At 70.6% G+C, this 56,610-nt stretch carries 52 protein-coding genes (1 of these 52 only partly in view); 14 read left to right on the top strand and 38 right to left on the bottom strand.

From position 1 onward, the window contains the following. Positions 1-402: 402 nt before the first annotated feature. Entirely contained in the window at positions 403-1,914 is a 1,512-nt protein-coding gene (locus tag ACWEVS_RS39380) for a glycosyltransferase family 39 protein (protein WP_452555897.1), read from the top strand. A 27-nt stretch (positions 1,915-1,941) separates the two neighbouring features. Here ACWEVS_RS39380 and tyrS read toward each other — a convergent pair whose 3' ends face one another. Then, entirely contained in the window at positions 1,942-3,207 is a 1,266-nt protein-coding gene (gene tyrS / locus ACWEVS_RS39385; protein WP_354912021.1) for a tyrosine--tRNA ligase, read from the bottom strand. Between the two features lie 89 nt (positions 3,208-3,296). On the opposite strand from tyrS, the gene ACWEVS_RS39390 reads away from it, so the two are divergent. Further along, complete coding sequence (locus ACWEVS_RS39390) at positions 3,297-3,701, top strand: PH domain-containing protein (RefSeq protein ID WP_354912023.1); 405 nt, start codon at positions 3,297-3,299, stop codon at positions 3,699-3,701. Here ACWEVS_RS39390 and ACWEVS_RS39395 read toward each other — a convergent pair. The 9 genes from ACWEVS_RS39395 to argC form a co-directional block, all read right to left on the bottom strand. Beyond that, positions 3,638-4,264 carry a DNA-3-methyladenine glycosylase gene (locus ACWEVS_RS39395; protein WP_452555900.1) on the bottom strand — a complete coding sequence of 209 codons (627 nt, stop codon included), beginning with the start codon at positions 4,262-4,264 and terminating at the stop codon, positions 3,638-3,640. The genes ACWEVS_RS39390 and ACWEVS_RS39395 overlap by 64 nt on opposite strands. Continuing rightward, positions 4,246-5,667 carry an argininosuccinate lyase gene (gene argH, locus ACWEVS_RS39400; RefSeq protein WP_354912029.1) on the bottom strand — a complete coding sequence of 474 codons (1,422 nt, stop codon included), beginning with the start codon at positions 5,665-5,667 and terminating at the stop codon, positions 4,246-4,248. Before argH ends, ACWEVS_RS39395 begins: the two co-directional genes overlap by 19 nt. A 34-nt stretch (positions 5,668-5,701) precedes the next feature. Beyond that, entirely contained in the window at positions 5,702-6,901 is a 1,200-nt protein-coding gene (locus tag ACWEVS_RS39405; protein ID WP_449926422.1) for an argininosuccinate synthase, read from the bottom strand. Positions 6,902-6,903: 2 nt separating this feature from the next. Continuing rightward, positions 6,904-7,413 carry an arginine repressor gene (locus tag ACWEVS_RS39410; RefSeq protein ID WP_354912034.1) on the bottom strand — a complete coding sequence of 170 codons (510 nt, stop codon included), beginning with the start codon at positions 7,411-7,413 and terminating at the stop codon, positions 6,904-6,906. Next, entirely contained in the window at positions 7,410-8,357 is a 948-nt protein-coding gene (gene argF / locus ACWEVS_RS39415) for an ornithine carbamoyltransferase (protein WP_452555902.1), read from the bottom strand. Before argF ends, ACWEVS_RS39410 begins: the two co-directional genes overlap by 4 nt. Beyond that, on the bottom strand, positions 8,350-9,519 hold the full coding sequence (locus ACWEVS_RS39420) for an acetylornithine transaminase (RefSeq protein WP_449926416.1): 1,170 nt from the start codon (positions 9,517-9,519) through the stop codon (positions 8,350-8,352). The genes argF and ACWEVS_RS39420 overlap by 8 nt, the downstream gene beginning before the upstream one ends. After that, on the bottom strand, positions 9,519-10,391 hold the full coding sequence (argB, locus tag ACWEVS_RS39425) for an acetylglutamate kinase (RefSeq protein WP_452416548.1): 873 nt from the start codon (positions 10,389-10,391) through the stop codon (positions 9,519-9,521). Before argB ends, ACWEVS_RS39420 begins: the two co-directional genes overlap by 1 nt. Further along, complete coding sequence (gene argJ, locus ACWEVS_RS39430; RefSeq protein ID WP_354912042.1) at positions 10,388-11,542, bottom strand: bifunctional glutamate N-acetyltransferase/amino-acid acetyltransferase ArgJ; 1,155 nt, start codon at positions 11,540-11,542, stop codon at positions 10,388-10,390. Before argJ ends, argB begins: the two co-directional genes overlap by 4 nt. 67 nt (positions 11,543-11,609) lie before the next feature. Continuing rightward, a complete protein-coding gene (argC, locus tag ACWEVS_RS39435; protein ID WP_452555904.1) occupies positions 11,610-12,635 on the bottom strand; it encodes an N-acetyl-gamma-glutamyl-phosphate reductase in 1,026 nt (341 codons plus the stop codon). Positions 12,636-12,847: 212 nt separating this feature from the next. Between argC and ACWEVS_RS39440 the strand changes: the two genes are divergently transcribed. The 4 genes from ACWEVS_RS39440 to ACWEVS_RS39455 all read left to right on the top strand — a co-directional run bounded on the left by ACWEVS_RS39440 (position 12,848) and on the right by ACWEVS_RS39455 (position 17,328). Then, positions 12,848-14,503 (top strand): class I adenylate-forming enzyme family protein, encoded by a 1,656-nt coding sequence (locus tag ACWEVS_RS39440; protein WP_452555906.1) that lies wholly within the window; start codon positions 12,848-12,850, stop codon positions 14,501-14,503. A 415-nt stretch (positions 14,504-14,918) separates the two neighbouring features. After that, positions 14,919-15,320 carry a hypothetical protein gene (locus ACWEVS_RS39445; protein WP_354912050.1) on the top strand — a complete coding sequence of 134 codons (402 nt, stop codon included), beginning with the start codon at positions 14,919-14,921 and terminating at the stop codon, positions 15,318-15,320. A gap of 49 nt (positions 15,321-15,369) precedes the next feature. After that, on the top strand, positions 15,370-15,720 hold the full coding sequence (locus tag ACWEVS_RS39450) for a nuclear transport factor 2 family protein (RefSeq protein WP_449926406.1): 351 nt from the start codon (positions 15,370-15,372) through the stop codon (positions 15,718-15,720). A gap of 312 nt (positions 15,721-16,032) precedes the next feature. Beyond that, positions 16,033-17,328: an MFS transporter gene (locus tag ACWEVS_RS39455; protein WP_452555909.1), complete on the top strand. Its 1,296-nt coding sequence runs from the start codon at positions 16,033-16,035 to the stop codon at positions 17,326-17,328. A gap of 201 nt (positions 17,329-17,529) precedes the next feature. Here the strand turns inward: ACWEVS_RS39455 and ACWEVS_RS39460 are convergent, their stop codons facing one another. Together ACWEVS_RS39460 and ACWEVS_RS39465 are read right to left on the bottom strand one after the other, a co-directional pair. Further along, complete coding sequence (locus ACWEVS_RS39460; protein ID WP_452555911.1) at positions 17,530-18,276, bottom strand: metallophosphoesterase family protein; 747 nt, start codon at positions 18,274-18,276, stop codon at positions 17,530-17,532. Positions 18,277-18,400: 124 nt separating this feature from the next. Continuing rightward, the gene (locus ACWEVS_RS39465; RefSeq protein ID WP_449926397.1) at positions 18,401-18,637 is read right to left on the bottom strand and encodes a hypothetical protein; all 237 of its coding nucleotides are present in this window, start codon (positions 18,635-18,637) and stop codon (positions 18,401-18,403) included. Between the two features lie 76 nt (positions 18,638-18,713). Here ACWEVS_RS39465 and ACWEVS_RS39470 point away from each other — a divergent pair, with 76 nt between their 5' ends. Next, the gene (locus ACWEVS_RS39470) at positions 18,714-19,313 is read left to right on the top strand and encodes a Uma2 family endonuclease (protein ID WP_452555913.1); all 600 of its coding nucleotides are present in this window, start codon (positions 18,714-18,716) and stop codon (positions 19,311-19,313) included. A gap of 99 nt (positions 19,314-19,412) precedes the next feature. Here the strand turns inward: ACWEVS_RS39470 and ACWEVS_RS39475 are convergent, their stop codons facing one another. From ACWEVS_RS39475 to ACWEVS_RS39555, 17 genes are all read right to left on the bottom strand, one after another. After that, positions 19,413-21,968, bottom strand: coding sequence for a phenylalanine--tRNA ligase subunit beta (locus ACWEVS_RS39475; RefSeq protein WP_452555915.1), 2,556 nt, complete (start codon positions 21,966-21,968; stop codon positions 19,413-19,415). Continuing rightward, complete coding sequence (gene pheS, locus ACWEVS_RS39480) at positions 21,968-23,008, bottom strand: phenylalanine--tRNA ligase subunit alpha (protein WP_354912496.1); 1,041 nt, start codon at positions 23,006-23,008, stop codon at positions 21,968-21,970. Before pheS ends, ACWEVS_RS39475 begins: the two co-directional genes overlap by 1 nt. A gap of 205 nt (positions 23,009-23,213) precedes the next feature. Then, on the bottom strand, positions 23,214-24,269 hold the full coding sequence (locus tag ACWEVS_RS39485) for an ATP-binding protein (RefSeq protein WP_452555917.1): 1,056 nt from the start codon (positions 24,267-24,269) through the stop codon (positions 23,214-23,216). Positions 24,270-24,546: 277 nt separating this feature from the next. Continuing rightward, entirely contained in the window at positions 24,547-25,350 is an 804-nt protein-coding gene (locus ACWEVS_RS39490) for a TrmH family RNA methyltransferase (RefSeq protein WP_452555919.1), read from the bottom strand. 779 nt (positions 25,351-26,129) lie between these two features. Further along, positions 26,130-26,513, bottom strand: a complete 384-nt coding sequence (gene rplT / locus ACWEVS_RS39495; protein ID WP_354912075.1) for a 50S ribosomal protein L20 — start codon at positions 26,511-26,513, stop codon at positions 26,130-26,132. Between the two features lie 24 nt (positions 26,514-26,537). Beyond that, entirely contained in the window at positions 26,538-26,732 is a 195-nt protein-coding gene (gene rpmI / locus ACWEVS_RS39500; RefSeq protein ID WP_354912078.1) for a 50S ribosomal protein L35, read from the bottom strand. Positions 26,733-26,850: 118 nt separating this feature from the next. Continuing rightward, on the bottom strand, positions 26,851-27,486 hold the full coding sequence (gene infC / locus ACWEVS_RS39505) for a translation initiation factor IF-3 (RefSeq protein WP_354912081.1): 636 nt from the start codon (positions 27,484-27,486) through the stop codon (positions 26,851-26,853). Between the two features lie 402 nt (positions 27,487-27,888). Further along, complete coding sequence (locus ACWEVS_RS39510; RefSeq protein WP_452555921.1) at positions 27,889-28,719, bottom strand: shikimate dehydrogenase; 831 nt, start codon at positions 28,717-28,719, stop codon at positions 27,889-27,891. Between the two features lie 174 nt (positions 28,720-28,893). Next, complete coding sequence (mltG, locus tag ACWEVS_RS39515; protein ID WP_354912087.1) at positions 28,894-30,036, bottom strand: endolytic transglycosylase MltG; 1,143 nt, start codon at positions 30,034-30,036, stop codon at positions 28,894-28,896. Positions 30,037-30,265: 229 nt separating this feature from the next. Further along, a complete protein-coding gene (mltG, locus tag ACWEVS_RS39520) occupies positions 30,266-31,546 on the bottom strand; it encodes an endolytic transglycosylase MltG (protein WP_452555923.1) in 1,281 nt (426 codons plus the stop codon). Further along, a complete protein-coding gene (ruvX, locus tag ACWEVS_RS39525) occupies positions 31,543-32,025 on the bottom strand; it encodes a Holliday junction resolvase RuvX (protein ID WP_452555925.1) in 483 nt (160 codons plus the stop codon). Before ruvX ends, mltG (ACWEVS_RS39520) begins: the two co-directional genes overlap by 4 nt. 1 nt (position 32,026) lies before the next feature. Then, positions 32,027-34,699 carry an alanine--tRNA ligase gene (alaS, locus tag ACWEVS_RS39530; protein ID WP_449926372.1) on the bottom strand — a complete coding sequence of 891 codons (2,673 nt, stop codon included), beginning with the start codon at positions 34,697-34,699 and terminating at the stop codon, positions 32,027-32,029. A gap of 20 nt (positions 34,700-34,719) precedes the next feature. Next, entirely contained in the window at positions 34,720-34,950 is a 231-nt protein-coding gene (locus tag ACWEVS_RS39535) for a hypothetical protein (RefSeq protein ID WP_354912098.1), read from the bottom strand. Continuing rightward, positions 34,947-35,318: a DUF948 domain-containing protein gene (locus tag ACWEVS_RS39540; RefSeq protein WP_354912100.1), complete on the bottom strand. Its 372-nt coding sequence runs from the start codon at positions 35,316-35,318 to the stop codon at positions 34,947-34,949. The genes ACWEVS_RS39535 and ACWEVS_RS39540 overlap by 4 nt, the downstream gene beginning before the upstream one ends. Positions 35,319-35,415: 97 nt before the next feature. After that, complete coding sequence (locus ACWEVS_RS39545) at positions 35,416-35,808, bottom strand: VOC family protein (protein ID WP_452555927.1); 393 nt, start codon at positions 35,806-35,808, stop codon at positions 35,416-35,418. Beyond that, complete coding sequence (locus ACWEVS_RS39550) at positions 35,805-37,049, bottom strand: replication-associated recombination protein A (protein WP_452555949.1); 1,245 nt, start codon at positions 37,047-37,049, stop codon at positions 35,805-35,807. The genes ACWEVS_RS39545 and ACWEVS_RS39550 overlap by 4 nt, the downstream gene beginning before the upstream one ends. A gap of 69 nt (positions 37,050-37,118) precedes the next feature. Then, the gene (locus tag ACWEVS_RS39555; protein WP_452555929.1) at positions 37,119-37,574 is read right to left on the bottom strand and encodes a DUF2231 domain-containing protein; all 456 of its coding nucleotides are present in this window, start codon (positions 37,572-37,574) and stop codon (positions 37,119-37,121) included. Between the two features lie 189 nt (positions 37,575-37,763). Here ACWEVS_RS39555 and ACWEVS_RS39560 point away from each other — a divergent pair, with 189 nt between their 5' ends. The 3 genes from ACWEVS_RS39560 to ACWEVS_RS39570 are packed head-to-tail and all read left to right on the top strand — an operon-like array spanning position 37,764 to position 41,107. Further along, positions 37,764-38,654, top strand: a complete 891-nt coding sequence (locus tag ACWEVS_RS39560; protein ID WP_452555931.1) for a peptidylprolyl isomerase — start codon at positions 37,764-37,766, stop codon at positions 38,652-38,654. 55 nt (positions 38,655-38,709) lie between these two features. Then, a complete protein-coding gene (locus ACWEVS_RS39565; protein ID WP_452555933.1) occupies positions 38,710-39,921 on the top strand; it encodes a cytochrome P450 family protein in 1,212 nt (403 codons plus the stop codon). Beyond that, positions 39,914-41,107 carry a cytochrome P450 family protein gene (locus tag ACWEVS_RS39570; protein WP_452555935.1) on the top strand — a complete coding sequence of 398 codons (1,194 nt, stop codon included), beginning with the start codon at positions 39,914-39,916 and terminating at the stop codon, positions 41,105-41,107. The genes ACWEVS_RS39565 and ACWEVS_RS39570 overlap by 8 nt, the downstream gene beginning before the upstream one ends. A 67-nt stretch (positions 41,108-41,174) precedes the next feature. Here the strand turns inward: ACWEVS_RS39570 and aspS are convergent, their stop codons facing one another. From aspS to ACWEVS_RS39585, 3 genes are read right to left on the bottom strand one after another with little or no spacing between them, the layout of a single operon-like run. Beyond that, positions 41,175-42,911 carry an aspartate--tRNA ligase gene (aspS, locus tag ACWEVS_RS39575; protein WP_449926355.1) on the bottom strand — a complete coding sequence of 579 codons (1,737 nt, stop codon included), beginning with the start codon at positions 42,909-42,911 and terminating at the stop codon, positions 41,175-41,177. Beyond that, entirely contained in the window at positions 42,908-44,167 is a 1,260-nt protein-coding gene (gene hisS / locus ACWEVS_RS39580) for a histidine--tRNA ligase (protein ID WP_452555937.1), read from the bottom strand. The genes aspS and hisS overlap by 4 nt, the downstream gene beginning before the upstream one ends. Continuing rightward, entirely contained in the window at positions 44,167-44,847 is a 681-nt protein-coding gene (locus ACWEVS_RS39585; RefSeq protein WP_354912120.1) for an MBL fold metallo-hydrolase, read from the bottom strand. The genes hisS and ACWEVS_RS39585 overlap by 1 nt, the downstream gene beginning before the upstream one ends. A gap of 140 nt (positions 44,848-44,987) precedes the next feature. On the opposite strand from ACWEVS_RS39585, the gene ACWEVS_RS39590 reads away from it, so the two are divergent. From ACWEVS_RS39590 to ACWEVS_RS39605, 4 genes are all read left to right on the top strand, one after another. After that, complete coding sequence (locus tag ACWEVS_RS39590; RefSeq protein WP_452555939.1) at positions 44,988-45,842, top strand: peptidylprolyl isomerase; 855 nt, start codon at positions 44,988-44,990, stop codon at positions 45,840-45,842. A gap of 37 nt (positions 45,843-45,879) precedes the next feature. Next, positions 45,880-47,130, top strand: coding sequence for a DUF349 domain-containing protein (locus ACWEVS_RS39595; protein WP_354912125.1), 1,251 nt, complete (start codon positions 45,880-45,882; stop codon positions 47,128-47,130). Positions 47,131-47,456: 326 nt separating this feature from the next. Then, a complete protein-coding gene (locus ACWEVS_RS39600) occupies positions 47,457-48,512 on the top strand; it encodes a TOMM precursor leader peptide-binding protein (RefSeq protein ID WP_452555941.1) in 1,056 nt (351 codons plus the stop codon). Continuing rightward, complete coding sequence (locus ACWEVS_RS39605; RefSeq protein WP_452555943.1) at positions 48,509-49,555, top strand: hypothetical protein; 1,047 nt, start codon at positions 48,509-48,511, stop codon at positions 49,553-49,555. The genes ACWEVS_RS39600 and ACWEVS_RS39605 overlap by 4 nt, the downstream gene beginning before the upstream one ends. Here the strand turns inward: ACWEVS_RS39605 and ACWEVS_RS39610 are convergent. The 6 genes from ACWEVS_RS39610 to ruvB form a co-directional block, all read right to left on the bottom strand. After that, the gene (locus ACWEVS_RS39610) at positions 49,533-51,776 is read right to left on the bottom strand and encodes a RelA/SpoT family protein (protein ID WP_449926445.1); all 2,244 of its coding nucleotides are present in this window, start codon (positions 51,774-51,776) and stop codon (positions 49,533-49,535) included. The genes ACWEVS_RS39605 and ACWEVS_RS39610 overlap by 23 nt on opposite strands. Positions 51,777-51,904: 128 nt before the next feature. Continuing rightward, a complete protein-coding gene (locus ACWEVS_RS39615) occupies positions 51,905-52,426 on the bottom strand; it encodes an adenine phosphoribosyltransferase (RefSeq protein WP_354912135.1) in 522 nt (173 codons plus the stop codon). A 132-nt stretch (positions 52,427-52,558) separates the two neighbouring features. After that, the gene (gene secF / locus ACWEVS_RS39620; protein ID WP_449926346.1) at positions 52,559-53,566 is read right to left on the bottom strand and encodes a protein translocase subunit SecF; all 1,008 of its coding nucleotides are present in this window, start codon (positions 53,564-53,566) and stop codon (positions 52,559-52,561) included. Between the two features lies 1 nt (position 53,567). After that, a complete protein-coding gene (gene secD, locus ACWEVS_RS39625; RefSeq protein ID WP_452416583.1) occupies positions 53,568-55,364 on the bottom strand; it encodes a protein translocase subunit SecD in 1,797 nt (598 codons plus the stop codon). Positions 55,365-55,405: 41 nt separating this feature from the next. Further along, complete coding sequence (gene yajC / locus ACWEVS_RS39630) at positions 55,406-55,753, bottom strand: preprotein translocase subunit YajC (RefSeq protein ID WP_449926340.1); 348 nt, start codon at positions 55,751-55,753, stop codon at positions 55,406-55,408. A gap of 316 nt (positions 55,754-56,069) precedes the next feature. Next, a protein-coding gene (gene ruvB / locus ACWEVS_RS39635; protein ID WP_354912142.1) for a Holliday junction branch migration DNA helicase RuvB crosses the window boundary here: on the bottom strand, positions 56,070-56,610 show its 3' portion. Its footprint extends 476 nt past the window's final position; only the last 541 of its 1,017 coding nucleotides appear in the window; the start codon falls outside the window, past its right edge; the stop codon is at positions 56,070-56,072.

The raw sequence follows: 56,610 nt of genomic DNA on the forward strand, positions 1-56,610 counted from the left end.
TTCATGCACTGGCTTTTAACACACTGTTGAGTTCTCAAGAAACGGACGCGTTCACCGTCAACCACCCGGCCGCACTCGCTTCGTTCGTTGTGTCTTAATTTTACCGTTTCGTCCGACTTGCTGTCAAACCGGGCGAACCAGCTACAATCTCGACCACCCCGCTTCCGGGGCAACCCTCTCAACTTACCGTGACATTTGGCCGTTGTCCAATCACCCGGTTTTTCGGATGATGCGACGCCGTACCAAGTGGTGGCTGTGTTGGAGAAGGAGTGGCCCCTCGGGGCCCGTCCGCCGTCATGCGGCGTCCGGCTCGCTCCCGGGGCACAGACGAGATTAGGTCGGGATCGCCCTCACGTCAAATCTGCGTCCGGCATGTCGATCTCTGCCCCTATCCTCCACTAGGTGACCGCCACGATCGCCGCACCCGAGAGCCCGACACGCGCCCTCCCCCGTACCCCTCCCTGGCTCGCCGTCGTGGCGGGCGTCGTGGCCTGCGCCGTCGCGCTCACCGGGTCGGGCGGCGCGACCCTCAACGGGGACGAGCTGGCCACCCTCAGCGCGGCCAGGCGCGGCATCTCCGGCATGTGGGAGCTTGCGCAGCACATCGACGGCCACTTCCTGCCCTACTACGTGTTCATGCACTTCTGGACGGCGTTCGGCGAGGCGGAGCTCTGGCTGCGGCTGCCGTCGGCCGTGGCCATCGGCGTGGCCGCCGCCTTCCTGGTCTGCCTCGGCCGGCGCCTGCACGGGACGACTGCGGGCCTGACGGCCGCGGCGCTGTTCGCCGTGCTTCCCTCGGTCTCCTACTACGGCGCCTTCGCCAGGTCCTACGCCTTCGCCGCCGCGGCGGTCACGATCTCCTTCTGGTGCCTGCACCGTGCCCGATGGGTGCGGTACGCGGTGTCCGTGGCTTTCGTCGGCTGCACGCACCTGTTCGCCGTCCTGGTCCTCCCCGCGCACCTCGCCCTGCTCCGCAGGGGTACCGCGAGCGCCAGGGACGCCGGAAGCACCGCGAGCACCAGGGACGCCGAAGGCACCGCGAGCGCCAGGAGCGTCGGAGTCACCGCGAGCGCCAAGGGCACCTGGGGCATGGTCCTGGCCATGGCGGCCGGGTTCGTCCCCGCGGCCGTGCTGGGTCTCATCGGGTACGGCGAGCGCCACGCGATCAGCTGGATCCCCCAGCGTGGCCCCGAGGTGCTGCTGAAGTTCCCCAAGATGGCGGCGGGGGCGAGCGGGATCGGCCTGCTGCTATTCGCGGTCGCGCTCGCCGGTGCCATCCTCATGATCAGGAGGGACACCCGGTGGGGCCTGGCGCTGTCCGGCTGGCTGCTGCTCCCGCCCGTGCTGCTGCTGGCGGTCTCCCACCTGGTGACACCCGTGTACGTGGACCGCTATCTCTTCGTCACCGCTCCCGCGCTCGCGCTGCTGGCGGCGATCGCGGTGGCCGAACTGCCCCGCTTCGCCGTACCGGCCGCCGTGGCCCTCACGGTCGCCGCGGGCGCGCTGGCCGTACCGCAGCACGGGGAGATCAGGGAGCCGAACGGCCGCTTCGAGGATGTGCCGTGGGCGATCCGGCGGATGAAGCTCGAGCCCGGTGACGCGATCGTGTACGGCCAGAGCTCGCTGCGCACCGGCTTCGACTACTACGCCGCGGCTGTCATGCCGGACGACGTGCTGCGGGAGAGCACGGCGCCGGCCGCCGACAGTTTCGCCTACCCCGAGAAGGCGGACGTCGCCGCCGCGCTCGCGGGCCGCGACAGGGTCTGGCTGGTGTGGCGCGGCGCGAAGGACGCCGACCTGCCGACGATCGAGAAGGTACGGCAGGCGGGCTTCGACCGGGCCCAGGCCTGGCACTCGGCCGACATCCCCGGCCTGACGGTCTCCCTCTACACGCGAAAGGCGGGCCTGCCCTGAGGACAGGCCCGCCGGCGGTCGGGCGGGTCAGCCGACGATGACGCCGCCGATCGACTTCTTGCCGCGGCGCAGGACGAGGAACCGTCCCTGGATCAGGTCGTCCGCGCCGGGCGTGAACGCCTCATCGGTGATCTTGACGTTGTTGAGGTACGCCCCGCCCTCCTTGATCGCGCGCCGGGCCGCCGACTTCGACTCGACCAGGCCACTTTCAGCCATGAGGTCGGCGAGGGTCGGGCCCAGCGTGGCGACCCTGGCCAGCGGGACCTCCGCCAGCGCCGCCTCCAGCGTCGCGGCCGGCAGGTCCTCGAGCGTGCCCTGCCCGAACAACGCCTTGGAGGCGGCGACGACCGCGTCGAGCTCGGCCTTGCCGTGCAGCAGCTCGGTGAGCTCCTCGGCCAGGGCTCGCTGCGCCTCGCGGGCAAAGGGCCGCTCGGCGACGGCCTTCTCCAGTTCCTCGATCTCCTCGCGGCTGCGGAAGGTGAACACCTTGAGGTAGTGGATCACGTCGCGGTCGTCAGAGTTGAGGAAGTACTGGTAGAAGGCGTAGGGCGAGGTCATGGCCGGGTCGAGCCACAGCGCGCCGCCCGCCGTCTTGCCGAACTTGGTGCCGTCGGCCTTGGTGATCAGTGGCAGGGTGAGCGCGTGGACGTGCCCGCCCTCGACGCGGCGAACCAGGTCGACGCCCGCGGTGATGTTGCCCCACTGGTCGCTGCCGCCGATCTGCAGCGTGCAGCCGTGCCTGCGGTACAGCTCCAGGAAGTCGTTCGACTGCAGGATCTGGTAGCTGAACTCGGTGTAGCTGAGTCCCTCACCGGCCAGGCGCGCCGAGACCGACTCGCGGGCCAGCATGCGGTTGACGGGGAAGTGCTTGCCGATGTCGCGCAGGAAGTCGATCGCGGACAGCTCGGCGGTCCAGTCGAGGTTGCTGACCATGAGCGCGGGGTTGGGCTGGATCTCGAAGTCGATGAAACGCCCCACCTGGCCGCGCAGCCGCTCCACCCATCCGGCGACGACGTCACTGGAGTTGAGCGCGCGCTCGGAGTTGCGTCCGCTGGGGTCGCCGATCAGCCCGGTGGCGCCACCGACCAGGCCGATGGGCCGGTGGCCGGCCAGCTGGAAGCGGCGCAGCGTCAGCAGCGGCACGAAGTGGCCGACGTGCAGCGAGGCCGCGGTCGGGTCGAAGCCGCAATAGACCGTGATCGGCCCCTTGGCCATGGACGCCCTGAGGGCGTCGAGGTCGGTGGACTGCGCGATCAGGCCTCGCCACGCGAGGTCGTCGAGGATGTCGGTCACGATTCCGGCTTTCCCAACATGTAGTGGTTGACGGGGACTAGCCTGCCCGATACACACGCATCCTCGCCACTTGGATACGCTCGGTGTCCATGTGGAAGGTCCGTCGCGAGCTGGCCGTTCTCAAGATCCTAGGGGCTCTGGCCTGTGCAGGGCTCGGCGTCTACTGGTACCTCGGCGGCGACGTGCGCGGCGTCGTCCTGGCCGTCCCCGCGACCTTGCTGGTCGGCGCGATGGCGGCCAGGGACGTGATCGCCCCCGTACGGCTGGCCGCCGACGAGAGCGGCATCACGGTCGTGCACGGCTTCGCCGGCAGACGGCACGTCCCCTGGGACCAGATCGAGGACGTCCGCGTCGACGTGCGCACGCGGTTCGGGCTGCGCAGCGAGATGCTCGAGATCGACACCGGCGACCACCTGCACCTGCTGAGCGGCTACGAGCTCGGCGGCGCCTCCTGCACGGAGGTCGCGGCGTTGTTGCGCCGCCGCGGCGTGTGAGCCCGGTACGGCGAGACGGTCGGCTCCCCCTCGATCCAGAACCGCCACGGCGTGTCGGCGGCGCTGGAGATTCCCGTCCTGGGTCCTGAGCGGATCGCCGGAGCCGGCTCTCCTTCGAGCACCCGGCCGATCATGTCAAGCCCGTTGTCGGCCCTGCCGAGGCCGAGCGCGGTCGCCAGCCTGGCGGGGCCGCGCGCGAGGTCGCGGTCCTTGGCGGCGGGCCGGCGGGCGCGGGCCAGGGGCAGGCCGGTCACGATCTCGCCGGCGCGCAGCAGCACCGCCGAGCCGTGTCCCTCGGGCAGGCAGACGAGGTTGGCGCAGTAGTGCATGCCGTAGGTGAAGTAGACGTACAGGTGGCCGGGCGGGCCGAACATGACCGCGTTGCGCGGGGTCTGCCCGCGGTAGGTGTGGGAGGCGGGGTCCTCCCCCGGCAGGCCGTACGCCTCGACCTCGGTCAGCCGGACGCCGACGTCGCCGTGCACGAGGACGCACCCGAGCAGGTCGGGTGCGACCTCGTGGGCGGGGCGGTCGAAGAAGTCCCTGGTCAGACGTTGGACGCCCATGCCGCCTGCACGTCGACGGTCTCGCGCAGGGCGGCGATCTGGTCGCGGACCCTGTCGGGGGCCGTGCCGCCGTGCGCCTTGCGCGCGGCCAGGGCGCCCGGCACGTTGAGGACGTCGCGGACGTCCGGCGTCAGGTGCGGCGACACCTTGGCCAGGTCCTCGTCGCTCACGTCGCCGAGGTCGACGTCGTTGACCTGGCAGTAGACGACCAGGTGGCCGACGGCCTCGTGCGCCTCGCGGAAGGGCACGCCCTTGCGGACCAGCAGCTCGGCCAGGTCGGTGGCCAGGGCGAAGCCGTCGGAGGCGGTCGCCGACATGCGGGCGGTGTTGACGCGCATGGTGGAGACCAGCCCGGCCACCGCGGGCAGCACGACGAGCAGCGTGTCGACGGTGTCGAAGACCGGCTCCTTGTCCTCCTGCAGGTCGCGGTTGTAGGTGAGCGGCAGGCCCTTGAGCACGGTCAGCAGCGTCATGAGGTTGCCGATGAGGCGGCCGGACTTGCCGCGGGCGAGCTCGGCCACGTCCGGGTTCTTCTTCTGCGGCATGATCGACGAGCCGGTCGAGTAGGCGTCGTCCATCTCGATCCAGCGGAACTCCTGCGAGGCCCACAGGACGATCTCCTCGCCGAGCCGCGACAGGTGGACGCCGATCATCGCGGCGTCGAACAGGAACTCGGCGGCGAAGTCGCGGTCGGCGACGGCGTCCATCGAGTTCGGCGCGGCGGCGTCGAAGCCGAGCTCGGCGGCGACGACGACGGGGTCGAGCGGCAGCGACGAGCCGGCCAGCGCGCCGGAGCCCAGCGGCGAGACCGCGGCCCGCTTGTCCCAGTCGATCAGGCGGTCGATGTCGCGTGCGAAGGCGTGCACGTGCGCCAGCAACTGGTGGCCGAAGGAGACCGGCTGGGCGTGCTGCAGGTGGGTCATGCCGGGCGCCGCCGTGTCGGCGTGGTCGGCGGCCTGGGCCAGCAGCGCCGTCTCCAGCTCCACCAGCCTGGAGACGATGGTGCGGACGTGGTCGCGGAGGTAGAGCCGCAGGTCGGTGGCGATCTGGTCGTTGCGGCTGCGCCCGGCGCGCAGCTTGCCGCCGAGGGCGCCGAGCCGCTCCAGCAGCCCCCGCTCCAGCGCGGTGTGCACGTCCTCGTCGGCGACCGTCGGCCGGAACTCACCGTTCTTGCAGGCGCGCTCCAGGTCGTCGAGCGCGCCGATCATGCGCTCGAGCTCGTCGTCCGTCAGCAGGTCCGCCCTGTTCAGCACGCGGGCGTGCGCCCGCGAGGCCATCAGGTCGTACGGCACCAGCCGCCAGTCGAAGTGCACGCTCACCGACAGCCGAGCCAGCGCGTCGGCGGGGCCCGACTCGAAGCGCCCGCCCCACAGCCTCATCGGCTTGCCATCACTCACCGTCATACCCTCCGTCTTCTCCGCGAAGTCCCACGCGATCCTAGCCATGCTTCACGTCACGGGCTGCAGCGATCTTGGACGGCAGGCTCCACAGCTGGACGAATCCCTTGGCGAGCGACTGGTCGAAGGTGTCGCCGGTGTCGTAGGTGGCCAGCGAGAAGTCGTACAGCGACTGCTCCGAGCGCCGGCCCGTGACGACCGCGCGGCCGCCGTGCAACGTCATCCGGATGTCGCCGCTGACGTACTTCTGCGCCTCGGCGATGAGCGCGTCGAGGGCGTGCTTGAGCGGCGAGAACCACAGGCCGTCGTAGACGAGCTCGCTCCAGCGCTGGTCGACGCCGCGCTTGAAGCGGGCCAGGTCGCGTTCGACGGTGACGTTCTCCAGCTCCATGTGCGCGGTGATGAGCGCGATGGCGCCGGGCGCCTCGTAGACCTCGCGCGACTTGATACCGACGAGCCGGTCCTCGACCATGTCGATCCTGCCGACGCCCTGCGCGCCGGCCCGCCTGTTCAGCTCGTCGACGATCTGGAACGGCGTGAGCAGCCGCCCGTCGAGGGCGACCGGCACGCCGCGCTCGAAGGTGATGACGACCTCGTCGGCCTCGCGCGGCTCGGCCGGGTCGGCGGTGTAGGCGTAGATGTCCTCGGTGGGACCGTTCCAGATGTCCTCGAGGTAGCCGGTCTCGATGGCCCTGCCCCACAGGTTCTGGTCGATCGAGTAGGGGTTCTTCTTGGTGGTCTCGATCGGCAGGCCCTTCTCCTCGGCGAAGGCGATGGCCTTGTCACGGGTCCAGGCGAAGTCGCGTGCGGGCGCGACGACCTTGAGGTCGGGGGCCAGCGCGGCCAGGCCCGCCTCGAAGCGGACCTGGTCGTTGCCCTTGCCGGTGCAACCGTGGGAGACCGTGGTGCCGCCGAACTGCTTGGCCGCCGACACCAGGTGTTTGACGATCAGCGGGCGCGACAGCGACGACAGCAGCGGGTAGCGGTCCATGTAGAGCGCGTTGGCCTGCAGCGCGGGGACGCAGAAGTCGGCCGCGAACTCGTCCTTGGCGTCGATCACCACGGACTCGACGGCGCCGCAGTCGAGGGCGCGTTTCTGGATCACGTCCATGTCCTCGCCGCCCTGACCGAGGTCGACGGCCACGGCGATGACCTCGGCGTCCATTTTCTCGGCCAGGAACGGAATGGCGACGGAGGTATCCAGCCCTCCGGAGAAGGCGAGCACGACTCTCTCAGACATGATCATGGTCCTTTGCGGTTGGCGATGTTGAGCAGGCTGCCCGCGAGCGCCTGGCCCCCCTGCGGGTCACGGCTGATGACCAGGATGGTGTCGTCTCCTGCCACGGTGCCGAGGATGGACTCCCAGTCGGCGTGGTCGATGGCGGAGGCGAGGAACTGGGCGGCGCCGGGCGGTGTCCTGACGATGACGAGGTTGGCCGAGGCCTCGGCGGAGACGAGCAGTTCCTCGGCGATGCGGTTGAGCCTGGCGGCGGGCGACTCGCCGGTGCCGAGGCGGGCCAGCGGGATGCGCCCGCCGCCCTCGCCGGGAAGGGCGTAGACCAGCGAGCCGTCCTCCGCGCGCAGCTTGAGGGCGCCGAGCTCGTCCAGGTCGCGGGATAGCGTGGCCTGGGTGACCTCGACCCCGCTCTCGGCGAGCAGCTTGGCCAGCTCCGGCTGGGAGCGCACGGCCTGGCGCTGCAGCAGCTCGGTGATCTTGGCCTGTCGCGCCACCTTGGTCATGGGGATGGTCATCGGGACTCCTTCGCCGGTGCCGTCACCAGCCACTGCAGGAGCGCCTTCTGCGCGTGGCGGCGGTTCTCCGCCTGGTCCCACACCACGCTGCGGGGGCCGTCGAGCACCTCGGCGCTGATCTCGTAGCCGCGGTAGGCGGGCAGGCAGTGCAGCACGACGGCCTCGGGCGCGGCGTGGGCCAGCAGCGCGGAGTTCACCTGGTACGGCATGAGCGCCGCGACGCGCTCCTCCTTGCCGTCCTGCCCCATGGACACCCAGGTGTCGGTGGCGACGACGTCGGCGCCGTGCGCGGCGACCACCGGGTCCTGGTGGACGGCGACGGTGCCGCCGGTCTGTTCCGCGACCTCCGCGGCCCTGGCCAGGATCGCGGGATCGGGCTGGAAGCCGGACGGCGCGGCGATCCGCACGTGCATGCCGGCGGTGGCGCCGCCGAGCAGGTAGGAGTGGGCCATGTTGTTGGCGCCGTCGCCGAAGTAGGCCAGCGTCAGCCCCTCGGTCCTGCCGAACCGCTCCCTGACGGTCTGCAGGTCGGCGAGGATCTGGCAGGGGTGGTACTCGTCGGTCAGGGCGTTGACCACGGGCACGCCAGAGGCCGCGGCCATGGCGTCGATGCGCTGCTGGGCGCCGGTCCGCCACACGATGGCGGCCACCTGGCGCTCCAGCACCTTGGCGGTGTCCTCGATCGGCTCGCCGCGACCCATCTGGGACGTGCCGCCGTCGATGATCATGGGGAGGCCGCCCAGCTCGCCGATGCCGACGGCGAAGGAGACACGCGTCCTGGTGGACGGCTTGTCGAACAGGACCGCGACGGTCCTGGGGCCCGCGAAGGGGCGGTAGCCGTACGGGTCCTTCTTCATCGCCGCGGCCAGGTCGAGCACCTCGGCCTGCTCGGCGGGCGAAAGGTCGTCGTCCTTCAGGAAGTGCCGGACGGGTGGTCTAGTCACGGGAGGCCTCTTCGAGGATGGAGGGGAGGGCGGCGACGAAGGAGCGGATCTCCTCGGCCGTCACCACCAGCGGAGGGGCGAGCCGTACCGCGTCGGGCTGCAGGGCGTTGACCAGGAATCCGGCGTTCTGCGCGGCCTGCTGCACCTTGCCGGAGACGGGCTGGTGGAGCACCAGCGCCAGCCAGAGGCCGCGGCCGCGCACGCCCTTCAGCAGCGGGTGCCGCACCTCCTCCAGGCCCGACCACAGCAGGTCGGCGGCCCGGTTGACGTGGTCGAGGTCGACGTTGTCCAGGACGGCCAGCGCGGCGGCGCAGGAGACCGGGTTGCCGCCGAACGTCGAGCCGTGATCGCCCTTCTCGAACAGCGTGCCGGCGAAGCCGAAGCCCACGCACGCGCCGATCGGCAGCCCGCCGCCCAGGCCCTTGGCCAGGGTGAGGATGTCGGGCACGACGCCGTCGGCCTGGTGGGCGAACCAGTGTCCCGTCCGGCCGATGGCCGACTGGATCTCGTCGGCGACCAGCAGTGCCCCCGCCGCGGTGCAGATCTCGCGGGCGGCCTTGAGGTAGCCGTCCGGCGGCGGCACGACGCCCGCCTCGCCCTGCGTGGGCTCGAGGAAGACGGCGATGCAGTCCTCGGTGACGGCCTGGGCGAGCGCGTCGGCGTCGCCGTACGGCACGAAGCGGACCTCGACAGGGAACGGGCCGAACTGGTCGCGGATGGCCTTCTTGCCGGTCAGCGACAGGGCGCCCATGGTGCGGCCGTGGAAGCCGTTCTCGGTGGCGACGAAGTAGGAGCGGCCCGTGGCCTTGCCGTACTTGACCGACAGCTTGTAGGCGGCCTCGTTCGCCTCGGTGCCGGAGTTGGCGAAGAAGATCCTGGCGGGCTCCTTCAGCAGCTCCAGCAGCTTCTCGGCGAGCAGCACCTCGGGCTCGTGCAGGAACAGGTTGCTGGTGTGGGCGATGGTGGCCACCTGCCGGGAGACCGCCTCCACCAGCGCGGGGTGGGCGTGGCCGAGCGAGTCGACCGCGATCCCGCCGATGAAGTCGAGGTACGGCCGGCCGTCGACGTCCCACACGGTGGTGCCCTCGCCTCGGGCCAGAGCCAGCGGCGGGACGCCGTAGTTCGGCATGAAGGCGTTCTCGAACCTCTGATACAGGTTCATCAGGGCATCACCATGGTTCCGATTCCGTGGTCGGTGAAGATCTCGAGCAGCAGGGAGTGGGGCACGCGGCCGTCGAGGACGTGCGCCTGCGGCACGCCGCCCTGCACGGCCGTCAGGCAGGCCTCCATCTTGGGCACCATGCCGCTGGACAGCGTCGGCAGCATCTCGGCCAGCTCGGCCGCCTTGAGCCGGTCGATCACGTCGGTGTCCTCGGGCCAGTTGGCGTACAGGCCCTCGACGTCGGTGAGCACGATCAGCTTCTGCGCGTCGAGCGCGACGGCCAGCGCGGCGGCGGCGGTGTCGGCGTTGACGTTGTAGATCTCCCCGTCGTCGCCGCGGGCGACGCTGGAGACGACGGGGATGCGGCCGTCGTCGAGCATCGCCCGGACCGCGCCGGGCTCGACCCTGACGATCTCGCCGACCTGGCCGATGTCGACCGGCTCGCCGTCGACGACGGCGTGCTTGCGCTCGGCGGTGAACAGGTGGGCGTCCTCGCCTGACATGCCGACGGCGAACGGGCCGTGCCGGTTGATCAGGCCGACGACGTCGCGGTTGACCTGGCCGACCAGGACCATCCTGACGACCTGCATGGCCTCGGGCGTGGTGACCCGAAGCCCCGCGGTGAACGTCGACTCGATGCCCAGCCGGTCGAGCTGGGCGTTGATCTGCGGCCCTCCGCCGTGCACGACGACGGGCTTGAGGCCCGCGTAGCGCAGGAAGACGATGTCCTCGGCGAAGCCCTCCTTGAGGGAGTCCTCGGTCATGGCGTTGCCGCCGTACTTGATGACGACGGTGGCGCCGCTGAACCTGGCCAGCCAGGGTAGCGCCTCGATCAGCGTGCTCGCCTTGGCGAGCGCTCCGTTGGCCCTCATGAGCTGTACGCCGAGTTCTCGTGGACGTAGGCGGCGGTCAGGTCCGTCGTGTGGATGGTCGCCGAGTGCGGTCCTGCCGACAGGTCGATGGTGATGGTGACGTCGCGGGGACGCATGTCGACCTTGGCGCGGTCGTCGCCGACGGCGCCGCCCCTGCAGATCCAGATGCCGTTGATGGCCACGTTGATCCGGTCGGGCTCGAAGACCGCGTCGGTGGTGCCGACCGCTGACAGGACGCGGCCCCAGTTGGGGTCCTCGCCGTGGATGGCGCACTTGAGGAGGTTGGAGCGGGAGACCGTACGGCCGACGGTGACCGCGTCGTCCTCGCTGGCCGCGCCGACGACCTCGATGGCGATCGCCTTGGAGGCGCCCTCGGCGTCGACCAGCAGCTGCCGCGCCAGGTCGGCGCAGACCTCGGTGATCTTCTTCTCGAACTCGTCGAGGTCGGGGATGATGCCGGAGGCGCCGCTGGCCAGCAGCAGCACGGTGTCGTTGGTGGACATGCAGCCGTCGGCGTCGAGCCGGTCGAAGGTCTTCGACGTGGCCTTGCGCAGCACCGTGTCGAGCTGCTCGGCCGACAGGTCGGCGTCGGTGGTGATGACGCACAGCATGGTCGCCAGGGCGGGGGCGAGCATGCCGGCGCCCTTGGCCATGCCGCCGACCATGTAGCCGCCGTCGCCGCGCTTGAAGGAGATCTTGGAGACGGTGTCGGTCGTGCGGATCGCGTCGGCCGCCGCCAGGCCGCCGTCGCGGGAGAGCTGGGTGGCGGCGCTGTCGACGCCGGCCAGCAGCCGGTCCATGGGCAGCCGCTCGCCGATCAGGCCGGTGGAGCACACCGCGATCTCGCCGGCCGAGTCGGCCAGCACCTCGGCGACCTTCTCCGCCGTGGCGTGGGTGTCCTGGAAGCCCTCGGGACCCGTGCAGGCGTTGGCGCCGCCGGAGTTGAGGACGACCGCGCGCACCCTGCCGCCGGCCAGGACCTGCTGTGACCACAGGACGGGGGCGGCCTTCACGCGGTTGGCGGTGAAGACGCCCGCCGCGGCGCGGCGGGGCCCCTCGTTGACGACGAGGGCCAGGTCGCGGTGACCGCTGGCCTTGATGCCCGCGGTGATGCCCGCGGCCTTGAACCCGAGGGGTGCTGTGACGCTCATGCGTCCTCCTTCGTCGGACGCATGAGCGTCAACGCACAGTGTTTGATGGTTCCCTCGCCACGCTCGCTCACGGGGCGACTCCGTTCTGAGGAAGGCCGAGCTCTTCTGGTAGGCCGAGGGCGAGGTTGACGCTCTGGATCGCGCCGCCCGCCGTGCCCTTGGTGAGGTTGTCGATGGCGATGACGGCGACCACGCGGCCGGCTCGCTCGTCCAGCGTGACCTGCAGGGCCGCGGTGTTGGCGCCGTAGGTCATCGCGGTGGCGGGCCAGGTGCCTTCGGGCAGCAGCGTGACGAACGGCTCGTCCTTCAGCGCGCTGTCGTAGGCCTCGCGCAGCGTGGCGGTGGTGAGGCCGGGGGCGGCGGGAGCCGTGCAGGTCGCGAGGATGCCGCGGCTCATCGGGGCCAGCATCGGGGTGAAGGCGACGGTGACGGGGACACCCGCCACGGCCGACAGGTTCTGCTCCATCTCGGGCGTGTGGCGGTGGACGCCGCCGACGCCGTAGGCGCTGACCGAGCCCATGACCTCGCTGCCGAGCAGGTGCGGCTTGAGCGCCTTGCCGGCGCCGCTGGTGCCGGTGGCGGCCACCACGACCACGTCGGGCTCGGCGAGCCCTACCGCGAAGGCCGGGAAGAGGGCCAGGGTGACGGCCGTCGGGTAGCAGCCGGGTACGGCGATGCGCCGGGCGGCCTTGAGCAGGTCGCGCTGGCCGGGAAGCTCGGGCAGGCCGTACGGCCAGGTGCCCGCGTGGGCTCCGCCGTAGAACTCCGCCCACGCGGCGGGGTCGGCGAGCCGGTGGTCGGCTCCGCAGTCGACGACCACCGTGTCGTCGTCGAGCTGGGCGGCGACCGCGGCGGACTGGCCGTGCGGGAGGGCGAGGAAGACCACGTCGTGGCCGGCGAGGGTCTCGGCGGTGGTTTCCTGAATGATCCGGCCGGCCAGCTGGGGCAGGTGCGGCTGGTGGGCGCCGAGCGGGCTGCCCGCGCTCGTGGCCGCGGTCAGCGCGCCGATCTCCAGCTCAGGATGCATGAGCAGCAGGCGCGCGAGCTCACCTCCGGCATAGCCGCTGGCTCCGGCGATCGCCACACGCTGCATAATCATTCACCCTTACTCATGCTCTTGCTTAGAAAGATTATGCATGTGAGTCGATGAACATGCAAGCAAGCTCGGCCTGCGCGCCCGCATCGCGAGATGGGACTAAACACCCGAAAAGTGCATAACCACTCAGAATTGAGGATCTAGCGTCACGTACCTACCGGTCGGTACTGTGAGACTCCGGTTCACAGACCCTGCGGGAGTTCTTGCCCATGAGCATCACGCACACCCAGGTCCAGGCCCAGCTCACGGCGGCGGGCCAGCTGTTCGAAACCGAGGCGCTCGACTCCGGGATCCGTACGTGGAAGCACGCACCCGGACACTTCCGCACGATGCTCGAGAACAGTCGGTTCCAGGGCGAGAAGGACTTCCTCGTTTACGAGGACGAGCGGATCAGCTACGAGGAGCACTACCGGCAGGCGGCGACCCTGGCGCGCAGGCTCGCCGAGGAGTACGGCGTCGCCAAGGGTGACAGGGTCGCGATCGCCATGCGCAACTACCCGGAATGGGTCGTCTCCTTCTCCGCCGTGCTCGCCGCGGGGGCGATCGCCGTACCGCTGAACGCGTGGTGGACCGCGCAGGAGCTCGCCTACGGGGTCACGGACTCGGGCGCCAAGGTGCTGATCGCCGACGGCGAGCGCGCCGAGCGGCTGGCCGGCACAGGCGTGCCGCTGATCGTCACCAGAGGGTCGGGACACGGCAGGCCGTGGGACGAGGTCATGGGCGAGGTCAGGCCGGACGTGACGCTTCCCGAGGTGGAGCTGTCGCCCGAGGACCCGGCCACGATCTTCTACACCTCCGGCACGACGGGGCTGCCCAAGGGCGCGCTCGGCAGCCACCGCAACCTCGGCCAGGCCCCGATGACCGTCGCCTACTCGCTGATCAGAGCGGTCGTCATGGCGGGCAAGGACCCGTCCGGCCTGACGGGTGAGCGGCGCGTGACGCTGCTGACCGTGCCGCTGTTCCACGTGACGGGCTGCTTCGCCGTCCTCATGGGCACCATGTTCACCGGAGGCGCTCTCGTGCTCATGTACAAGTGGGACCCCGAGCGGGCACTGCAGCTCATCGAACGCGAGCAGATCACCGGCATGACCGGCGTGCCCACCAACGCCTGGCAGCTGCTGTCGCACCCCGACGTGGGCAAGTACGACCTGTCGTCCCTCACCGGCATCTCGTACGGCGGCGCCCCCGCACCGCCCAAGCTCATGGAGCGCATCAGCGCCGAACTGCCGGGCCGCGCACCGAGCAACGGTTACGGCATGACGGAGACCACGGCCCTGGCGATCAACAACGCGGGCGCCGACTACACCCGCAGACCGGACAGCATCGGACTGCCCTCCGCCGTCGTCGACGTGCGCGTCACCGACCCCACGGGCGCGCCGCTGCCCGCCGGCGAGGTGGGCGAACTGTGCCTGCGGGGACCCAACGTCATCCTCGGCTACTGGAACAAGCCCGCGGCGACGGCCGAGACCTTCGTCGACGGGTGGCTGCACACCGGCGACCTGGCGCGGGTGGACGACGAAGGCTTCGTGTACATCGTCGACCGGGCGAAGGACATGGTGATCCGCGGCGGCGAGAACGTGTACTGCGCGGAGGTCGAGGCGGCGCTGTTCGAGCACCCGTCCGTGGACGACGCGGCGGTGATCGGCGTGCCGCACGACGAGCTCGGCGAGGAGGTGGGCGCGGTGGTCCGGCTGTCGGCCCCCGCCACGGACGAGGAGCTGACGGCGTTCCTGAAGGAACGGATCGCCGGGTTCAAGGTGCCTGCTCACTACTGGTTCAGGGACGGCCAGCTGCCGCGCAACCCGGGCGGCAAGATCCTCAAGACCCGGCTGCGGCAGGAGGTCCTGGGCCCCGACCGACCCTGATGCCCGGCCCCTACTGAAGGGCCCTACTGAGCGCTGACCGGCCCTGCTGAGCGGCCCGAGGCCCGCTCTTCCGCCCCCCTCGCCCCGCGAGCTCATCCCTCCGGCCCGTGCCCTTCCACCTCCCTTGACCCGCGCTCATCCCCTCGGACCGCGCTCTTCCACCCCCCTTGACCCCCTGGACGCGCGCTCATCCCCTCGGGCCCGCGCTCTTCCGCCCTCTCGACCCGCGCTCTTCCACCCCTCTTGACGCGCGTTCATCCGCGCCCTCGGTGGGCGGAAGAGCGTTTTTCTTTGCTTTGTCGCAGGTCAGCGCGCCACAGGCGGTCGTCGTTACCTCCCGCGTAATCGCAGCCTTGATGTCCCTGATGACACGGTTGCACCACCGGAACGAAACACCCTTCCGAAGGAGCACACGATGACCACCATCCCCGTCACCGCCGACCGCGCCAAGTTCCTGCGCCTGGCCCTGGCCGCGGACGCCATCATCACCGGCGGCAACGGGCTGATCTACCTGCTGGCCGCCGCCCCCGTCGGCGCGCTCCTCGGCGCCGACGCCGGCGTCCTGCGCGAGATCGGCGTCTTCCTCCTCGTCTACGGCGCGGCGGTCGGCTTCCTCGCCAGCCGGGCGACCATCAGCAGGGCCGCCACCCAGGCCGTGATCGCCCTGAACATCGTGTGGACCCTCGGCAGCGTCGCCACCGTCGTCACCGGCCTCATGGACTTCACCACCATCGGCGCGATCTGGGCCATCGCCCAGGCCCTCGTGGTGGCCGGCTTCGCCGAACTGCAGATCATGGGCCTGCGCAAGGCCGCCTGACCCCCTCACCGACCCGCCCCTCTCACCGACAGGAAAGGACGAGAACACCATGACCATCGTCGAGCGCTACCTGGCCGCCTGGAACGAGACCGACGCCGAGGCCCGCGCCAAGGCCGTCGCCGAGCTCTGGACCGAGGACGCCACCTACACCGACCCCATGGCGGACGTGGCCGGCCACGAGGGCATCGCCGCGGTGATCGCCGGAGCCCAGGAGATGTTCCCCGGCCTGGTCTTCACCCCCGGCGAGCTTTACGACGCCCACCACGACCTGGTCCGCTTCACCTGGCACCTCGGCCCCGCCGGCGGCGAGGCGCTGGCCGTCGGGTTCGACGTGGTGAAGCTCGCCGAGGACGGCAGGATCCGCCAGGTGCTCGGCTTTCTCGACAAAGTGCCCGGCTGAGCGATCCGCTCGAAGGCCCCCGGACCCCCCGGGGGCCTTCGTCATGCTCGGGCCCTCACGCGGAGGCCGTCACACTGGGCCATCCGGCGGGGGCCCCTCATGTGGGGCAATCACGCGAAGGAGCCATCGGCTGGGAGGCCATCACGCGAGGGAGCCGTCACGCGAAGGGGTCATCACGCGAAGGGGCCATCGCGTGGAATGCCATCGCGTGGGAGGCCATCACGCGAGGGGCCGGCACGTCGGCGCTTCGTCCTGCCGGGCGGTGGAAAATCCTTTGCGCCGGCCCGCGGACCCGAAACACAATGAACCCTCGTGTCCGACCGACTCAAGCGCCTGCTCGCCCACTTCGCCATCGATCTGGGTCCGCTGCGCGAATCCCGCGACTACCGGCTGCTGATGGCCTCCGGCGTCATCACCATGTTCGGCACGTTCATCACGATGGTCGCGGTGCCGTACCAGATGAAGGAGCTGACCGGCTCCTACGTCGCGGTCGGCCTGGTGAGCCTGGCGGAGTTCGTGCCCATGGTGATCTGCGGGCTGTGGGGCGGCGCGATCGCCGACTCGCTCGACCGGCGCAAGGTCATCCTGCTGGGCGAGGTCGGGCTCATGGTGACCTCGGCGCTCCTGATGGTCAACGCGATCCTGCCCGAGCCGCAGGTGTGGGTGCTGTACGTGGTCGGCGCGCTTTCCACTGGCCTGGCCAGCCTGCAGCGGCCGAGTCTGGAGGCGCTGATCCCGCAGGTGGTCAGGCACGACCAGCTGGGTTCCGCGGCCGTGCTGGCCAGCCTGCGCTGGAACATCGGCGCCATCACGGCGCCCGCCCTCGGCGGCCTGCTGGTGACCACGTTCAGCGTCGCCACCGCCTACGCGGTCGACACCCTCAGCTTCGTGCTCTCGCTGCTGCTGCTGTGGCGGATCGCGGCCGTCCCGCCGAAGGAGGACGCCGCTCCGGCCTCGCTGAGCTCGCTGGTCGAGGGCGTCCGCTACGCCGTCGGCAGGCGCGACCTGATGGGCACCTACCTGGTCGACATCGCCGCGATGGTGTTCGCCATGTCGACGGCGCTGTTCCCGTTCATCGTCGACCACTACGGCGCTCCCCAGGCGCTCGGCCTGCTGTATTCGGCCGGCGCGGTCGGCTCGCTCGTCGCCTCGCTCACGGGGGCCTGGGCGGCGCGCGTGCAACGACAGGGACTCGGCGTGATCCTGGCGGCGGCGCTGTGGGGGGCGGCGATCGCGCTCGCGGCGGTGATCCCCAACATCTGGGCGATCTTCCTCTGCCTGGCGCTGGCGGGCGCGGCCGACATGGTCAGCGGCATCTTCCGGATGACCATGTGGAACCAGACCATCCCGGAGGAACTGCGCGGCCGCCTGGCGGGCATCGAGCTGCTCTCCTACGCCAGCGGCCCGATGCTCGGCAACGCCAGGGCCGGGCTCATGGCGCAGGCCGGAGGCGCCCGGTTCTCCCTGGGGGTGGGCGGGTTGCTGTGCGTGGGCTCGGTGGCGCTGCTGGCGTGGCTGCTGCCGTCCTTCCGCACCTACGACGCCAGGACCAGCGAACACGCGCTGGCCGAGAAGGCCCGCCGCGAGGCCGCCACCTCCCAGGCCTGACGCCGACGTGCGGCCCTGCCGGCCCCAGGCCGCCCGGACCTGAGCCCGCGCCGCCCCGGCGACGCCACCCCGCTGGAGCACGCCCGCTGATACCGCCGCCCGGAGCCTACCCGGTGGTACCGCCGACGCAGCCTGCCCGGTGATGGTCTGCCGCCGGGGCGTCGGGCACGCCCGGAAAGGACGCGCCGCGAAGGCGTGGCGCTAGGCGGGCCTGCCCTCGGCTTTCCCGAACGCGCGCAGCGCCTCCACGTCGGAGTGGATTCCGGTGACGTAGTCGGCCACCCATCCGGCGACCTCGGGGAAGCCGCTCTCCTCGACGATCCGTGCGCCCGCCGCTCGTGCGTCGAACAGGGTACGGCGGAGCGTGACGGCGCCGCTTCCCGCGTCGAGCAGGGCCCAGTGGGCGCCCGCCGTGCCGTACGGCATGCCGACCGAGCCGGGATTGACCACCAGCCTGCGGTCGACCAGCCTGACGAACGGCATGTGCGTGTTGCCCAGCACGACCGTGTCCGCCCCGACACCGTCGAGCACCTCGGCCCAACGCCCGATCGTGCTGTCGACCAGGATCATCTCATCGTCACGCCGGGGCGTGGCGTGCACGAACAGCGTCGTGCCCAGAGCGCCGAGATCCAGTTCGCGCGCGTCCGGCAGGCCCGCCAGCAGCTCCACCTGATCATCGCGCAACTGCCGGCCGGCCCACTGCGAGATCGGGTAGGCGCTCGGCTTGCCGCGGGCGACCTCCACGAGCTCCCGGTCCGCGTTGCCGTTCACCCACAGCGCCCGCTCCCCCAGCGAGACCAGCAGGTCGAGCGTCGCAACGGGTTGCGGGCCCGCGGCCATGTCACCGGTGAGGACGAGCAGGTCCGCCGCCACAACGTCGGGTTCGGCCAGCACGGCCTCCAGCGCGGGCAGGACACCATGGATGTCGGACAGTACGGCTACACGCATGCCGTTCACGCTGCCGGATCGCCCGCGCGCCCCTCAAGGGCTTTCGCCCGTGGCGGACCGCCCGGTCGCCCGCACCCTCGGGTCAGCCGCTCCGCGTCCCCTCAGGCATCACCACCGCGGGCGATCAGCCGCTTTCGCGCCAGCCCTCGCGTTCCTCCACCAGCGCGTCGACCCGCGCAAGGTGCTCCTCGTCGAGCCCTTCGACGACGACGAGCCACTGCGCGTCCTCGGCGTCGTCCTCCCCCGCGAGCGTCTCCCTGACGACGGCAGGCACACCGCCGAGCCGCGGGAACCATTCGACCAGCGTCTCGGCCACCTCTTCGGCGTCGTCACGCTCGGAGAACACCAGCAACTGCCTCATGGACGGCAAGCCTAAAGCCCGGCCCTGCCTCCTCGTTCTCCGGGCGTGAGCGGCGTAGATCACCTACCGTGGGCCCATGGCGTCCGACGCGGTGACACCGGAGACGACTCGCTCGCTACCCGGTTGGGTCTTCCCTCCGGCCGAGGGCTTCGCCGCCGAGCACCTCGATCACCTTCCGGATCTGCCTGCGCGCACGGAGTTGATTGACGCAAGCTTGGTGTTCGTGAGCCCACAGCCGTCCTTCCACATGCGCACGGTCTCGCTCCTGGAGTTCGAGCTGCGACGCCAGGCTCCGGGCACGCTCAGGGTGCGCAGGCACATGAGCGTCATCCTCGGCCCGGCCCAGCGGCCCGAGCCTGACGTGAGCATCGTCCGCGCCGAGGCGACGCACGGCGAGGAGACCTCCTACCAGGCGGCCGACGTGCTGCTCGCCGCCGAAGTGGTGACACCGGACTCTCTCGTGCGCGACCGCGAGCGCAAGCCGCAGCTGTACGCGGAGGCGGGCATCAGGCACCACTGGCGGGTCGAGAACGACGCGCATGGTCCCGTCGTCCACGTCTACGAGCTCGACCCCGCGACCTGCGCCTACGGGCTCACCGGTATCCACCACGACCGGTTGAAGCTCACCGTCCCGTTCGACCTCGACATCGACCTCACCGAGATCGACCGGCTCTGAGATCAATCGGCTCTGAGATCTGGACGAATCCGCGAGCCCGGCGGCACGGAGGTCGCCACGAAAAAGGGGGCCCCGAGGGGCCCCCTTTCACGGTCTCTTCTACGCCCCGCGCAGTTGCGCGCCGACCCGGTCGGCGGCCATCGCGACGGCCGCGTCGCGGGCGGCGGTGGTCTCCTCCACCGTCAGCGTGCGGTCGGCGGCGCGGAAGCGCAGCGTGTAGGCCAGCGACTTGTTGCCCTCGCCCACCTGCGCTCCGGTGTAGACGTCGAACAGACGCACCGACTCCAGCAGCTCGCCCGCGCCGTCACGCAGCGCCGCCGCCACGTCCGCGACCGGGGTCCAGTCGGGGACGATCAGCGCGACGTCCTGCGTGGCGATCGGGTAGGAGGAGACAGGGGGCGTCTCGACCGGCCCCGGCATGGCCTGCTCGAGGCGGGTGAGCTCCAGCTCCATGGCGCAGGTGCGCGGCGGCAGGCCGTAGGCCTCGACCACCCTGGGGTGCAGCTCTCCCGCGTGGCCCACGAGGACGTCGCCCACGTAGAGGGCGGCGCACCGGCCGGGGTGCCACGGCTCGTGCTGGTCGGCGACCACGGCCAGCTCCACGCGGGCCTCGCTCGCCACGAGCCGCGCGGCCTGTACGGCGTCGGCCCAGCCGGCCTGGCGGCCCTGGCCCCACCAGCCGGAGCGCTCGAACTCGCCGGCCAGCACGACGGCCACCCGCTGCGGCTGCCTGGGCAGCGCCGACTCGATCGACTCGAGCTCTTCGGGAGAGGGCCGGCGGTCGACGCCGAGCACGGGCGCCTTGGCGGGCGTGCCCTCACCGGGAAGGTAGACCAGGCCGGTCTCGAACAGCGCCACGTCGTTGAACCCGCGGCCCACGTTGCGCACCAGGGTCTTGAGCAGGCCGGGCAGCAGCGTGGTGCGCAGCAGCGGCTCGTCCTCCGACAGCGGGTTGGCCAGCCGTACGGCACGACGGCGGTCGTCGCCCTCGGGCAGCTGCAGGTGGTCGAGGTCGCGCTCGCCGAGGAACGGGTAGGCCAGCACCTCGACGTAGCCGGCGGCGGCCAGCGTGCGGCCGACCCGCCGGCGCAGCCGCTGCGCCTCGGTCAGCCCGGCGCCCGCCGGAGCCTTGGGCAGGATCGAGGGCAGGTCGGCGTAGCCCTCGAGGCGGATGACCTCTTCGGCCAGGTCGTTGGGGTCGGTGAGGTCGGGGCGCCACGACGGCGGCGTGACCGTGATCATGTCGTCGCCCGTCACGGCCAGCAGCCCGTCGGTGTCGCCGCCGGAGACCACGCCCGTGGGGTCGACGCCGCCGCGCTGCGGCGCCGGGTCGGCGCCCGGCACGACCTGGCAGCCCACCTGCTCCAGGCGGGTGACGACCGTCTCGCGGGAGTACGGCACGCCGGCCACGGCCCCCGGGTGGGAGGTCGGGATGGCGATCCGCACGGGCGACACCTCGCTCTGGGCGTGGGTGACACCCGGGACGGCGGTGGCACCGCCCAGGGAGGTCAGCAACTGCACCGCCCGCCACGAGGCGACCAGCGGCAGCTCGCGGTCGACGCCGCGCTCGAAGCGCTTGGACGCCTCCGACACCAGGTTGTGCCGACGGGACATGCGCGCCGTGCCGGTGGCCGAGAAGTGGGCCGCCTCGATCACGATGTCGGTGGAGTCGTCGGAGATCTCGGTGTGCAGGCCGCCCATGGTGCCCGCCATCGAGATCGCGCCCGAGTCGTCGGTGATCAGGATGTCGTCGGTGTCGAGCTTGCGGACGACGTGGTCGAGCGTCTCCAGCGTCTCGCCGGGGACGGCCCGCCGTACGACGATCTCGCCGGTCAGCTTCGTGCGGTCGAAGGCGTGCAGCGGCTGGCCGAGCTCCAGCATCACGTAGTTGGTGATGTCGACGGCCAGCGACACCGGACGCATGCCGGCCCTGGTGAGCCTGGTGCGCATCCACAGCGGGCTCGGCGCGGACGGGTCGAAGCCGCGCACCTCGCGCAGCACGAACCTGTCGCAGGACGTCGGGTCGCCGATGGAGGCGGGGTGGGACGGCTCGGTGTCGGCGGGCAGCTCGATCGCCGCCGGGTCGCGGAACGGCACGCCGAAGGCGGTGGCCGCCTCGCGGGCCACGCCCCTGATCGACAGGGCGTAGCCGATGTCGGGGGTGATCTCCAGCTCGAGCACGTCGTCGCGCAGGCCGAGCAGCTCGACCACGTCGGTGCCGATCGGGGTGTCCTGGGGCAGCACCATGATGCCGTCGTGGTCGTCGCCGAGGCCGAGCTCGCGCTCGGAGCAGATCATGCCCTCGGACATGCGGCCGTAGGTCTTGCGCGCGCCGACCTCGAAGCCGCCGGGCAGCACGCCGCCGGGCAGCACGACGGGCACCCTGTCGCCCACCACGAAGTTGGTGGCGCCGCAGACGATCTGGCGCGGCTCGGCCTCGCCGACCTCGACCATGCAGTGGCGGATCGGCTTCTTGAACCCGGTCAGCTCCTCGATCGAGAGCACCTCGCCCACCACGACGTTCTTCACGTCGTGGCCGTGGGAGCTGATGCTCTCGAGCTTGAGGCCGGCGGCGGTGAGCTTGTCCGCCACCTCGTGCGCGGTGACGGCGGGGAGGTCGACGTGCTCCCGCAGCCAGGAAAGCGGGACCTTCATCAGATCTCCATTCCGAACGGGAGGGTGAAGCGGACATCGCCCTCGACCATGTCACGCATGTCTTCGGCGTTGTGGCGGAACATCAGCGTCCGCTCGATGCCCATGCCGAAGGCGAAGCCGGAGTACTTGCGCGGGTCGACGCCGCAGGCGACGAGCACGCGCGGGTTGACCATGCCGCAGCCGCCCCACTCGATCCAGCCCTCCGACTTGCAGGTGCGGCAGGGCGGGTTGCCGGGAACGGCCGAGGCGCCCCTGCACACGAAGCACTTGAGGTCCATCTCGGCCGAAGGCTCGGTGAAGGGGAAGTAGTTGGGCCTGAACCTGGTCGTGATGCCCTCGCCGAACATGACCTCGGCGAAGCGGTCGAGCGTGCCCTTGAGGTGGGCCATCGTCAGGCCCTCGTCGATCGCCAGCCCCTCGACCTGGTGGAAGACCGGCGTGTGGGTGGCGTCGAGCTCGTCGGTGCGGAAGACCTTGCCGGGCGAGACGACGTAGACCGGCACGCCCCGCTGCAGCAGCGCCCTGATCTGCACCGGGGAGGTCTGGGTACGCAGCACCTTGCCGGAGTCGGTGGACTCGACGAAGAAGGTGTCGTGGTCGGAGCGGGCCGGGTGGTCGGTCGCGATGTTGAGCGCGTCGAAGTTGAACCACTCGCCTTCGAGCTCGGGGCCCTCGGCGACCTCGTAGCCCATCGCGACGAAGGTGTCGGCGATGCGCTCCTGCATGGTCGTGAGCGGGTGGCGGGCGCCTCGGGGCGCGCGGTCCCAGGGCAGCGTGACGTCAACCGTCTCCTCGACGAGGACGCGGGCGTCGCGCTCGGCCTCCAGCTCGGCCTGGCGCGCGGCGAGGGCCTCGTTGATCGCCTTGCGGGCGCCGCCGATGCGCTTGCCCGCCTCGGCGCGGGCCGCGGGCGGCAGGGCGCCGATCTCGCGGTTGGCCAGCGCGATCGGCGAGCGGTCTCCGGCGTGTGCGAGGCGCACCTGCTTGAGTGCGTCGAGATCGCCCGCCGCCTTGATCGCGGCGACGGCCTCGGCCTCCATGCGCGCCACCTCGTCGGCGTGCAGAGGGGTGACCTCGACGGGGTCGTAGTCAGACAAGAGAGAGCTCCGTATCCAGGGCTTGAGCGGACCCGAGTCTAGTCGGATCGGCAGAAAGGGTCGTGCGCGGCGACGCCTGCCTGTGGAAAACGACCGGCCGCGCCTCGCGCCTGTGGAAAAGCCCGTCGGGTCCGTGCTCGCCGTACGGTCAGGCGAAGTCGGGTGCCCCGGCGGGCATGGTAAATCGGAACTCGGCCCCGCCCTCGGGCGCGCGCTGCACGGTGATGGTGCCGCCGTGGGCCTCCACCAGGCCCTTGACGATGAACAGGCCAAGGCCCGTGCCGCCGCGCCTGCGGCGGTTGCCGCGCCAGAACTGCTGGAAGACGCGCGGGGCCAGCTCGGGCGCGATGCCCTCACCCTGGTCTCGCACGGACACGGCAACTCCCCAGCCGACGGATTCGATGTCGATCGTGACGGTGCCCCTGCCGTGGCGCACCGCGTTCTCCACCAGGTTACCGAGAATCTGGTCGATCTTGTCGCCGTCGAGCCACATCTCGGGCAGCTCGCCGGAGACCCGCAGCTGGAAGCGGTTTTCGGGCTCGCCCGCCGCGACCCTGCCGGCGATGATCTTGCGGGCCCGGGCGGGCACGTCGACGACCGCCCGGTGGATCTCCAGCCGCCCCGACTCGATCCGCGAGACGTCGAGCAGCTCGGTGATCAGCCTGGTGACCCTGTCGGCGTCGTTGTTGACGGTCTCCAGCATCACGAGCTTCTGCTCTTCGGTGAAGCGCGTCCATTTGGCCAGCAGCGTCGCGGTGAAGCCCTTGACGCTGGTCAGCGGCGAGCGCAGCTCGTGGGCGACCGTCGAGACCAGGTCGGCGCGGCTGCGTTCGAGCCGCGCCCTGGCGCCGCCGTCGCGCAGGGTGATCGTGACCCGCGCGACGTCGCCGCCGCACTCGGGCTCGCGCACGAGCCTGGCCGCCACGTGCAGCTCCTGCCCGCCGGGCAGGTGGAGCGGCCGTTCGGGCACCCTGGTCCTGGTGCGCAGCCCGCCCTCGGGGTCGAGGCACTTCCACCACTCGCGGCCGTCGTGGTCGCGGAACGGGAACACCTCGTTGATGTCACCGCCGACCGCGCGCTCGCGGCTGACGCCGGTGAGCCTGGCGGCGGCCCTGTTGACGGTGAGGATCACGCCGAAGCGGTCGGTCACGATGAGCCCGTCGGGCAGGTCGTCCACGGGCACCGTGCACGCCGGATCGGACATCCGCCAACCGGTACCTTCGCCCCGCACGAACCCCGCCTCCTCGACCTACATGGCCGACAATAGCGGGTTTCCCACACCGGAGGGCACCCGCGCGCGCCGCCTTGCGCTGGGGTCGCCCTGCCCTCCCGTACGGCTACCGCCGGGCCGGGCCCACCCAGGGCACGCATGCCCGCCCGTCCAGGGAGACGGCACGCGAGCTCACCGGCGGGCCGCCGTCACGCGCCGCCGTCACGCGCCTGCGGGGCAAACCCGCCTGCCCGGCCGGTTCCGGGTCGGTTCAGCCGTTCCGCTGGGCCCTGGCCGAGGCGTACAGGCAGACCGCCGCCGCGGTCGCCAGGTTGAGGCTCTCGGCCTGCCCGTAGATCGGCACCCGCACCACGTCGTCGGTGAGCGCCAGGATCTCCTCGGGCAGCCCCCACGCCTCGTTGCCGAACACCCAGGCCGTGGGTCCCGACAGGTCGACGTCGTCCAGCGTGTGCTTGCCGGCCCCGTCGGCCGCCAGCACCCGCAGCCCGCTGTCCTTCAGCCGCCGCACGGCCTGCGCGACCGGCGAGCCGATGGCCACGGGCAGGTGGAACAGGCTGCCCGCGCTGGCCCTGACGCACTTGCCGTTGTAGGGGTCGACCGAGGCGTCGGTGAACACGACGGAGTCGGCGCCGGCCGCGTCGGCCGTACGCATCACGGTGCCCGCGTTGCCGGGGTCGCGCACGTGCGCGAGTACCGCCACGAGCCGGGCCTGCTCGGTGACGGCCTGCTCCAGGGGCGTGTGCACGAACGCGCAGATCGCCACCAGGCCCTGCGGCGTCACCGTCTGGGCCAGTTCGGCCATGACCTCGCCGCTGGCCCGCTGGACCGGAACGCCCTTGAGCGTGGCCTCGCTGATGAGGTCGCCGTGTCGCACCTCGGCCTCGGCGGTGGTGAACAGTTCGAGGACCACGCCGTCCAGCTTGAGCGCCTCGCGCACGGCCTGGGGTCCTTCGGCGAGGAACTTGCGGTCCTGCTCCCTGAAGGCGCGCTTGGTGAGCCGGCGCGCGGCTTTCACGCGCGGCGACTTCACGTTGGTCAGCTCGGATCCCGCCATGCTCCAGTCCCCCACTCGTCGAACGCTCGTGCCCGCACGAGCCATTGTCCAGCCCTCACGACCCTCCCGGACCCCTGAAGAGCATGAGGGACGCTCGCGCGGGCCGCTGCGGGAGGCCGGAAGCCGCTCACGGCCCGCTTCACCGACCCCGGTCCGCTCACCGCCCGCCTGCCCGCTGCCGACGGTCGGGCCGAACCCGGTCCGCTCACGGCCTGCCGGCCCACCGGCGACGGTCGGGCCGAACCCGGTCCGGCCATCGCGCCTGCCCGCTGCCGGCGATCACCCTCAGGACGGCCGTTGCGCGGCTGTCAGACAGCTCTCACCCAACGGCAGACCGACATGAGCCACCCCAGGCCGGTCGCCCCGTGCCGCGAAACCCGCCGGATGATCGGTCACTCGTCACTCCCGCCGGCCGGTCAGCCACCGGCGGACCGCTCCCGGGAGAAAGCCAGGAGACCGCTCCGGGACAAAGCCAAGAGGCCGCTCCCGCGAGAAAGGCAGGAGGCTGTGGCCATGAAAGAACCCCCACCCCGTAGGGCAGGCCACTCTCGGCGACCGGCAACACACCGAGCGGTTCCTCTCCGAAACCATCGGGCCGCCGGCCACCAGGGGCCGCGCCGTGACACCGCCTGTCCGGGAGGGCAGGGACACGAGCCGGGACGGCGACGCGAATCACCCGCGTGCCGTCCGGCCCCATGTCCGCCCGAGCGGGCCGCGCCGGGCAAACAAAACGGGCCCACCGACGTGACGGTGGGCCCGTGCGAATCCGTGCCGAACGGTCAGCCTGCGGCCGGCGCGTTCACGTTCGCCGGCAGGGCCTTCTTGGCGGCCTCGACCAGCGTCGCGAAGGTCTGGCTGTCGTTGACCGCCAGGTCGGCGAGGATCTTGCGGTCGACCTCGATGTTGGCCAGCCGCAGACCCTGGATCAGGCGGTTGTAGGTGATGCCGTTCTGACGAGCCGCCGCGTTGATCCGCTGGATCCACAGGCGGCGGAAGGCGCCCTTGCGGTCCTTACGGTCACGGTAGGCGTAGGTCATCGAGTGGAGCATCTGCTCCTTGGCCTTGCGGTACAGCCTGGACCGCTGGCCACGGTAGCCGCTCGCCCGCTCGAGGACGACCCTGCGCTTCTTCTTGGCGTTGAGCGCCCGCTTCACGCGTGCCATGTTCTATCTCCCCGGGGACTTGCGCTACTTGGCGAGCAGCTTCTTGGTCTTCTTGTAGTCAGCGTCGGAAATGACGACTTCATTCTTGAGACGGCGCGTCAGCGTGGACGACTTCCACTCGTTGTAGTGCGCGCGGCTGGCGCGGCGGCGCTTGATCTTGCCGGTTCCGGTGAACCGGAACCGCTTCTTCGCACCGCTGTGCGTCTTCATCTTCGGCATTTCGCCGTCTCTCCTCAATTCGTCCGTGCCGAATCCCGGGCCGATGCGGGCCGGCCCGGTTGCGGCTTGTTCGACTGGCGCTGGCTGGGTCGCCTGTAAGGCTAACCCGAACTGCGGGTCACTCTTCCGGTTCGGAAGGCTCCTCGCTGCCACGCTGCGCCTTGGCCGCTGCCTTTTCGGCCTTGGCCTCGGCCTTCTTCTTGTGCGGACCGATCACCATGATCATGTTACGGCCGTCCTGCTTGGGCTGGGACTCGACGAAGCCGAGCTCCGTGACGTCCTCGGCCAGCCTCTGCAGGAGCCTGAAACCCAGCTCGGGACGCGACTGCTCACGTCCGCGGAACATGATCGTGACTTTGACCTTGTCTCCCGCCTTGAGGAACCGCACCACGTGACCCTTCTTGGTCTCGTAGTCGTGCGGGTCGATCTTCGGCCGGAGCTTGATCTCCTTGATGATCGTGTGCGCCTGATTCTTGCGCGCCTCGCGCGCCTTCATCGCGGACTCGTACTTGAACTTGCCGTAGTCCATGAGCTTGCACACGGGCGGACGAGCCGTGGCCGCGACCTCGACGAGGTCGAGGTCTGCCTCCTGGGCGAGCTTCAGGGCGTCGTGGATGGACACGATGCCGACCTGCTCACCGTTAGGGCCGACGAGGCGAACCTCGGGCACACGGATGCGCTCGTTGATGCGGGGCTCAGTGCTGATGGGGCCTCCTAGGTATGCGATCCCTACGCGCTCGATCGTGCCGGGCATCAACGCGGATGTAAACGCGAAAATGCCCCGCACATCGCGCATGCGGGGCCACTGAGCTTGGCGGCTCGAATGGCCGTAAGCTCCCCGGAGTAAGTCCGGCGTGATCCTGTACCTGGACACCTCACGGTGACTCAGGTGGGAGGGAGACCTCCGCTTGCGCGTCCAGCAAGCATGCCGGACCGATCAGGGAGCTACATTACCACAACCACGAGCGCCCGCCGAATCATCCCGCCCGGCTGACGCATTTCCTGGACGGCCTGGCACACGACAGCGGGCCGCGGATCAGGCCTGTCTTCGCCGAGACGGCCGGAGAACGGCCAGGCTCAGCCCCGTCGGGCGTGCCCGTGATCGGGCGGCCCGGGGCTGGTCACCGTAGAGTCAAGACTTCGTGGGGACCGAAAATCAACCCGCTCGGGTGGCGCGCCTGAGGATCTCGGCCTCGCCCGCCGCGCGCATCGCCGCCACCGGCACGTCCGTCCGGCCCGTCATCAGCTCCACCTGCCGCACCGCCTGGTGCAGCAGCATCGGGAACCCGCCCACCACCTTTCCGCCGGCGGCCCGCACCGCGGCGGCCAGGCGCGTCGGCCAGGGGGCGTAGACGACGTCGAACAGCGCGGGGACCCGCGCCACCTGGCCCGCGAAAGCATCGGCGGCGCCACCGGGCAGCGTGGAGACCACCAGGTCGACGTCGAGCAACGCGTCGAGCTTGTCGAACGTCTCGACCGCCAGTGCCATCCCGAGCCGCTCGGCCACCTCGATCGTCTCCCCCGCCCGCGCGGGGTTGCGCACGACGAGTGTCGCGGCGCCGGTGCCGAGGCCGCGCAGCGCGGCCAGGGCGGAGGCGGCCGTGGCGCCGCCACCCAGCACCAGCGCCGAGCCGGGGGCGGGGATGCCCGCCTCGGCCAGGGACTGCTCGATGCCGTGGACGTCGGTGTTGTCGCCGTGCCTGGCGCCGCCGGCGAACACCACCGTGTTGGCGCCGCCCACCGCGACGGCCAGGTCGGAGACGGTGTCGAGCAGCGGGAGCACGGCGCGCTTGAGCGGCATCGTCAGCGACAGCCCAGCCCAGTCCTCGGCGTCGAGCATGGCGGGCAGGCCGGCTTCGTCGCACTCGCGCGCCTCGTAGGTCCAGCCGGTCAGGCCCATGGCCTGGTAGGCGGCCCGGTGCAGGAACGGCGAGAGCGAGTGCGTGATCGGCGAGCCCAGCACCGCCGCCCGTCCCGTGGTCCGCACACCCGCTCCTTTCACCGCGCCCTGGGTCTCCAGGACTCTATCGCCCGGCACGGCAGGCCCGCGCTAGCCCCACCCGGCGGCACGGGACCACGCCTCACCGAGCCCACGCCGGCGCCGAGCCCAGCCTGCACCGAGCCCACGCCGAGCCGGCGACGAGCCCGCGGGCCGGACCGGTCACCCGCCGCCGTTGCGCTCGAACTCCGCCTTCAGCTTCCAGAACTCCGCCTCGCTGGCCGTGAACTTGGTGACCTTGTTCTTGGGGTCGGTCGTCACGAAGTACAGGTAGCCGCTGTCACTCGGCTTGAGCGCCGCCTCGATCGCGTGCTCGCCCGGGTTGCTGATCGGCCCCGGCGGCAGTCCTTCGTACATGTAGGTGTTGAACTTCGACTTGGTCTCCAGATCGGCGTGGGAGGCGGCGATGCCGTACTTGTTCAGCGCGTACATGACCGTGCTGTCCATCTGGAGCTTCATCGCCGGCTTGCGCGACAGACGGTTGTAGATCACCTCGGCGATCTTCGGCATGTCCTCGTACGTGCCCGCCTCGGCCTGCACGATGCTGGCGACGGTCATGATCTGCCCCGGGGTGAGGCCGAGCTGTTTGGCCGACTCCTCCAGGTTCGTGGCCGACGCCGCCTGCGTGTAGCGGTCGACCATCTGGGTGAGCATCTGGGTGGGAGTGGCGTTCGGCTCGAACTCGTAGGTCGCGGGGAAGGCGTAGCCCTCCAGGCTCTTGGCGTAGGACGGCAGGCCGATGGCCTCCTTGTCCTTGGCCGCCGCGACGAACTCCTTGCGCGACTTCTTGGTCTGCTTGGCAAGGATGTCGAACACCTTGGTGAGCCGCTCCCCCTCCTTGATCAGGACGGTGTTCTGCAGCTTCTTGCCCGACACCAGCGCCTCGACGGCGGCAGCGGCCGACATGCCCTTCTTCAGGGTGAACTGGCCGGGTCGCAGCTCGGAGCTCTTGCCGGCGGCGGCGATGGCGTTGGTGAAGGCGCGCTCGCTGGCCACCACGCCCTGCGCCTGCAGAGTCTTGGCGACGTCGGCAGCGGTCTGGCCGTCCTTGACCTGGATGACCACCTCGGTGGTGCCGGGTCCCTTGAAGTCGTCGGGCACCAGCGCGTCGCTGAGCCACAGGTAGCCGTAGTAGCCGCCACCGCCGATGATGCCCACCAGGACGATCACAGCGAGCAGCGGGGCGAGGAATCCGCCGCGGTTGCGGCGCCTGCGCCTGCGGCGGCCACGGCCCACCTTGCCGGAACCGCGAGAGCGGCCCCTGGCCCGACCTTCGTCGTCCTCGGAGCCTAGCAAAAAGTCCATGTCGAGATCGTTCATAGATGCGGTGGCCAATCTCCCGGTATGGACGGCCTGGCGTCAAGGGGGAACACCAAACCGGTGGGGGTTACCGAGCCGAACGAGGGGATCCGCCGGCCTTGAGCCGGTGACCAGCGGTTATCACGATGTGTAGCAATGCTAGGGGATGCGGCAGGCGTGCGCGCCTCCGCCCCGGCCCCGGTCCTCGGCGGGACTAAGCAGGCCCCGAGCAGCATCAATGGGTCCCGAGGTAGTCGTTCAACTCTTCCCGGTATCTCACGAACTCACTCTCTTTGTCGGTGAATTTCGTGATTCTATGCTCCGGGTTGGTTGTCACAAACCAGTTCCAATCGCCCCTGGCCGGGTGCAACGCGGCCAGCAGCGCCTTCTCCCCCGGATTGGCGATCGGCCCCGGAGGCAGGCCCTTGTGCCGGTAGGTGTTGTACCGGGAGCGCACCCTGAGATCGTCCTGCGACAGCTTCAGCGTGCGCCGGTTGAGCGCATAGGTGACGGTGGCGTCGAGCTGGAGCGGGGTGCCGCTCCTGAGCCGGTTGTAGATCACTCTAGCGATCTTCGGATAGTCGCCGTCCCTGCCGCCCTCGGCCTGCACCAGGCTCGCCACGGTGACCGCCTCCAGCGGCGTGAGCGCGACCCCCGCGGCACGTGACTCGAGGCCGATGCTCGCGGCCGCCTCCCTGAACCGGGTGACCATCCGCCTGAGCAGGTCGGCCGCCGTGCCGCCCGGCTCGACCTCGTAGGTCGCCGGGAAGAGGAAGCCCTCCAGGCCGCGGGCGTAGCGGGGCAGGCCCAGCGTGGCGACCCTGGCCGTCCGGAAGTCCTGGAGCGGGATGCCCGACTGCTTGGCCAGGTACGGCAGCGCCTCCGACAGCCGCATGCCGTCGGGCAGCGTGACCCGCTTGACCACCCTGGCACTCGGCGTCAGCAGCAAGTCGAGCGCCGCGGCGGCGGCCATCCCCTTGCGCAGCAGGTAGTGCCCGGGATACAGGCTCGCCGCCTTGGAACGTTCCTGCGCCACGTTGGCGAACGAGCGGGCACTGGCCACCACGCCGGCCTCGGTCAGGAGTGCCCCGATGTCGCCCGCGCTGGCTCCCGGGTGGATGTGCACGGTGACCGCTCCCGTGCCCGCCCCGTCGAAGTCCGCGGGCATGACGTACGGCTTCAGCACCACGAACCCCGCGGCGCCGAGCGCCAGCACGGAGGCGGCGGCGCCACCCGCCAGCGTGGCCGCCTTGCGCCTGGCCCGGCGCCGGCCGGAGGCCGCCCGATCGGCTGCCGGCGAGGTCGCCCAGCCGGCGGCCGGCAGGTCGGGCCCGTCGCCGCCGGTCTCTCCCTCGTCCTCCGCCGGTCTGCTGAAGGGGATCACCTCGGCCAGCGAGTCACCGTCGTCGTCGCCGGGCCGCCGGCTCGACGGCAGCTCGGCCACCGGCAGCGGAGCCGTGTCCTCCAGGGGACGTCCCGGCGTCGTGCGGGGTCCCTCGTCGTCCGGCCCGCTCACCGGGCAGACCCGTCGTCCGCCGCTTCGGGCGGATCGACGGGTCTGCCTGGTGGCCGGTCTGTGGCTCGCTCCGCGTCGAGCGCGTCCTGCAGCAGCACGACGGCGGCCGCCTGGTCGACGACGGAGCGCTGCTTCTTGGCCTTGACGCCGCTGGCCCGCAGCCCCTGCTGGGCGGCGACCGTGGTCAGCCGCTCGTCGAACAGCCGCACCGGCACGGGTGCCAGCCGTACGGCGAGGTCGACGGCGAAGGTGCGGGCCAGCACCGCGGCCTGGCCCTCACGTCCCGACAGCGAGGTGGGCAGCCCGACGATCACCTCGATCGCCGCGTGCTCCTCGACCAGGACGGCGATGCGGTCGAGGTCGCCCGCACCGCGTCTGACGGTCTCCACCGGAGTGGCCAGCAGTCCCGAGGGGTCGCTGCGGGCCACTCCGATGCGTACGGACCCGACGTCGACGCCGAGTCGTGCGCCGAATCTCATGTCAGGTGAGCTGCTCCGCGATGGTCTCGCCGACCACGCGCAACGCCTCGTCGATCGCCTCAGGACGGGTGCCCCCGCCCTGCGCGACATCGTCCTTGCCGCCACCGCCACCCCCAAGCGCCTTGGCGGCGACGCCGACCAGTCTCCCGGCCTTGAGCCCCCGCTCGCGCCCCGCCTCGTTGACCGCGGCAACCACCACCGGACGGTCAGCGGGGACCCCGGCGAGCACGACGACCGCCGGACGGTCGCCGGCGAACCTGCCGCGCACGTCAAGCGCGAGCTTACGCAGATCATCGGGCCCGGTTCCATCAGGCGCGCGGTGGGTCACGACAGAGACTCCATGCAGCTCACGGGCCTGCGCGGCCAGATCGCCGGCGATCTGGAGCACCTGCGCGGAGCGCAGCTTCTCCAGCTCCTTCTCGGCGGTGCGCAGCCGGGAGACGATGCCCTCGATGCGCTCGGGCAGCTCCTCACGGCGCGCCTTCAGCTGCTCGGTCACCTGGGCGACCAGCAGCGACTCGCGGGCCAGGAAGCGGAAGGCGTCGATGCCGACCAGCGCCTCCACGCGGCGCACGCCCGCGCCGACCGACTGCTCGCCCAGCACCTTGACCAGGCCGAGCTGGCCCGAGGAGTGGACGTGGGTGCCGCCGCACAGCTCGCGGGAGTAGTCGCCGATCTCCACGACGCGGACCTCGTCGCCGTACTTCTCGCCGAACATGGCCAGCGCGCCCATCGCCCTGGCCTCGGCCTGGGAGGTGTAGAAGGCGTTGACCCTGAGGTCGTTGATGAGGACGGCGTTGACCTCGTCCTCGACGTCGCGCAGCACGCTGGGCGGCACGGCGCCGGCGGAGGTGAAGTCGAAGCGGAAGCGGCCGGGCGAGTTCTCCGAGCCCGCCTGCGCCGCCGACTCGCCCAGGGCGTTCTTGAAGCCGCGGTGCACCAGGTGGGTGGCGCTGTGGCTGCGCGAGATCGCCTTGCGGCGCTCGACGTCGACCTCGGCCTGCACCTCGTCGCCCAGGCGCAGCTCGCCGGTGCGGACCTTGCCGCGGTGGACGACCAGGCCCTTGATCGGCGACTGCACGTCGAGCACGTCGACCTGCGCGCCCGAGGTGCGCAGCACGCCCTGGTCGGCGAGCTGACCGCCGCCCTCGGCGTAGAAGGGGGTACGGCCCAGCACGACCTCGACGGTCGAGCCCGCGCCGGCCACGGGAACCGGGACGCCGTCGACGAGGATGCCGACCACGCTGGACTCCGCCGTGGTCAGGTCGTAGCCGAGGAACTCGACCGTGCCCGCCTTCTCCAGCAGCTCGCCGAAGACGGAGATGTCGGCGTTGCCGGTCTTCTTGGCCGCCGCGTCGGCCTTGGCGCGCTCGCGCTGCTCCTTCATCAGGCGGCGGAAGCCCTCTTCGTCGACCTTGAGCCCCTGCTCGGCCGCCATCTCCAGGGTGAGGTCGATGGGGAAGCCGTAGGTGTCGTGGAGCTGGAAGGCCTGGTCGCCGGAGAGCGTGGTGCCGGACTTGCGCTTGGTCTCCTCGACGGCGACGTCGAAGATCGCCGTGCCGGTGCGCAGCGTGCCGAGGAAGGAGGTCTCCTCGGCGTCGATGACCGCGTGGATCTGCGGCGCGTCGTTCTTCAGCTCGGGGTACTGCTCGCCCATCACGTCGATGGCGACCGCGGTGAGCTCGTGCATGTAGCGCTCCTCGCCCGAGCCGAGCAGGCGCAGGTTGCGGATGGAGCGGCGCAGGATGCGGCGCAGCACGTAGCCGCGGCCCTCGTTGCTCGGGCCGACGCCGTCGGCGACCAGCATGGTGCCGGTGCGGACGTGGTCGGCGACCACGCGCAGGCTGACGTCGGCGCGCGGGTCGCGACCGTAGCGCGAGTTGGTGAGCTCGGCGGCCTTGTCGAGGATCTTGTAGGTGGTGTCGATCTCGTAGATGTTGTCGACGCCCTGCAGGATCGCCGCCATGCGCTCGAGGCCCATGCCGGTGTCGATGTTCTTGTTGGGCAGCTCGCCGGAGATGTCGAAGTCAGTCTTGTTGCGGACCGCGCTCAGCTGGTCCTGCATGAAGACGTTGTTCCAGACCTCGAGGTAGCGGTTCTCGTCCGCGATGGGCCCGCCCTCGCGGCCGTACTCGGGACCGCGGTCGTAGTAGATCTCCGAGCAGGGGCCGCCGGGGCCGGCCACGCCCATGTGCCAGTAGTTGTCGGCCAGGCCGCGGCGCTGGATGCGCTCGACCGGCACGCCGACCTTGTTGTGCCAGATGTCGAAGGCCTCGTCGTCGTCGAGGTAGACCGTCGCCCAGAGCCGGTCCTCGGGGAAGCCGAAGCCGCCCTCCGACTCGGGCTTGGTCAGCAGCTCCCAGGCGTACGGGATCGCCAGTTCCTTGAAGTAGTCGCCGAGGGAGAAGTTGCCGAGCATCTGGAAGAAGGTGGCGTGCCTGGTGGTCTTGCCGACCTCGTCGATGTCGGGGGTGCGCACACACTTCTGCACGCTGGCCAGCCGTGCCGCCGGAGGCTTGCGCTGCCCCAGGAAGTACGGCTTGAAGGGCACCATGCCCGCAGGCACCAGGAGCAGCGTCGGGTCCTCAGCGATCAGGCTGGCCGAGGGCACGACCTTGTGCCCACGCTCCTCGAAGAAGCGCAGGAAGCGGCGGGCGATCTCTGCCGACTCCATATCAGCGGCCATCCTTTGCGTTAGTGGGTTGTGTCAGGGTTGTCGAGCCCGAAACGGGATCGCAACTCGATTTCGCGGTCGGCGGCCTCGCCGAGCGCCTCGGAGGTAAAGTCTCTCACCTGCAGCAGCAGCCCGCTGGCACCGTCGGCGGCCCTGCGGGCGACGTGGTCGGGCTTGAGGGTCTGCAGCTTGCGCATCACCCACACGGCGCCGAACGCGCCGAGCGCCATGTAGAACAGCCGCCTGATCACCGCCGCCTCCTGCGCGGCTGCTTGCGGACCTCGATGGCCCTGCGCACGCCGTGGCTGAGGGCGGAGACCCTGATGAGCGGCCCGGTGAAGATCGTCTGTGTGACGGCGCTGAGTTTGGCGGCGTGCCCGCTGACCTGCTTGACGTCGCGGGTGATGGCCTCGACGGCGACGAGCTGCCGGTTGGCCTCGTTGACGGTCATGCTCATGTCCTCCAGCAGGGGCACGACCCGGTCGTTGAGGTCGGAGACCATCTTGGTGGTCTCCCTGAGCAGCCGCGCGAGCTTGACGAGCACCATGGCGAGAAAGCAGACGAGGATCGCCCAGGCCATGGCGACGATCAGCCCGGCCAGTTCTCCTGCGGTCAGCATCAGCGGATCCGTCCCCGTTGGCGTCGTGGAATGGGAAAGACCCTATCGTGCCGGATACCACTCGACTGCCTGCTGGGTGTATGTCGCGCCGAGCGAGTCACTCCGGCGCCCGACGCGCTCCGGCCACCAGCTCCACCTCGAAGCCCTGCGCGTTCTCCAGGTAGGCCGCGTAGTGGCCGGGGCCGCCCGCGTGGGGGTGCCGGTCGGCGAACATCAGCCGCCATCCGTGCGCCGGCGCCTCGGCCACCATGGCGTCGACGTCGTCGGCGTGGAAGGCCAGGTGGTTGAGGCCAGGGCGCATCCTGTCGTACGGCTCCCGCACCCGCGCCGGCGACTCCTCCACGACGATGTAGGTGGCTCCGTGCCGCCACGACCTTCCCCCCTCCCACTCCTGGTGAGGCTCGTAGCCGAGTCTGGTGAACAGCCAGGTGAAGCCGGGCAGGACCGCCTCCAGCGAGTCGACCCACAGCTCCACGTGGTGCAGGCTCACGAGGATCCGCGCAGGAAGTCGCGGATCCTGGACCACCGGTCGGCGACGCCGGCCTCGGCGCCGTGCCTGGTCGGCGCGTAGTAGCGGCGCTCGCGCACCTCCTCGGGCGCGTAGTCCTGGCGGACCAGACCGTGCTCGAAGTCGTGGGGGTACTTGTAGCCCTTGCCGTGGCCGAGCTTGGCCGCGCCCGGGTAGTGGGCGTCACGCAGGTGGCCTGGCACCTGGCCCATCAGGCCGCGCCGCACGTCGTCGGCGGCCGCCCCGATGGCCTTGACCACGGCGTTGGACTTGGGGGCCAGCGCGCAGTGGATGACCGCGTGGGCCAGGTTGATGCCCGCCTCGGGCAGGCCGATGAGCTGGACGGCCTGCGCGGCGGCGACCGCGGTCTGCAGGCAGGTGTTGTCGGCCAGGCCGACGTCCTCGGAGGCGAAGATGACGATCCTGCGGGCGATGAACCGGGGGTCCTCCCCGGCCTCGATCATGCGGGCCAGGTAGTGGAGCGCGGCGTCGGCGTCGGAGCCGCGCATCGACTTGATGAACGCGCTGATGACGTCGTAGTGCTGGTCGCCCTGCCGGTCGTAGCGGACGGCCGCCTTGTCGACCGCCTTCTCGACGACCTCGACCGTGATGTCGTCGGCCAGCAGGGCGGCGGCCTCGAGGTAGGTCAGCGAGCGGCGGGCGTCACCGCCCGCCAGCCGTACCAGGTGCTCCAGCGCCTCGGGGGCGAGCGTGGCGCGGCCGGACAGGCCGCGCTCGTCGGTGACGGCCCGCCGCAGCACGGCGCGGATGTCGTCGTCGGACAGCGACTCGAGGGTCAGCAGCAGCGAGCGTGACAGCAGCGGCGAGATCACCGAGAAGAAGGGGTTCTCGGTGGTGGCGCCGATGAAGGTGACCCACCTGTTCTCCACCGCGGGCAGCAGGGCGTCCTGCTGGGCCTTGTTGAAGCGGTGGACCTCGTCGACGAACAACACGGTCTGCCTGCCCGTCATGCCGAGCTCGCGGCGCGCGTTGTCGATGGCCGCACGGACGTCCTTGACGCCGGCCGACACGGCGGAGATCTCGACGAAGCGGCGCTTGGTGACGCCGGCGACCACGTAGGCGAGCGTGGTCTTGCCGGTGCCCGGCGGCCCCCACAGGAACAGCGACATCGGCGCGTCGCTCTCGACCAGCCGGCGCAGCGGGGTGCCCTGGCCGAGCAGGTGGCGCTGGCCGAGCACTTCGTCGAGGGCGCGGGGGCGCATCCGCACCGCCAGGGGCTGGGGGGTGGCCTCCTCCGCGGCCGAATCGAACAGACTCTCCACAAATCGAGCCTACAGGGCCCACACCGCCCTGGCGCCCGAATCCCCTGCTCGGAACACGTAGTAGCCCGCCGCGACGGCCAGCGCCACCGTCACCGCCGACGCCGCCCAGGCGGGCACGCGCCGCTCGGCCCGCCACAGGAAGACCATCAGCAGGGCGGCCAGGCCGAGGCCGGTCGTGGCCAGCAGCAGCGGCAGGGCGAAACTCTGGTGCTCGGCGATGCGCTGCCCGAGCTCCCCCTCCACCTGCGAGAACCGGGCCGCCTTCAGGGCGCCGCCGCTCTGGCGGGCGGCGAAGACCGCGGCGGGCGCGGCGAGCGCGAGCGCCACCACCGCCCATCCGAGGGACGGCCGGAAGCGGGGCACGAGTGCGTACGCCACGGAGGCGGCGACCAGCAGCGGGGTGAGCACCACCGCGAAGTGGATGATCAGTGGGTGCGCGGGGAGGCCCAGGATCTCGTTGAACATTTCACGACTCCGTTCTCATATGACTACGGATCCCACCACGCCGAGGTTCGCTGAGACCGGTTTCTCATCTACTTCTCAGGACATAAGCCCCATCTCTCCCACCAGCTACTTACGTCCAGCACATTCCCAACCCCGATAGCATGCGCGGAGCAGTTTGGTCATGTGTCGGCAAACGTGGAGGAAATACCGGTGAGCGGCGACGACCGCCAGAGCGAGCTGGCGCGGGAGCACAAGGAGCGACAGGCGCAGCGTGCGGCCGAGCAGGCGGCCAAGGCCAGGCGCAACACCTTCATCGGCGCGGGCGTCGCCGTGGCGCTCGTGGCGGGCGGCATCGTCGCGGCCACCACGATGATCGGCAAGAGCGACGCCACGCCCGTGGCCGAGGCCTCCGCCTCCCCCAAGGCCAGCACCTCGGTCCCCGCGGTGCCCTCGGCCAGCCCGACGGCGTCGGCGGGGCCGGTGACCTGCGAGTACAAGAGGCAGAACGACCCGGCCATCCCGACCAAGTTCGTCGGCCTGCCGGGCAAGCGGCCCAACAAGAAGCTCAAGCAGATGACGATCGTCACCAACCGCGGCGAGATCGTCATCGACCTCATGACCGAGCAGGCGCCGTGCACGGTCAACGCGCTGGCCTTCCTGGCCAAGAAGAACTTCTACGACAACACCAGGTGCCAGCGCCTGGTCACGCCCGACGCCGCGGGCGTGCACCTGCTGCAGTGCGGCGACCCGCTGGCCAAGGCCGACGGGGTCAACCCCACCGACGGTCAGGGATCGTCCGGCTTCACCTACGGCGACGAGAACGTCGGCATCCCGTACTCCCAGGGCGTCGTGTTCGTCACCCAGCCGTCGGGCGCCGCGGGCCAGAACGGCAGCCAGTTCGCCATCTCCCTGTCCAACGAGAACACGCAGGTCTCCCCCGAGTACGGCGTGCTGGGCACGGTCAGCAAGGGCATGGAGATGATGCTGGGCCTCGCCAAGACCGAGAAGGACCTGATCGTCAACCCCAACGACATCACCGGCGACGGCGGCACCACCGCGCCGAAGAAGCCGGTCGTGATCAAGGACGTGCGCTTCTCCTAGTGATTCAGGTCACAACGCCGCCGCCGCCCCGCCACGCAGGGGCACGCTGGAGGCTGTGACCGACAAACTTCCGTTCGAGTTCTTCCTCTCCCCGGAGTTCAGCACCGACCCGTACGCGGTCTACGCCGAACTCCGGGCGAAGGGGCCCGTCCACGCGATCGACTTCCCGCCCGGCGCGTCCTCGTTCGTGATCATCGACCACGAGCACGTCAGGCCCGCGCTGAACGATCCGCGCCTGTCCAAGAGCCTGACCAACGGCCCTGACTGGTTCCGCGAGGCGATCGCGCAGGAAAATCCCGTGCTGGCCGACAACATGCTGATGTCGGACCCGCCCGACCACACGCGGCTGCGGCGGCTGGTGTCGAAGGCGTTCACCCCGCGCAGGATCGAGGAGCTGCGCCCGCGCGTCCAGCAGATCACCGACGAGCTGATCGACGCCTTCGAGGGCGACACGATCGAGCTGATCGACGCCTTCGCCTTCCCGCTGCCGATCATCGTGATCTGCGAGCTGCTGGGCATCCCCGACAGCGACCGGGCCGACTTCCGCCACTGGTCGGGCGCACTGGTCCGCCCGGCCTTCGACGAGGAGCTGGCCAGGCAGCGCGACGAGGCCGGCGACGCCTTGCGCGCCTACTTCAGGGAGCTGATCGCCCAGCGGCGCGCCACCCCCACCGACGACCTGGTCGGGGCGCTGGTCACCAGCACCGAGCTGAGCGAGCAGGAGCTGCTGTCGACGCTGGCGCTGCTGCTGATCGCCGGCCACGAGACGACCGTCAACCTCATCGGCAACGGCATGCTGGCCCTGCTGCGCAACCCCGACCAGCTCGAGCTGCTGCGCGCCCGGCCCGACCTGCTGCCGAACGCGGTCGAGGAGTTCCTGCGCTTCGACGCGCCCGTGGAGCGCGGCACCTTCCGCATCGCGCTCGAGGACATGGAGATCGCCGGGACGCAGATCCCGAAGGGCAGCTTCGTGCACGTCTCGATCGGCGCGGCGGGCCGCGATCCCCAGGCCTTCGAGCGCGCCGACTCCCTGGACGTCACGCGCGAAGACAACCGGCACGTCGCCTTCGGGCACGGCATCCACTTCTGCCTCGGCGCGCCACTGGCCCGCATGGAGGCCCAGATCGCCTTCGGCTCGCTGCTCACCCGGCTGCCCGGCCTCGCGCTCGGCTGCGAGGAGAAGGAGCTGAGCTGGCGCTTCAGCGGCTCCATCCTGCGCTCGCTGACCGCCCTCCCGGTCACGATCCAGGGTGGCCCGCGTGCCTGACAAGCTGCCCTTCGAGTTCCTGTTCACCCCCGAGTTCAGCAGGAACCCCTACGCCGTCTACGCCCCCTTACGAGGCGAGGGACCGGTCTTCCCGATCGACTTCCCGCCGGGCTTCGAGGCCTATCTGATCATCGATCACGAGCACGGCAGGGCCGCGCTGAACGACCCGCGCCTGTCGAAGGACATGCAGCGGTTCGGCGACTACTTCAGGGCGATCGCCACCGAGGACGACCTCCTCTTCGACGCCAACATGCTCTCCTCCGACCCGCCCGACCACACGCGGCTGCGCAGGATCGTCTCCAAGGCCTTCACCCCGCGCCGGGTGGAGGAGCTGCGCCCGCGCGTCCAGCAGATCACCGACGAGCTGATCGACGCCTTCGCCGGCGGCAGGGCCGAGCTGCTGGACGCGTTCGCCTTCCCGCTGCCGATCATCGTGATCTGCGAGCTGCTCGGCGTGCCGCCGGAGGACCGCGACCTGTTCCGCGAATGGTCGGCCCTGCTGGTCAACCCCACCTTCGAGCCCGACGAGGTCGAACGGCGCAGGGCGGCGGCCAGGGCGACCACCGGCTACTTCCGCGACCTGACCGAGCAGCGCAGGGCCGCGCCGCGCGACGACCTGATCAGCGCGCTGGTGTCCCTGGACGAGCTGACCGAAAAGGAGCTCCTCTCCACGCTCAGCCTGCTGCTGATCGCCGGCCACGAGACCACGGTCAACCTGATCGGCAACGGCGTGCTCGCGCTGCTGCGCAACCCCGGCCAGCTCGAGCTGCTGCGCGCCAGGCCGGAGCTGCTGCCGAACGCGGTCGAGGAGTTCCTGCGCTACGACGGGCCCGTCGAGCGCTCGACCCCGCGCTTCGCCGCCGAGGACCTCGAGATCGCCGGCACCCGCATCCCGCGGGGCGCCATGGTGCACATCTCGCTCGGCGCGGTGGGCCGCGACCCCGCGGTCGTGGCGGCGCCCGACACGCTCGACATCACCCGCGCCGACACCAGGCACCTGGCCTTCGGCCACGGCATCCACTTCTGCCTCGGCGCGCCACTGGCCCGCATGGAGGGCCAGATCGCCATCGGCACCCTGCTTGACCGGCTGCCCGGCCTCGCGCTGGGCTGCGCCGAGGAGGAGCTGAGCTGGCGGCTGACCGGCTCGGTCGTGCGCGGCCTCGCCGCGCTGCCCGTCCGGTTCTGACGCCGACGAGCCGGTGGCGCGGCCTCGGCCACGCCACCGGCTCGTTCCGCGGGCGGTCGCCCGGTTCCTACACCTCGTCCTTCGGCTTGGCGTCGACGCCCGCCTCCTTGCGCTGTTCGACGGTGATCGGCGTGGGCGCGCCGGTCAGCGGGTCGAAGCCGGAGGCGGTCTTCGGGAAGGCGATCACGTCGCGGATCGACTCGCCGCCCGCCAGGAGCATGCAGATCCTGTCCCAGCCGTAGGCGATGCCGCCGTGCGGCGGCGGGCCGTACTTGAACGCCTCCAGCAGGAAGCCGAACTTCGACTCGGCCTCCTGCTTGCTGATGCCGAGCACGTCGAAGACGCGCTGCTGCATCTCGGCCCGGTGGATACGGATGGAGCCGCCGCCGATCTCCATGCCGTTGCAGACCATGTCGTAGGCGTAGGCCAGCGCCTCGCCCGGATGTTCCTGGAAGTTGTCGGCCCACTCGGGCTTGGGCCCGGTGAAGGGGTGGTGGACCGCGGTCCAGCCGCCCTCGCCGTCCTCCTCGAACATGGGCGCGTCGACGACCCACAGGAACGACCACTGCGACTCGTCGATCAGGCCGCAGCGGCGGCCGATCTCGAGCCGGGCCGCGCCGAGCAGGTCGCGCGAGGAGTTGCGGGGACCGGCGGCGAAGAAGATCGCGTCACCCGGCTTGGCGCCCACCTTGTCCGCCAGGCCCGCGGCCTCGTTGGGCGACAGGTTCTTGGCGACGGGGCCGCCGAGCGTGCCGTCCTCCTGGACCAGCACGTAGGCCAGGCCACGGGCGCCGCGGGACTTGGCCCACTCCTGCCAGGCGTCGAGCTCCTTGCGGGTCTGCGACGCACCACCGGGCATGACCACGGCGCCGACGTAGTGGGCCTGGAAGACGCGGAAGGTGGTGTTCGCGAAGTACTCCGTCATGTCGACGAGCTCCTGACCGAAGCGCAGGTCAGGCTTGTCGGAGCCGTAGCGGGCCATCGCCTCGGCGTAGGGCATGCGCGGCAGCGGCATGGGGATCTCGTAGCCGAGGATCTCCTTCCAGACCCGCGCGATCAGCGCCTCGCCCACCGCGATCACATCGTCCTGGTCCACGAAGGACATCTCGATGTCGATCTGGGTGAACTCGGGCTGCCGGTCGGCGCGCAGGTCCTCGTCGCGGTAGCACTTGGCCAGCTGGTAGTAGCGCTCCAGGCCCGACACCTGCAGCAGCTGCTTGAACAGCTGGGGCGACTGGGGCAGGGCGTACCAGTTGCCCGGCTGCAGGCGCACCGGCACCAGGAAGTCGCGGGCGCCCTCGGGCGTCGAGCGGGTCAGCGTCGGCGTCTCGACGTAGACGAAGCCGTGCTCGTTCATCACCTCGTTGGCCAGGTAGGTGGCCTTGGAGCGGATCCGCATCGCGTTGGCGACCTGCTGGCGGCGGATGTCGAGGTAGCGGTAGCGCAGGCGGACCTCCTCGGCCACCCCCGTGCCGCCCTCGATCGGGAACGGCAGCGGCGCGGCCTCGCTGAGCACCTCGACCGAGTCGGCCACGACCTCGATCTCGCCGGTGGGCAGATCGGGGTTGGCGTTGCCCTCGGGGCGGATCCTGACCTCGCCGACCACCCTCACGCAGTACTCGCTGCGCAGGCCGTGGGCGTCGTCCTCCTCGCGGAAGACCACCTGCGCGGAGCCCGAGGCGTCACGCAGGTCGATGAAGACGACCCCGCCGTGGTCACGACGGCGGGCCACCCAGCCCGCGAGCGTCACCTGCTGGCCCGCGTGCTCCTTGCGGAGCTCGCCGGCCTTGTGCGTGCGAATCACTGCAGCTTTCCCTTCAAAACATCGGCGACCTGGGCCAGCGGCACCTCGGTCTGCTCTGCGGTGGTCAGGTCCTTCACCTGGACGGCCTGCGCCGCCAGGTCACGCTCTCCGAGGATCAGCGCGAAGCGGGCGCCCGAGCGGTCGGCGCCCTTCATCGCGCCCTTGAGCCCCTTGCCGCCGAAGGCCATGTCGGCCGACAGGCCCGCCCCTCGAAGCTCCTCGACGAGCAGGAACATCCGGCGGCGTGCCTCGTCGCCCAGCGGGACACCGTACACCTGGACGCGGCCGCCGGCCTCGTCGCCGAGCAGGCCCTCGGCCTCCATCGCCAGCAGCGTGCGGTCGACGCCGAGCGCCCAGCCGACGCTGGGCAGCGACGGGCCGCCGAGCATCTCGCTGAGCCCGTCGTAGCGCCCGCCGCCGCCGACGGCCGACTGCGAGCCGAGCCCGCCGTGGACGAACTCGAAGGTGGTGCGGGTGTAGTAGTCGAGGCCGCGCACCAGGCGCGGGTCGTCGGTGAAGGGCACCTCGCAGGCGGTCAGCAGGGCGCGAACCTCCTCGTGGTAGGCCTTGCACGCCTCGCACAGGTGGTCGACGACCAGCGGCGCCCCCGTGAGCTGCTCCTGCACCTCGGGGCGCTTGTCGTCGAGCACGCGCAGCGGGTTGATCTCGATCCTGGCCCTGGTGTCCTCGTCGAGGTCGAGGGCGCGCAGGAAGTCCTGCAGCGCGGCCCGGTAGGCGGGGCGGCAGCCCTGGTCGCCGAGCGAGTTGACCAGCAGCGTGACCTCGCGCAGGCCGAGGTCGCGGAAACCGCGCCAGGCCAGCACGATCAGCTCGGCGTCGAGCGCCGGGTCCTCGGCGCCGAGCGCCTCCGCGCCGACCTGCCAGAAGTGGCGGTAGCGGCCCTTCTGGGCACGTTCGTAGCGGAACTGGCTGCCGGAGTACCACAGCTTCACCGGGAGCTGGCCGGTGTGCAGGTTGTGCTGCAGGACGGCGCGCACGACCGAGGCGGTGCCCTCCGGGCGCAGGGTCAGCGACCTGCCCGCCTTGTCGGGGAAGGTGTACATCTCCTTCGACACGACGTCGGTCGACTCGCCGACGCCGCGTTTGAACAGCTCGGTGTCCTCGAACACGGGCGTCTCGACGTAGCCGTAGCCCGCCTGCCGTACGGGGGCGACGAGCGTCTCCCGGACGGCGAGGACCCGCTCGGAGCGGGGCGGCAGCCAGTCGAAGGTGCCCTTGGGTGCTTGGAAAGTCATCAGATCCCTCGTGTGGGACCGGCGTGCGGCGCGGCTTCCTTGAGATAAGGGTTGGTCGCGCGCTCGCGGCCGATCGTGGTCTGCGGTCCGTGGCCCGGCAGGACGACCGTCTCGTCCGGCAGCGGCAGGCACTTGGCGGCCAGGCTGCGCAGGATCGTCGGGTAGTCGCCGCCCGGCAGGTCAGAGCGGCCGATGGAGCCGGCGAACAGCAGGTCGCCCGAGAACATGATCTCCTCTGGAGGCAGCCTGAAACTCACCGACCCCCTGGTATGGCCCGGGGTGTGGTCGACCACGAACTCCATCCCCGCCAGCTCGACGACGGCGCCGTCGGACAGCTCCCGCACGTCGTCGGGTTCGCTCAGCGTGATGCCCCCGAACAGCTGGCCGGAGGTGGGCGACCAGCCGGCGGCCGGGTCGCTCAGCAGGTGGCGGTCCTCGGGGTGGATCCACGCGGGGATGTCACGCGCGCCGCAGACGGGGGCGACCGACCAGACGTGGTCGAGGTGGCCGTGGGTGAGAAGGACCGCGACGGGCTTCAGCCGGTGCTCGCGGAGCAGGTCGTCGACGGCGTCGACGGCGTCCTGGCCAGGATCGACGATCACGCACTCCTCGCCGGCGGCCGGCGCCACGAGGTAGCAGTTGGTCTGGAACGCCCCTGCGGGGAAGCCTGCGATGAGCATCTGCCTCGGCTGAGTCTCGTCAAGAAAGCGGATGAGAATGTAACCGAAGCGTACCGGTGCTGGCCGCTGGGCTGCGAACCATAACCGGTTGGCCGATACGATTCGCCCACCTCAGTTGATTCGATAGGGAGGCAAAAGCGGTGTCCACGGGCAAGGACCGCCAGCGTCAGCTGGCACGTGAGCACTACGAGCGGCAGATGCAGCGCCGCACCGAACGCGAAGCCAAGGCCAAGCGCACCGCCGTGATCGGATCCACCGTGGGCGTCCTCGTGGTCGTGGGCGGCGTCATCGCCGCCGTGGCCCTGCTCGGCGGCAGCGGCAACAGCGCCGCCTCCGACTCGCCGTCGGCCGCGCCCTCCACCTCCACGTCGGCCGCGGCCGGCCCCAAGCCCTTCGACCCGGCGACGGGCGAGTGCGGCTACCTGCCCGACACCAGCGGCACGGTCAAGGACGTCGGGCTGCCGCCGGCCAAGGCCGAGGCCAAGGACGCGGTCATGACGCTCAAGACGAGCCAGGGCGACATCGTCGTCGAGCTCAACGGCGTCAAGGCCCCGTGCACCGTCAACTCGCTCAAGCACCTGGCCGCCAAGAAGTACTACAACGGCAGCAAGTGCCACCGCCTGGGCAGCGCGCAGTTCCCCATGCTGCAGTGCGGCGACCCGACGGCCAAGGCCGACGGCAAGGCGCAGGGCGACGGCCAGGGCGGCCCCGGCTACCGGCTGGCCGAGGAGAACCTCGAAGGCGCCACCTACAAGCGCGGCGTCATGGCCATGGCCAAGACCAGCGAGCCCGGCACGACGGGCAGCCAGTTCTTCCTGGTCTACGGCGACATCGGGCTGACCCCCGACTACACGCCTGTCGGTACCATCACCAAGGGTCTCGACATTCTCGACAAGGTCAACAAGGCGGGCGTCATCACTCCTGGTCCGGACGGCACGGGCGCACCCAAGGAGACGGTCGAAATCAAAGACGTGACAATCTCTGCCAAGAGCTGACGTAATACAACTAGGGGCAGTAGTCCCGAAGGGTCTGATGAGAGTGCGGGAGGACACGGTGAGCACCGACCCGTGGGGCCGGGTAGACGACGACGGCACCGTCTACGTGCGTACGGCCGAGGGAGAGCGGGCCGTCGGGTCCTGGCAGGCCGGTGAGCCCGAAGAAGCGCTGGCCTACTTCCACCGCAAGTACGACGAGCTGGCCGGTCAGGTCCAGCTGCTCGAACAGCGCGTCAAGGGCACCGACCTGGCTCCTGCGCAGGCCGAGGCGAGCATCGTCAAGCTGCGCGAGGCCGTCGCCGACGCCCACGCCATAGGCGACCTGGGCGCGCTGGTCACGCGTCTCGACGCGCTCAGCGAGCTGGTCGCCAAGCGCCGCGAGGAGGTCAAGGCCGCGCGTGACCTGGCCAGGGCCGAGGCCAAGGCGGTCAAGGAGCGCATCGTCGGCGAGGCCGAGCGCATCGCCGACGAGACCACCCACTGGAAGTCGGGCGGTGAGCGGCTGCGCCAGCTGGTGGAGGAGTGGAAGGCCGCCGAGCGCATCGACCGCGTCACCGAGGCGGCCCTGTGGAAGCGGCTGTCGGCGGCCCGGACGGCCTTCGCCAAGCGGCGCAAGGCCTACTTCGCGGGGCTGGACGAGCAGCGCGAGGGCATCCGCGCCTACAAGGAGCGGATCGTGGTCGAGGCCGAGGCGCTGGCCGACTCCACCGACTGGGGCCAGACGGCCGCCGTCTACCGCGAGCTCATGCAGCAGTGGAAGTCGGCCGGCCGGGCCTCGCGCGAGGCCGAGGACGAGCTGTGGGCCAGGTTCAAGGCGGCTCAGGACCAGTTCTTCCAGGCCCGTTCCGCGGTCTTCGCCGAGCGTGACGCCTCGCTGGCGGCCAACGCGGAGGCCAAGGAGGCGCTGCTGGTCGAGGCGGAGAAGATCCTGCCGGTGACCGACCACCGCCACGCCCGGGCCGCGCTGCGCACGCTGCTCGAGCGCTGGGAGGCCGTCGGTCCCGTGCCGCGCGAGCAGCGCGACCGGCTGGAGGGCGGGCTGCGGCGCGTCGACGAGGCGGTCCGCAAGGCCGAGGAGGCGGAGTGGAAGCGCTCCAACCCCGAGGCCAGGGCTCGTGCCCAGAGCACGGTCGACCAGTTGCGCACCTCGATCGAGCAGCTGGAGAAGAAGCTCGGCAAGGCCCAGGCCGCCGGGCGCGCCAAGGAGGTCAAGGACGCCGAGGAGGCGCTGGCGGCCCGCCGTTCGTGGCTGGAGGAGGCCGAGCGCACGCTCGCCGAGTTCAGCTGATCCCTGCCGGAGGCTCCGGGTGGTGCGCCACCCGGAGCCTTTTTATCGGCTCTTTTCTGACAAGCCGGCATTCCCGTTCTCCGTCCCCGAATGGAGTCGGTGCTTGTTCCGCGAAAAGCGGTCACGCAGGGTCATTGGGCCTCCCCATATTTCGCCGCGGGTTCCTACGATCATGGGACTCGCAGATATCGGCGAAAGGGGTCAAGATGACAATCGAGATCAAGCCCGTCGAAGAGGTAGAGACCACCGGTAACAGCAACAGCTGCTGAAACCCGTCCGTGGGGCCTCGGTGGAGGCCCCACACCACCTCTCACGGAGCCCCGCCCATGCGCGAACGGATTCAGGTGAATCCGGCTTTCCCTCTGTTCGTCGACGATTCACGGGAACAGGTCAGGCTCGGCGACTTTCCGCCCACGGGCCGCATCCTGTCACCGGCGGAAAAACCGCTACGCGAGCTGTTCCGGCTCTGCGCCCGGCGTCCACGATCGAGACAAGAACTTTACCCGCTGCTCGACGGCGTCACTCCCGGCGAAATAGACGCCGCGATCGACCGGCTGCTCGCCGCCCGCCTCCTGGTCACCGAGACCGACCTGGCGGCGCTGACCGCCGACGACCGGCTGTCCCGGCAGGCGCTGTTCCTGTCGATGTTCCATCCCGCCGGCCAGGCGGTCACCGCCCTGCGGGACCTGGCCGCCCGGCGGGTCACCGTGCTGGGCGCCGGCGCCATCGGCGGCGCGGTCGCCGTCCAGCTGGTCACCGCGGGCGTGCGGCGGCTGACGCTCGTCGACGACGACCAGGTCGAGCCGTCCAACCTGCACCGCCAGCACCTCTACACCCCCGCCGACGTCGGCAGGTCCAAGGTCGCCGCGGCCGCCGACCGGCTGCGCGCCCACCAGCCCGACGCCGAGATCGTCGAGATCCGGCGCCGCATCCAGGGGGCGGCCGACGTCCCCGCCGCGGGCGAGGACTTCGTGGTCAACACCGTCGACACCCCGCAGCCGCACATCCGCCGCTGGGTCAACCAGGCCTGCGTGCAGGCGGGCGTGCCGTTCGTGACCGGCGGGTTCAACCAGCACGTCGGCCTGGTCGGCCCCCTCGTGGTACCGGGCAGGACCGGCTGCCTGACCTGCAGGGAACGCCGGCTGGCCGAGCCGTACGGCACGGCCGAGCTGCCCACCGCCGACAACGCCAGCCGGACCGTCCCCGCCTTCGGCCCGCTCTGCGCGGCGGTCTCCGGCCTGCTGGCCGCCGAGATCGTCCGCCACCTGACCGGCACGGGAGCGCCCGCCCTGGAGGGCAGGACCGTGCACCTCGACCTGCTCGACCTGAGCACCACCGCGCACCCGTTCGAACGCCTGCCCGGGTGCGAGGTCTGCGGATGAGGCCCGACCTGAGCTTCCTGAGCGTGGTCGAGGACGGTCCCGACGACTACGTGGTCGGCAACGGCGCGCGGTTCGTCAACGTGCCGGGCATCGCCGCCAAGGTGCTGGCGCTGCTGGACGGCTCCAGGACGGTCGAGGAGGTCAGGAAGGAGGTGCTGGAGCGGCACGGCACGGACGTCGACGTGGCGGCCTTCGTCGGCGGCCTGGAGAGCATGGGGCTGCTCGAGGAACCCGAGCTGCCGCCCAGCCCCTGGGACCGCGTCCGGCCGGAGCACGTGCGCCTGCTCTTCTCCCCCGTCGCCGACGCCCTCGTCGGGCTGCTGGCGCTGTGCGCCGTCGCGGCCGTCGTCGCCGAACCGCGCATCGTGTCCGGCATGTCGGGCCTGGTGTGGTCGAACAGCCTCGCGTTCACCCTGTCGTTCGCCGTGGGCTCGTGGGTGCTCGTCTTCGTCCACGAGCTCAGCCACATCCTGGCCGCCCGCTCACTGGGCGTGCGGGCCGAGCTGTCGCTCGGCACCCGCCTGCAGTTCCTCGTCGTCCAGACCAACGTGACCGGCGTCTGGCGGCTGCCCCGCCGGGCCCGCTACCGCGCGCACCTGGCGGGCATGCGGACCGACCTGTTCCTGGTCTCCGCAGCCGCCTGCGCGCTGTACGTCACCGAGAACGCCGTGGCCCGCCTCGTGATGGTCATCTGCGCCTCGCAGATCGTCTGGCAGTTCCTGTTCTTCATGCGCACCGACGTCTACTACGCCTTCGCCAACGCCACCGGCAACAAGAACCTCATGGCCGACGCCCAGGCCTACCTGCGGCGGCGGCACCGGCAGGCGCCGCGCTCGGTGCGGATCTACGCCTGGTTCGTCATCGCCGGCCGGGTGCTCGGCCTGGCCTTCCTGCTCGGCTACACCGTGCCCATCACGATCGCGGTGTGCCGGCAGGCCGTGGCCGAACTCGGCACGTCCGTGCAGCCGCTGCTCACGCTGGCGATCGTCGCCTTCGGCTGGGGGCTCTACCTGTGGGTGTTCATCCGCCAGAGGCTCCGCTGACCCGGTAGACGTCGTAGACGCCCTGGATGCTGCGCACCGCCTTCAGCACGTGACCCAGGTGCTTGGGGTCGCCCATCTCGAAGGTGAACTTGCTGACCGCAACCCGGTCGCGGGAGGTGGTCACCGACGCCGACAGGATGTTGACGTGCTGGTCGGACAGCGTGCGGGTGACGTCGGACAGCAGGCGGGGCCGGTCGAGCGCCTCCACCTGGATCGCCACCAGGAACACCGAGTCCTCGTTGGGCGCCCACGTCACCTCCACGAGGCGGTCGGGCTGCTCCTTGAGCTGCTGCACGTTGGTGCAGTCGGAGCGGTGCACCGACACGCCGTGGCCGCGGGTGACGAACCCGACGATGTCGTCGCCCGGCACGGGGGTGCAGCAGCGCGAGAGCCGTACCCACACGTCGGAGTCGCCCGCCACGACGACGCCCGCACCGCCGCCGCCCCTGGGACGGCGGCTGAGCCTGGTCGGCAGGGAGACCTCGGCGATGTCCTCCTCGGCGCTGTCGACGCCGCCGATGGACGTCACGAGCTTCTGCACGACCGTCTGCGCGGCGACGTGGCCCTCGCCGACGGCCGCGTAGAGGGCCGAGACGTCGGGGTAGCGCAGGTCGCGGGCGAGCGCCAGCAGCGCCTCGCCCGACATGAGCCGCTGCAGCGGCAGCCCCTGCTTGCGCATGGCCCTGCCGATGGCCTCCTTGCCCGCCTCGATCGCGGTCTCGCGGCGCTCCTTGGAGAACCACTGCCTGATCTTGTTGCGGGCACGGCCCGACTTGACGAACTTCAGCCAGTCACGCGAGGGACCCGCGTCGGGCGACTTGGAGGTGAAGATCTCCACGGTGTCGCCGTTGCCCAGGCGCGACTCCAGCGGCACCAGGCGGCCGTTGACGCGCGCCCCGATGCACCGGTGACCCACCTCGGTGTGGACGGCGTAGGCGAAGTCGACCGGCGTCGCGCCCTCGGGCAGCGCCACCACCTGGCCGCGCGGGGTGAAGACGTACACCTCCGACACCGACAGGTCGAAGCGCAGCGACTCCAGGAACTCCCCCGGGTCGGAGGTCTCCTTCTGCCAGTCGAGCAGCTGGCGCAGCCAGGCCATGTCGCCGCCCGGCTTGACCTTGCCCGCAGGACCGGGGCTGCCCGCCTCCTCCTTGTACTTCCAGTGGGCGGCCACGCCGTACTCGGCCCTGTGGTGCATCGCGTGCGTGCGGATCTGCAGCTCGACCGGCTTGCCCTCGGGACCGATCACCGTGGTGTGCAGCGACTGGTACATGTTGAACTTGGGCATCGCGATGTAGTCCTTGAACCGGCCGGGCACCGGGTTCCATCGCGCGTGGATCGTTCCGAGCGCCGCATAGCAGTCGCGGACCGAGTCGACCAGGACCCGGATGCCCACCAGGTCGTAGATGTCGTCGAAGGCCACGTCGCGGGCGATCATCTTCTGGTAGACCGAGTAGTAGTGCTTCGGCCTGCCCTTGACCACCGCGCGGATCCTGGCGTCGCGCAGGTCGGCCGAGACCTTCTCGATGACCTCCTGCAGGAACAGGTCGCGGCGCGGGGCCCGCTCGGAGACCATGCGGGCGATCTCGTCGTAGCGTTTGGGGTAGAGCATCGCGAACGCGAGATCCTCGAGCTCCCACTTGATCGTGTTCATGCCCAGGCGGTGGGCCAGCGGGGCGAAGATCTCCAGCGTCTCGCGGGACTTCTGCTGCCTCTTGTGCTCCGGCAGGTAGCGCATCGTGCGCATGTTGTGGAGGCGGTCGGCGAGCTTGATGACCAGCACCCTGATGTCGCGCGACATCGCCACGACCATCTTGCGCACGGTCTCGGCCTGCGCGGCGTCACCGAACTTGACCTTGTCCAGCTTGGTGACGCCGTCGACGAGCAGCCCGATCTTGTCGCCGAAGTCGGCGCGCAGCTCGTCCAGGCTGTAGGCGGTGTCCTCGACCGTGTCGTGCAGCAGGGCGGCGCACAGCGTCTCGTCGTCGGTGCCGAGCTCGGCCAGGATCGTCGCCACGGCCAGCGGGTGCGTGATGTAGGGGTCGCCACTCTTCCGCTTCTGGTCGCGGTGGTGGTAGGCGGCCACGTCGTAGGCACGCTCGATCAGGCGCAGGTCCGCCTTGGGATGGGTGGCGCGGACCGTCCGGAACAACGGCTCCAGCACCGGATTCATGGCCCCACCCCCAAACCGTCGGCGACGCGCCGCTGGAGCGCCGGACATCCCTTCGGAACTACCGGCGTCGGTGGCGTCGGGCACGACTACCTCACGGGGCACACAGACTCCTCACGTTCGAGTCCAGATCCCTCAGTGTATCCAGCCATGTCACCCGCGCGTCGGCCGGTCGCCCATCACACGATCACGAGCGCCCTCAGGTCGACACCCTCCAGCCGCTCGCGCCCCTTCAGGAAGGCCAGCTCCATCAGGACGGCGACGCCGACGACCTCGGCTCCCGCCCTCCTGACCAGCTCCACCGTCGCCTCGGCGGTGCCGCCGGTGGCCAGCACGTCGTCGACGATGACGACCCGGTCGCCGGGGCCGAAGGCGTCCTGGTGGACCTCGATGGTGGCCGAGCCGTACTCCAGCTCGTAGGAGGCCTCGAGGGTGGTGGAGGGCAGCTTGCCCTTCTTGCGGACCGGCACGAACCCCGCCCCGGCCCGGCAGGCGGCGGGAGCGGCCAGGATGAAGCCGCGCGCCTCGATGCCGACGACCTTGTCCACCCCGGGGAAGCAGCCGGCGAGCGCGTCGACCACCGCGGTGAACGCCTGCGGGTCGGCGAGCAGAGGGGTGATGTCCTTGAACACGACCCCGTGCTTCGGGTAGTCGTTGACGTCCCTGATCCGCTCGAGGATCAGCTGGCTCAGCTCGCTCACGTCGGGCTCTCTTTCCTCTCCGTCCGGTGCGTCCGCCTGTCGGACGCACCACCATCCCACACCCCGGCCGCCCGGCACGACGCCGCCCCCGTCCCGTGAGAAGGGACGGGGGCGGCGCCCAGCGTCGAGCGGTCAGTTCTTGGCGGTGGCGGGCCGCTTGGCGCCGCCGCTCTTGCCCCCGCCGGTGGACGCCAGCCGCTTGGCGATCGCCTGGTACTTCGGCTCGCGCTCCTTCAGCGTCACCAGCAGCGGCGTGGCCACGCACAGCGAGGAGTACGTGCCGACCAGCATGCCGACGAACAGGGCGAGCGACAGGTCCTTCAGCGTGCCTGCGCCCAGCAGCGTGGTGCCGATGAACAGGATCGCCGCCACCGGCAGGATGGCCACCAGCGAGGTGTTCAGCGACCTGATCAGCGTGTGGTTGAGCGCGTCGTTCGCGGCCATCGTGTAGGTCTTCTTGGAGGTCGTGCCGAGCTTGGCGGTGACCTCCTTGATCATGTCGAAGACGACGACCGCGTCGTACAGCGAGTAGCCGAGGATGGTGAGGAAGCCCAGCAGGGTCGCGGGGGTGACCTCGAAGCCCGACCACGCGTAGATGCCGGCCGTGATGACCAGGTCGTGCAGCAGCGCGACGATCGCCGCCAAGGCCATCTTCGGCTCGAAGGCCATGCTCAGATACAGGATGATCGCGAACATGAACACCACGAGGCCGAGCCAGGCCTTGGTGGCCACCTCACCGCCCCAGGAGGCGCCGATCGAGGTGATGGAGATCTGCGCGGGGTCGACGCCGAGGTCCTTGGCGACGGACTGCTGCACCCTGGACAGGTTGGCCTCGTCGAGGGTCTCGGTGGTCACCCGCCAGCTACCGCCGGCCTGCTGGACGATCGGCTGGTGGACGCCCGCCTCGGTCATGGTCTCGCGGACCTTCTCGATGCCGGCCTGCGGCGCGGCGAAGGAGAACACCGAGCCGCCCTTGAACTCCACGCCCAGGTTGAGCGCGCTGCCATGGGTGACGGCGCTGAAGATCAGGCCGGCGACGGAGAACAGCAGCAGGAAGGCCGAAAGGCTGTACCACAGCTTCCGGCGGCCGACGAAGTCGACGTCGATCTCGCCACGGTAGAGGCGACGCCCGAGTCCCATGTCAGGCCTCCTGCGGAGTGGTCGTACGAACAGTCTCCGGGCCCATGCGCTCGGCGTCGAGACCGGAGAGCTTGTGCCCCTTGGCGAAGAACTTCAACCTCGCCAGCAGCGCGATGAACGGCTTGGTGAACAGGAACACCACGACCACGTCGATCAGCGTGGTCAGACCCATCGCGAACGCGAAGCCGGCGACGCCGCCGACGGCCAGGAAGTAGAGCACCACGGCGGCGATGAACATGACCGCGTCGGCGATCAGGATCGTCCGCCGCGCGCGCACCCACGCCACCTCGACGGCGGCGCGCAGCGAGCGTCTGCCCTCCTTCATCTCGTCTCTGATGCGTTCGAAGTAGACGATGAAGGAGTCGGCTGTGATACCGATCGAGACCACCAGACCGATGATGTGCGGCAGCGACAGGCTGAAGCCCGCGTAGGTGCCGAGGAGCACCACCGCCTCGTAGGTGATGACCGAGGCCATCAGGAGGCTCAGCACCGCGACCACGCCGAGGCCGCGGTAGTACAGCAGCGAGTAGATGACCACCAGGCCGAGACCGATGGCGCCGGCGATGAGGCCGCCGCGCAGCTGGTCCTGGCCGAGGGTGGAGGAGATCGTGTCGATGGAGCTGCGCACGAACTTCAGCGGCAGCGCGCCGTACTTCAGCTGGTCGGCCAGCGCGGTCGCGGTCTGCTGGGTGAAGCCGCCGGAGATCTCCGCCCGGCCGCCGGGGATGGGCTCGTTGATGTTCGGCGCGGTGATGACCACGCCGTCGAGGACCACGGCGACCATGTTGCGCGGCGGCTGGGCCTGGTAGGCCTCGGTGGTCAGGGTCGACCACGCCGTGGCGCCCTTGCTCTTGAAGTTGAGCTGCACGACCCACTGGCCGGTGGTCTGCTGCACGCCGGCGCTGGCCGTGTCGATGTCGGTGCCGACGACCCTGGCCTTGTCGAGGATGTACTTGGCGGTGCCGTCGGCGTCACAGGTGACGTACGGCTTGCTCGGGTCGTCCTGGACGCCCTGCTGCTTGTTCTTGGCGCAGTCGAGCTCGTTGTACTGCTTGACCAGCGCGGGGTCGATGCCGGCCAGCGCGGAGTCCTGGGTCGGCGCGCTGGGCTGGGCGCTCGGCGTCGCGGACGGGGTCGCCTTGGCGTTCCGGCCCTTGTCCTGGCCCTTGTTCTGGTCCTGGTTCTGGCTCTTCCGCTCGCCGGTCGCAGCGGCGGAGGGCGAGGGGTTGGGCGAGGTCAGCGCGGACGACAGGGCCTTGCCCGTCGGGGAGGCGCTGGGTGTGGGCGCGTTGGCCGAGGTGCGGGCGCTCGGCTGCGTGGAAGGCCGGTCGGACGACTGCCCGTTCGGCTGCGTGGAAGGCTGTCCTGAGCCCGAGGGCGTCGGCGCCTGGGTGGGCATGGTGCTCGGCTGCGGCTGGGCCGCCTCGGCGGCCAGGACCTGGCGGAAGCGCAGCTCCGCCGTGGTGCCGACCAGCTTGATGACCTCGTCCTTGCCTGCGCCGGGAACCGAGATGACGATGTTGTCGCCCGACTTGGCGACCTCCGCGTCGGAGATTCCGGTGCCGTTCACCCGGTCACGGATGATGTTGACGGCGAGGTTGAGGCTCTCTTCAGAGGGGGGAGAGCCGTTCGGAGTGATCGGCGACAGTGTCGCCGTCGTGCCACCTGCGAGGTCGAGTCCGAGCTTCGGCGTGAACGCCGGCTGCAGGAACATCGCCCCGCCCATGGCGAAGATGAGCGCCAGAAGCACCAGGAGCGTGCGCCCCGGCTTGCTCTGGCCGCTGGTCGGTCGGGCCACTGGTCGTCTGTTCTTTCAGGTAGGGGTCGGCCGCAAGCTGGTCAGGACTTCTTGCTGTTGGTGTCCTCGTCGTCGTTGCGGTCGACCGGCTCGTCGGCTACGGCGGATTCCTTCGTCTCGGTCGTCTCAGGCTCCGTCGCGGCGAGCTTGTCATCGGCGACGGGGGTGACGACCCGACCGATGGCGGCCTTCACCCAGCGGGTCTCGACGCCGGGAGCGACCTCCAGGATGACGTCCTCGTTGTCGACAGCCACCACGGTGGCGAACAGGCCGGTGGTGGTCATCACACGGGCGCCGGGCGCGAGCGAGTTCTGCATCTGAACGGCTTCCTGCTGCCGCTTGCGCTGCGGCCTGATGAGCAGGAAGTAGAACACCACCACCAGAAGCACAAGCGGCAGGATGTTCATAAGCGTTGCTGAGTCCACGAGGGCGACCTTCCATCGTCTGTCAAGATGATGACACCGGCGTCGAGCCGGAAATTCCATGCGTTGCGTCGAGGGGCCGCGCCGCTCAGCCCATCAGCTTACACAGCCAGCCAAGCCACGGAGTGTAGGCGGTTGTTGCGAAACCCGGCAACGAGGCAGCGATTCGGCGCGCGGGGAAGTTCCCAATTCGCAATGCTTGCAACCGTTCTGTGACCGCGCCGTTTCGTGGCGTTTCCGGCGGCCGGGTCCTGCCGTCCCGGCCCGGCGGCGGGCGTCTCGGTCAGAAGGGCGCCTCCGGCGGAGGGGTGAGGCCCAGGTGAAGCCAGGCGGCGGTGGTGGCGACCCGCCCGCGCGGCGTGCGGGCCAGCAGCCCCTGGCGCACCAGGAACGGCTCGGCCACCACCTCGACCGTCTCCGGCTCCTCCCCCACGGCCACGGCGAGCGTCGACAGCCCGACGGGGCCGCCGCCGAACTTGCGCAGCAGCGCGCCGAGCACCGCCCGGTCGAGCCGGTCGAGTCCCTCGGCGTCGACCTCGTAGAGGTTGAGCGCGGCCGAGGCGACGTCGCGGGTGATGACGCCGTCGGAGCGGATCTCGGAGAAGTCGCGCACCCGGCGCAGCAGCCGGTTGGCGATGCGGGGCGTGCCGCGCGAGCGCCTGGCGATCTCGTGGGCGCCCTCCTCGGGCAGCGTCACGCCGAGCAGCCCGGCCGAGCGGCGCAGCACCTGTTCGAGCTCGGCGACCTCGTAGAAGTCCATGTGGGCGGTGAAGCCGAACCGGTCGCGCAGCGGCGCCGGCAGCAGGCCCGCTCTGGTCGTGGCG

This window comes from Nonomuraea sp. NPDC003754 (genome assembly GCF_053605785.1).

Coding starts and splice junctions, on each gene's coding strand:
- ACWEVS_RS39390 (WP_354912023.1), top strand. CDS start 3,297: ATGTGGAAGGTCCGTCGCGAGCTGGCCGTTCTCAAGATCCTAGGGGCT.
- ACWEVS_RS39395 (WP_452555900.1), bottom strand. CDS start 4,264: ATGGGCGTCCAACGTCTGACCAGGGACTTCTTCGACCGCCCCGCCCAC.
- argH (WP_354912029.1), bottom strand. CDS start 5,667: ATGACGGTGAGTGATGGCAAGCCGATGAGGCTGTGGGGCGGGCGCTTC.
- ACWEVS_RS39405 (WP_449926422.1), bottom strand. CDS start 6,901: ATGTCTGAGAGAGTCGTGCTCGCCTTCTCCGGAGGGCTGGATACCTCC.
- ACWEVS_RS39410 (WP_354912034.1), bottom strand. CDS start 7,413: ATGACCATCCCCATGACCAAGGTGGCGCGACAGGCCAAGATCACCGAG.
- ACWEVS_RS39420 (WP_449926416.1), bottom strand. CDS start 9,519: ATGAACCTGTATCAGAGGTTCGAGAACGCCTTCATGCCGAACTACGGC.
- argB (WP_452416548.1), bottom strand. CDS start 10,391: ATGAGGGCCAACGGAGCGCTCGCCAAGGCGAGCACGCTGATCGAGGCG.
- argJ (WP_354912042.1), bottom strand. CDS start 11,542: ATGAGCGTCACAGCACCCCTCGGGTTCAAGGCCGCGGGCATCACCGCG.
- argC (WP_452555904.1), bottom strand. CDS start 12,635: ATGCAGCGTGTGGCGATCGCCGGAGCCAGCGGCTATGCCGGAGGTGAG.
- ACWEVS_RS39440 (WP_452555906.1), top strand. CDS start 12,848: ATGAGCATCACGCACACCCAGGTCCAGGCCCAGCTCACGGCGGCGGGC.
- ACWEVS_RS39445 (WP_354912050.1), top strand. CDS start 14,919: ATGACCACCATCCCCGTCACCGCCGACCGCGCCAAGTTCCTGCGCCTG.
- ACWEVS_RS39450 (WP_449926406.1), top strand. CDS start 15,370: ATGACCATCGTCGAGCGCTACCTGGCCGCCTGGAACGAGACCGACGCC.
- ACWEVS_RS39460 (WP_452555911.1), bottom strand. CDS start 18,276: ATGCGTGTAGCCGTACTGTCCGACATCCATGGTGTCCTGCCCGCGCTG.
- ACWEVS_RS39465 (WP_449926397.1), bottom strand. CDS start 18,637: ATGAGGCAGTTGCTGGTGTTCTCCGAGCGTGACGACGCCGAAGAGGTG.
- ACWEVS_RS39470 (WP_452555913.1), top strand. CDS start 18,714: ATGGCGTCCGACGCGGTGACACCGGAGACGACTCGCTCGCTACCCGGT.
- ACWEVS_RS39475 (WP_452555915.1), bottom strand. CDS start 21,968: ATGAAGGTCCCGCTTTCCTGGCTGCGGGAGCACGTCGACCTCCCCGCC.
- pheS (WP_354912496.1), bottom strand. CDS start 23,008: ATGGAGGCCGAGGCCGTCGCCGCGATCAAGGCGGCGGGCGATCTCGAC.
- ACWEVS_RS39485 (WP_452555917.1), bottom strand. CDS start 24,269: ATGTCCGATCCGGCGTGCACGGTGCCCGTGGACGACCTGCCCGACGGG.
- ACWEVS_RS39490 (WP_452555919.1), bottom strand. CDS start 25,350: ATGGCGGGATCCGAGCTGACCAACGTGAAGTCGCCGCGCGTGAAAGCC.
- rplT (WP_354912075.1), bottom strand. CDS start 26,513: ATGGCACGCGTGAAGCGGGCGCTCAACGCCAAGAAGAAGCGCAGGGTC.
- rpmI (WP_354912078.1), bottom strand. CDS start 26,732: ATGCCGAAGATGAAGACGCACAGCGGTGCGAAGAAGCGGTTCCGGTTC.
- infC (WP_354912081.1), bottom strand. CDS start 27,486: ATGCCCGGCACGATCGAGCGCGTAGGGATCGCATACCTAGGAGGCCCC.
- mltG (WP_354912087.1), bottom strand. CDS start 30,036: ATGGACTTTTTGCTAGGCTCCGAGGACGACGAAGGTCGGGCCAGGGGC.
- ruvX (WP_452555925.1), bottom strand. CDS start 32,025: ATGAGATTCGGCGCACGACTCGGCGTCGACGTCGGGTCCGTACGCATC.
- alaS (WP_449926372.1), bottom strand. CDS start 34,699: ATGGAGTCGGCAGAGATCGCCCGCCGCTTCCTGCGCTTCTTCGAGGAG.
- ACWEVS_RS39540 (WP_354912100.1), bottom strand. CDS start 35,318: ATGCTGACCGCAGGAGAACTGGCCGGGCTGATCGTCGCCATGGCCTGG.
- ACWEVS_RS39550 (WP_452555949.1), bottom strand. CDS start 37,049: ATGCGCCCCCGCGCCCTCGACGAAGTGCTCGGCCAGCGCCACCTGCTC.
- ACWEVS_RS39555 (WP_452555929.1), bottom strand. CDS start 37,574: ATGTTCAACGAGATCCTGGGCCTCCCCGCGCACCCACTGATCATCCAC.
- hisS (WP_452555937.1), bottom strand. CDS start 44,167: ATGACTTTCCAAGCACCCAAGGGCACCTTCGACTGGCTGCCGCCCCGC.
- ACWEVS_RS39585 (WP_354912120.1), bottom strand. CDS start 44,847: ATGCTCATCGCAGGCTTCCCCGCAGGGGCGTTCCAGACCAACTGCTAC.
- ACWEVS_RS39595 (WP_354912125.1), top strand. CDS start 45,880: ATGAGAGTGCGGGAGGACACGGTGAGCACCGACCCGTGGGGCCGGGTA.
- ACWEVS_RS39600 (WP_452555941.1), top strand. CDS start 47,457: ATGCGCGAACGGATTCAGGTGAATCCGGCTTTCCCTCTGTTCGTCGAC.
- ACWEVS_RS39605 (WP_452555943.1), top strand. CDS start 48,509: ATGAGGCCCGACCTGAGCTTCCTGAGCGTGGTCGAGGACGGTCCCGAC.
- ACWEVS_RS39610 (WP_449926445.1), bottom strand. CDS start 51,776: ATGTCCGGCGCTCCAGCGGCGCGTCGCCGACGGTTTGGGGGTGGGGCC.
- secF (WP_449926346.1), bottom strand. CDS start 53,566: ATGGGACTCGGGCGTCGCCTCTACCGTGGCGAGATCGACGTCGACTTC.